The following is a 57,671-nucleotide window of genomic DNA, read 5'->3' on the forward strand; positions in this document are numbered from 1 at the left end:
GTGGCGGTGACCGAGACGTCGGCCCGGCCGCCCGCGGGCACCGTGACGGTCGCCGGGCTCACCGTGAACGGCCCGTGCTCGCCCTGGTTCTCGACGGACAGCGCGAGCGTCACCGGAGAAGTGCCCGGGTTGCGGTAGGTGACCTTCCTGGTGATCGGCGCGTCGTCTCCGTGCGGCCACTGCTGCATGCCGAAGCTGACGCCGCCGGGCTCGGCGGTCACCGACTGCGTCGTGGCCCGCGCCACGTCGACCCGGCCCGCGCCCTGCGCGAAGATCCCCAGCGCCGGGTTGGGGCGTGCCGCCCCCATCAGCGCCGCCTTCAGCGTCGCGGGCGTCCAGTCGGGGTGCTGGGCGGCCAGGATCGCCGCCGCGCCCGCCACGTGCGGGGTGGCCATCGAGGTGCCGGACATGGCGGTGTAGGAGCCGCCGCCCGGCGAGTCCTTGGAGCGCGCCGCGGTGATGTCCACACCCGGCGCGGTGATCTCGGGCTTGAGCGCGGAGTCGCCGACGCGCGGCCCCCGGCTGGAGAACTCCGCCAGCGTCTCGGACTTGGTGACGGCGCCGACCGCCAGGGCCGCGTCCGCGCTGGCCGGCGAGCTCACCAACCGGTCGGCCCCGGCGTTGCCCGCGGCGACCACGAAGAGCGTGCCGTAGCGCTCGGTCACCGTCGCCACCGCCAGCTCCAGCGGATCGATCCCGGCGACGTCGGAGGTGCCCAGGCTCATGTTAGCCACCTTCGCACCCTGCTCACCGGCCCACTGCATGCCCGCCAGGATCGCCGACTCCTCACACCAGGCGCCCTCGCAGACCCTGCCGTCGAGGATCTCGGCTCCGGGGGCTACGCCCCTGTACTTTCCCTCGGAGGCGGCGCCGCTGCCGGCGATGGTGGAGGCCACGTGGGTGCCGTGCCCGATGGGGTCGCCGGTGCCGGACGCCTCGGTGAAGTTCGCCTGCGCGCCGATCCGGCCGGCCAGGTCAGGGTGGGTGGCGTCGACGCCGGTGTCCAGCACCGCGACCTTCACCCCGGCGCCGGTGTGCCCGCTCTCCCACGCGGCGGGCGCGCCGATCTGCCCGACGCTGGTATCCAGCGACGGCCTGCGCAGGCCGTCCAGCCACACCTTCTCCACGCCGCCGGACCGGGCGTGGGCGCCGCCCACGACGCCGTTCCAGAACCGGGCCCGATCCTTCCTCGGCGCCCGTACGGCCACCCCGTCCACGGCGGCCAGGTCGCGTGTCACCCGCGCCCCGCTCGCGGTCATCGCCGAACGCAGTCCGTTCTTGGCCGCTGTTCCCGAGCCGGTCACGATGAGCGGCAGATCGCCCCGGCGATCGTCGTAGCCGAACTCGGCGAGCGTGGTCACGTCGAACAGCCGGGGGTCCAGACGTCCCTCGCGCAGCGGCGCGAACGCGTCGCTGGGGAAGACCCGCAGTCGGCCGCCCCCGTCGTCGGTGGTGAAGGAGATCCCGCTCCGGCCCTCGCCCCGCTCCACCACGACGGCGCCGGAGCCGGTCACCGTCACCCGGTCACCGGTGATCAGCGTGACGGTGACCGGGGAGGCGGTCGCCGGGGAGGCCGGGCTCACCGGCGCGGGCCCGCTCGCGGCCCCCGCCGCCTGCGGTCCCGCCAGTGCCGCCGCGAGCATGCCCGCGACCACTAGGTTCGTCGTTCTTCGTCCGGTTCTCACGTGTTCCCTTCGATTGATGGTTCGGCGAACCCTCCCCGCCGGCCGGAAGGCCCCGTTCACGCTGGAGGTTCGGTGTTCGCATGGTTTTCTCCCCGCGACGCGTTCCCGGTGCCGCGCGGGCCCCGGAGTCGCGAAGGCCCCTTGGGAGAGGTGGGTGCCGACGGCTCGCCGTTCGCGCCCACCGTCGAGACAGGTCGTGTTCCGCCCGGGGCGGCAGGCCCGCGAGGCGGTGCTAGCCGGCGGCCGGGATGGCGGGCTTGTCGTTCGTCCAGCCGACCTTGTAGGTATCGACCCTGCTCTTGCCGCGATGGGTGGAGTCGACGTAGTGGGCCAGCAGCGTCATCGTGGTGGTGTCCACGACGAACCGCTCGTCGAGCTTCCAGTCCTTTTGGCCCTTCTGGGCTTTCTGGGCTTTCTGCCTGAGGGTCGGCAGGGCGAACCCGTGGCCGGAACGGTTCAGCGGGTCCTTGACCGTGCCGAGGTCGCCGACGCCCTTGATGGTCTTCAACGCCCGGTAGGCGGCGGACCTGACCTTGAACGGCACCGGGTTCTGGTAGAGCAGCCGGGTCATGTACTCGGCCACGTACTGATCCAGGTTGACCAGCCAGTCGTCGATTTTGGAATTCGGAGAGGTGGTCTTGGCATCCTCGACGGCCCAGTCGATCCAGGCCCTCACGTCCTTGACGGCGTACGCCAGCAGAGCGGCGGGATCGGTGGGCATCGACTGCAGCTGCTGATACGTGACGTTCCGCCCCTCGCCCAGGTCGAAGCCGTCGCGCCGCCCCTTCGACGGCCCCACGTACCCCTTGTCGGGCCTGGCGGACAGGGAGATCTTCATACCCTCTGTGCGATAGGTCCACGAGGTCGGCGACCCGTCGGCCTTCCAGGCCGCCCGGTCCTTCTCGCTTTTGGGCCGGGCGCCCAGCTTGCGGAAGGCGTTCCACATCTTGCCCTCCGGCGTGAGCCATTCGGCGATGACCGACCGCTCCGTCAGGGTGTAGCCGCTGCCGACCGGATGCGGATGGTCCATGGTGTGGATCACCTCGACGCGCCAGTAGGCGGCCTCGGGCGGGGTGGCGGCCTGTGCGGGAACGGTGAGTACACCGGTGAGGACCAGCCCGGCCACCGTGGCTGCCGAATACTTCATTTCTTCTCCTTCAGTGGGTTTTCGTGAGCCCAGTGGCTTTCCCGGACGGCGGTGAACTCCAGGAGCGTGCCGTCCGCCACGGAGCGGGTCTCGATGGAAAGGGGCCTTCCGTCATTCGGATCGATCACCAGCCGGGTCCGCGTCTCCCCGGCGTACGCCGTCGTGGGAAACTCCGCGGACCGGTACTCGATCGCCTGCCCGGTGCGGCCCAGCTCGTCGGTGACCTGCCCGACGGCGGCGACCTCGGGCATCGAGGCCAGCAGCCGGTAGGCGGCGGCCCTGGTCTCGCTCGTCACCGGCGCGAAGAAGAGCAGGCGGGTGACGTTGTCGACGGTCGACCGATCGTCGGGGCCCTTGAGAAGCTCTCGCACGCCCTCGGGGGTGCCGGGCAGCTCGTTCATCTTGGTCAGCGGCCGGCCCGCCATCACGATGCGGAAGTCCCAGTCCTCGCTTGAGAACGTGTCCGGCTTCCCGGGCGCCGCCCGTACGACGCCCAGCGCCCTGTCCTCGGTCGGCAGCCCGGGAGTGTCCTTCCCGTCGTAGGTCCACGACGTCGGCGCCCCTTCCGCGCGCCAGGCCGTCTCGTCCCGGGGCGTCGCGGGCCCGGCTCCCAGGTACGTCCAGCGGTACCAAGTGCTCGCCTCCGGATCCGCCGGGATCCAGGTCTCCTCCGACCGGCTCTGCCGCAGCGTGTAGCCACCGCCGGGGGCACGGAACTCCCGGCCGCTGACCAGCGTGCTTCCCCACCACGCGCCGTCGTCCGGCACGGAGGCCACCGAGGTCGCGGCGGCCAGCAGGAACCGCTTGCCGTCCTGCGCGACGATCACGCCCTGCGGGGCGGGTGGGGTCGGGGGCGCCGCCGAGGTGACGACCAGGGCCGCCGCCGCCACGCCCGCCAGCCCGAGCCCCAGCGCACTCCATCCGGCCACCCTGCGGCGTGACCGTGCCCGCTCCTGGGCGAACGCGGCATCCAGCCGCTCGCGTCCGGCCCGCTCCACCCCGGGCGACAGCGGCGGCACGGACAACAGCTCCCGTACCGCCTGGTAGTCATCCATTGGAACCTCCATGCAGGGGATTGACGCCGCCCAGGGCGGCACGGAGCTTCTTGCGCACCCGCGACAACCGGGATCCGACGGTGCCGTACGGGATGCCGAGTGCCTTGGAGACCTCTTCATGGCTCAGCTCGCCCAGCGCGCTCAGCAGCAGCACGTCCCTGTCGCCGTCGGACAGGGCCAGCAGCTCCCCCGCGAGCCGTTCCTGGGCGTTCACGGCGTCGACCCGGGTGGCCACGCGCTCCTCGTGACCGTGTTCCGCGCTGGGCTGCGTCGCGGCGCTGCGCCGCAGCGCCGCGAGCCTCCGGTTCTCGGTACGGCGGTGCAGCCCGATCAGGTTGGTGGCGATGCCGTACAGCCAGGGGCGCACCTCACCGCGCTCGGGATCGAACTGCTCGCGCTTCCTGAACGCCGTGAGGAACACCTCGGCGGCGAGGTCGTCGGCGACCTGCCGGTCGAGCCGCCTGCCCAGGTAGCCGTGGATCTCGCGGAAATACCGGTCGTAGATCTCACCGAACCGTTCGGGCCTGCGACGCGACAGCTCGAGCAGGGCCGCGTCGCTGATCTCCCCCGGTGGGTCGGCGTGGCCGAACAGACCTGTCACGTTGGCAGTCACGCCCTCTACTCAACCGATGGGGCGTTCTGCTTTCACGGCCGCTTCCCACCGGCGGGGCACCCGGCATCGCGCGGCACCGGGACCGACGTCGCCGCGGGGTTCGCCTCCGGCGGACCGGCCTAGAGGCGGCCGTCGAGCCAGCGGTCCATCTCGGCGAAGACGCGCTCGCGGACCGGCTCGGGTGACAGCACCAGGTCGTGCATGCCGCCCGGCACCCGCACGCACGTCACGTGCGAGCCGATGCTGGTCGACCAGCGGGCGATCCGCCGGGGGTCGAGCACGATGTCCGCCTCCCGGGCCTCGGGCATGAAGGCGCGCAGCCGCAGGCCCTTCTCCGCGCAGAGCACCAGCACCGGCACGTCCACCCGGAGGCCGTCGTGCAGCCTGCGCTGCGCCCGGCGGATCGCCCCCAGCCAGGCCGCGTGCACCGCGAACCCGCCGATGGGCTTCCACTCCAGGTCGAAGTCCCACTCGCCGTGGTGGCTGCGGTGCAGGCTGGTGCCGTACGCGGTGGCGGCCACCATGGGCAGGACGGCGCGGGCGGGCAGCCTGGACAGCGGCCCGCGCAGCAGGTCGGCGACGGCCCGCACGGGGGCGGAGACGTTGAGGTCGAGGAAGGGGCTGTTGAGCACCAGCGCCTGGACCAGCCCTCGGCCGCGGACCCGGTCGGCCCAGAGCGGGGCGATCAGGCCGCCGGTGGAGTGGGCGTTGAGGACGACGTGGTCGTGCCCGTCCCGCTCGCGGATGACGCGTATCGCCTCGTCGATCTCCGGGAAGTACTCGGTGACGCTGCGCACGAACCCGCGGGTCTGGTGCGGCAGCAACGAGCGTCCGTACTTGCGCAGGTCGAGGCCGTAGAAGTCGAAGCCCCCGGCGACGAAGTGGTCGGCCAGGTGGGTCTGGAAGAAGTAGTCGGTGAAGCCGTGCACGTAGAGCACGGCTCCGCGGGCGGGCTCGGCGGCCCGTCGCCGCACCAGCGAGGCCACCACCGCGCCCTCGTCGTCATCGGCCATCGGCAGGACCGTGAGCTCGTAGTCGGGACCGAGAACGTCGGGCATGACGGTCAGGGTAGTTCGTACGAATTGTCCGGCCGCATCGGGACCGCCCCGAGGGGGAAGCGCGCGTTCGATCCGCCGCGCCGGGACCCCGCGGGGAGAGAACCGGGAGTCCGGCCGCGTCGGGACCTCCCAGAAAAGAGAGCCGGGCATCTCGGTCCGCCACGTCGGGACCTCCCCGGAGGGAACCGGGCGTTCGATCCGCCGCGTCGAGACCCTGCGGGGAGAGAACCGGGAGTCCGGCCGCGTCGGGACCTCCCGGTGAAGGGGTGCCGGGCGTTTCTCCGGGAGGGCCGTGACGCCCCCCGGTGGCGCCGAGCCGGTGCGGGCCGGTCGAGGATCACCGTGGCGACACCGTCATTTGATCTCGGTGAAAACCATGATCGAAACTTATTGCAGTAGAAATGATGCGATATAGGCGTATTAGCTTCCCGATCTGTTCACCAACTTGTCGCCCGCGACCGGGTTTCGCCCCCCTACCATCTCCCTGCGGCGGTCAAGCGCGAGGAAACGGGGAGCAGTTGCGGGACAGATCAAAGCCGCCCGGCGTCGGTGCGGTCATCGGCTGGACGGCACTGGCCGCCATCGCCCCGGGCGCCGCGCATCTGCGCGCCGGATGGCGCAGGACGGGGCTGGCGATCCTGTGCGCGTACACGGTGCTGCTGCTGGCCCTGCTCTGGGTCGGGCTCACCTCCGATCTCGCCGCCCTCGCGGGGCAGCTGATCGCCTCCTCCGGATTGACCGGCGTCACGGTGGTGGCCTCCCTCGCGCTCGGCGCCGCCTGGTTCGCACTGATCGTGCACTCGTTCGTGGTGATGAACCCCGGCACGCTGCCCAGTACGGGACAGGCGGTCGCCGGAGGCGTGGCGGGAATGCTCGCGGTGGCCGTGCTCCTGCCGTTCGGCCTGGTCGGGCAGTACGTGGCGGCCTCGCAGTCGGCGGTGGACGACATCTTCAGCGCCCCGTCCACACCACGTCCCGCGAGCAGCGGGGGCGGCGAGGATGACCCGTGGGCGGGCCGTAACCGGGTGAACATCCTGCTGCTGGGCGGCGACGCCGACACCCACCGGGAGGGCGTGCGGACCGACAGCATCAACGTGGCCAGCATCGACGTCAAGACCGGCAGCACCGTGCTGCTGAGCCTGCCGCGCAACCTGGAGAACGTCCGCTTCGTCCCGGGCTCCCCCATGGCGAAACGCTTCCCCGACGGGTTCCGGCTCCCGGCCAACCCCGACGGCTCACGCGAGGATCTGCTCTTCGCGGTCTGGGAGTACGCCGACTCGCACCCGGAGATCTTCGGGGGCCGCAAGGGCCAGGGCACCAAGACGCTCATCGACACGGTCGGCTACACGCTGGGCCTGAAGATCGACTGGTACGCCCTCGTCAACATGTGGGGCTTCGCCCGGCTGATCGACGCGATCGGTGGCGTGATGCTGACGGTTCCCCAGGACGTGGTCTTCGGCAAGTACAACGAGGGCCTGGTCAAGGCCGGAACCCGCAAGCTGCGCGGCGCCGACGCGATGTGGTTCGCCCGCTCGCGCACCAACAGCGACGACTACACCCGGATGGGACGCCAGCGCTGCGTGCTGGGCGCCCTGCTCTCCCAGTCGGACCCGGCGACCGTGCTGTCCCGGTTCAACCAGGTCGCGCTGGCCACCAAGGAACTGCTGCGGACCGACATCCCGCGCCCGATGCTGGAGCACCTGGTCCCGCTGGCGCTGAAGGTCAAGAACGCGAAGGTGACCAGCGTCCAGTTCGTCCCGCCGCTGATCAACACCGGCTACCCCGACTGGAGCAAGATCCGCACGGTCACCGCCAAGGCCCTGCGCACCTCGGCCGTCACCCGGCGCCCCCTCAGCGCCACCGCGACCCCCAGCGCCACCCCGAAGGCCACGACCATCCGCACCCCCCGCCCCGGGACGAGCACCTCGGCGAAACCGGACCCGACCGCTCCCAAGGGGATCACCGAGGGCTGCGGCTGAGCGCTGACCTTCTCTCCCGTCCGCCTCCGTCCGACGGCGGACAGGCCGAGGTGCGACCAAGCGGCCAGGCCGACTCCCCGCACCGGCGGATCGACTCCCCGAACAGGCCGCCGCGACGGGTGGGCGGCGGCTAGACCGAGTACGACTCCTTGGACAGGCGGCGGACCCGGTCCTCGTCGATGCGGTGGCCGAGGCCCGCCTGGGTGAGCGGCACGGCCACCACGCCGCCCGAGGCGCCGACCGGCGGGTCGACGATCTGCGCGCTGCGCGGCGGCTCGGCCACGTCGCAGGGCAGGCCGCAGCCGGGCAGGCTGGCCGCGGCGACGGTGGCCGCGCGGGCCAGCCCGGTGCCCTTACCCCCGGCGCAGGCGATCTCCCATCCGGCGCGTACCGCGCGGTCGTGCACCCGCCGTACCTCGCGCAGGGAGCCCAGCGTCGCGGGGCGGAGCAGCAGCGCCCGGCCCGCCCTCGCGGTGACCGCCTCGTCCAGCTCGGCGGCCGAGGAGACCTCGAGCAGCACCGGTGCGGCGACGCGCTCCTGCAGGTCGGCGTGGTCACCGAGACTCGCGAGACCGGCGAAGGGGCGTTCGATGACGGAGAGCGTGTAGGCGTCCAGCGCCTCGAGGGCGTCGACGTCGGTGTAGGCGCCGAGGGCGTCCACGCCGATCCCCAGCGCGGGGTACGCCTGGCGGACGGCGCGCAGCGGCTCGATGTCCCAGCCGGGGTGGACGTCCAAGGTGACGTGGGCGTACCCGGCGCAGACGTGCCGGTTCACCCTCGCGACCAGGCTCTCCAGGTTGCGGTCGGCGCCGATCCTGACGGTGGCCATGAGGGAGGTGCGGGTGCCGCCGAGCGCGTGGGCCAGCGGCACCCCGCGCATCTTCGTCCACAGGTCCCAGCAGGCCATGTCGGCTGCGGACCCTCCGGGAACCGAGCCCAGCTCGTCGGGATGCTCCCAGTCGACGCCGATCAGCGCCTGCGCGAGCCCCTCCTCCAGCGCGACCCAGGTCTTGGGGTCGGCGTCGACGACCTCACCCCACCCGGTCATGCCGCCGTAGTCGGTGAGCCGGACGAGGATGCTCTCCGGCCGTCTGCCGTACGGCAGGACCAGCCGGAACACCTCAAGCTCACGGACGCGCGGCATGAACCCCCCTCGACCTCTCCGAGCCCGGGAGACCCGGACTCCGACGACTTTCCCGGCTCGGAGAACCCGGGCCCTGGAAACGCGAATCCCGCCCGGAGGCGGGACTCCCCCTCAACACCGCGAAGAACTGCGTTCTTCCCATGGTGCCACGGTGACCCGTGAATGCCTCCGGCGCGTGGCGGGATTTCGGTCCGGCTCTTCCGGCCGTTTCCGGTTCAGCGGGTTTGGAGAGATGGGGAGGACTCAGACCCTGGGCAGGACGCGGCCGGAGACCAGGGCTCCGGTGGCCGCCATCAGCGCCGTCAGCCCGAAGCAGAGCACGTAGACGGCGACGGAGGCGCCCAGGGCCGCCAGGAGCGCCCCGGTGACCGCTACCGCGACGACCGTGTAGACCGACTCGGCGACACCGAGCGACGCGCTGTTCTCCCCCTCCTCACCCGGGGGCGACAGCTCCAGGATGAGCACCGACAGCGTCGGGTACACGATGCCCATGCCGAGTCCCAGGGCCATCTCGCCGAGGAAGGCGGTGGCGACCGGGACGACGGCGAAGACGGTCAGGCCCATCAGCGCGAGGCCCACGGCGATCAGCACCGAGCCGGAGCGCAGCACCCGGACCCGGTCGAACCGCCTGCGGCCCACCACCCAGGAGCCGAACGACCAGCTCAGCGCGCCGCCGGTCAGGGTGAGTCCGGCCATGGTCAGCGACAGGCCGCGCTCCTCGTTGAGCATCAGCGGCAGGAACGCCTCGCCGCCGATGGCCGCGCCCGCCGCGATCCCGCGCAGGGAGATCACCGAGGGCAGACCGCGGGCCGCGCGCAGGGTTCCCGGGGGGAGCAGCCGGGGCAGTGCCGCGACCAGCATGGCCAGACCGGCGGCGAGCAGGACGAACCCGGTGCCGGGCACCGTGTCACCGGACTGCGTGAGTGCCGACGCGCCGTACTGCATGAGCGCCGCTCCGGCCGCGACGAGCAGCGCCCAGCCCAGCCGTCGGGTGATCGAGGAACGGAGGCCGGACGGCCGCTCCAGCACCGGCACCGCCCCAGACATCGGCTCCGTCACCGGCTTCACCGTCGGTTCCTTCACCGGCTTCGCCATAGGCGCGGAGGCCAGCCCGCGCCAGAGCAGCAGCGCCGCCGGGAGGAGGATCCCCGTCACGCCGATGAAGACCCAGCGCCAGCCCGCGTTCTCCACCACGACGCCGGTGATCGCGGGCCCCACCATGGAGGGCACCACCCAGGCGGTCGCGAAGATCGAGAACACCCGGGGATGGAGCTCCGCCGGGTAGGACCGCGAGACCAGCACGTACATCGAGACCTGCAGGATGCCCGCGCCGAAGCCCTGGACGAACCGGCCCGCGACGAACACGTCCATCGTCGGCGCCACCCCCGCGACGACCAGCCCGACGGCGAAGATCGCCACCCCGGTCCAGAGCGGCGCGACCGGCCCCCTGAGGTCGCCCCACCAGCCGCCCAGCACCGTCGCGATCACCCCGGCCGCCAGCGCCCCGCTGAACGCCAGCCCGTACAGCGCGTGACCGTCCAGCTCGTCGGCCACGACCGGCATGGCGGTGGCCACCGCGAGGTACTCGAAGGCGGCCAGGGAGATGAGGGCCACCATCCCGACCGTCAGGGCTCGGTGACTCCGGGCGAATATCCCGGCAGGAGGCTCATCGGTCATCACGGTAGTCATGGGGTTGACGGTACGGCCGGCGCGCGGCGACCCGCATCGGGCCTCCGGATCAGCCCTTGGTCGTAGGACCGGCGCCCAGGCCGTGGGCGGGAGCCGTACGGCCGCACAGGACGGCCACGCGTGACCGGCACACGTCAGCTACACGGCCGACTATGCGTGACGGCTATGCGTGACGGCTCCGGTGGTCGGCGACGTACACCCGGTTGGCGCAGCGGACGGCGCAGAACCGCCGCCTGCCGTTGCGGGAGGTGTCGACGTAGACCACGCCGCAGCCCGAGCGGTCGCACACACCCAGCCGGGTGTGGTCCTGGCAGATCACGTGGGCGAGCCCGGTGGCCGTGTATGCCTTGAGACGGCCGACGACGGGAGCGTGTTCGTAGGCGAAGTGCAGGTGAGGGGCGCGATCGTCATGGCGGGAGACGTAGGGCCGGCTGATGGTGACGGCCAGCAGCTCGTTGATCACCTCGACCCGCCGGTCCAGGTCCGCGCCGGTGAAGATCGGACGGAGCCTGGCGGCCCAGCGCAGCAGCTCAGCCGCCTCGTCTGCCTCCAGGGTTCGGAAAGGCCGGTAGTCGTGTGCCCGCAGGATCTCCGTGATCACCGCGGGCGACGCACGGGGATCCGCGTTCACCAGGGCGGCGGCGAGCTCGGCGGCCATCCCTCCGTAAGGGTTGAAGTGCATTGAACAATGACACCACGCTGTAGGCATGATCGGTGAGATTTCAGCCAGGCAGCAGCCGGAATGCCCCTCGTGCGGACGACCCGCGACCGTCCCGTCATCCGCCCACTACAGCTCGGAGGGGGTCGTCCGCTACTCGCGGTGCGCGTGCGGCCGATGGCTGGTCGTCGTGGCCGGGGAGGTGATCGGCTCCGGCCTCGGATGAGCGGTGACGCCACATTTGGCCGTTCGGGACTTGCGGTGACGTCAAAATGACGTCATAGTGACGTCATGGACCTGGCACCGTACGTCGATCTTCTCCGCCGTGAGCTGGCGGTCGCCGCCGCGGCCGGGGGCGAGGACGCCCGCGCACTCGCCGAGCGCCTCGTCGCACCACTCGAATCGGCCACCCGGCTCGTCCTGCTGGGGGCACTCTCCGACGCCGCCGCCGAGATCACCCGTGACCTCGCGCCGGGCTCGGTCGACGTACGCCTGCGCGGGCGCGATCCCGCCTTCGTCGTGACGCCACCCCTGGCCGGCCGGACGCTCGCGAACGGTGCCGGGGGCCACCACGAGACCACGCCCGCCGGGGGACCTCCGGCACCGCCCATCCCGCCGTCTCCGCCGGTCCCCCCTGCGCCCCCTGTGCCGCCGGCACCGCCGGAGGCCGACGAGGGCGGTACGTCGCGGATCTCGCTCCGCGTCCCCGAGCACCTCAAGCCCCGGATCGAGGAGGCGGCCGGGCGGGCGGGGCTCTCGGTCAACGCCTGGCTCGTCCGCGCGGTCTCCGCCGCGCTCGAACCCGGCGACGGAGACCGCCGCTCCGACCGGCGCGCCGGGCCGGAAACCGGGCGGCGCTACACCGGCTGGGTGCGTTAGCGACACCCGGCCACACCATCACCGGTCACCCGTCCCGCGCCCGCAGCCGGGACGCCCGCCAACCCTGTCAGGAGGGCACCGCCATGCCAACGTTCGACACCCCCGAACCGATTTCCGCCACCATCGCCCTCGCGACCGGCAACGTCCGGATCACCGCGAGCGACCGTACCGACACGGTCGTCGAGATACGTCCGAGTGACGAGCTCAACGACGCCGACACGCGGGCCGCCGAGCAGATCCGGGTCGAATACTCCGGGGGCAGGCTGCTGGTGAAGACCCCCGGCGACAAGACCCGTTCGTGGCTGGAGAGGGACGGGTCGGTGGAGGTGACGATCGACCTGCCGACGGACTCCCGCGTCGACGCGAACACCTCGGCCGACCTCCGCTGCGAAGGCCGCCTCGGCGAGTCCAGGTTCACCACCGCCTCCGGCGACATCTGGCTCGACCAGACCGACAAGCTGCAGCTGAACACCGCCTCGGGCGACATCACGGTGGCCCGGTCGGTCGGGCACACCGACGTCACCACCGCGGACGGCGGGATCCGGATCGGCGAGATCTACGGAACGGCGGTGATCAAGACCACCAACGGCGACATCGCCCTCGGCGAGGTGACCGGCGACCTGCGGCTGAACACGGCGTACGGCGACATCACCGTCGATCGCGCCCTGGCGTCCATCGGCGCCAAGAGCGCGCACGGCAGCGTCCGGATCGGCGAGGTGGTGCGCGGCTCGGTCGCGCTCGAGACCGCGAGCGGCGAGCTGGAGGTCGGCATCCGCGAGGGCACCGCCGCCTGGCTGGACGTGCACACGCGGTACGGCACCGTCAGCAGCTCCCTGGAGTCCTGTGACGACCCCGGACAGTCCGACGAGACCGCCAAGGTGCGTGCCCACACCGAGTACGGCGACATCGTGATCCGTCGCTCCCGGCCCTTCTCCTCCGGCTGACTCCTCGGAGAGGTCTCCGGCCGACTCCCCGGAAACCACCGGATGTGACCCCTGACGTCCCGGCGTGGGCGGGCCCCCGTGGCCCTGCCGCCCTCGCCGGGACGGGATCAGGTGGCGGTGCGCTCCAGCCGGCGCTCGGCCCACCGGCCGATGTCGCGGCGCTCGATCGCCGCGGCCATCAGGTCGGGGAAGGCGTCGGGAGTGCAGGCGAAGGCGGGCACCCCCATGGCCGCGAGCGCCGCGGCGTTGTCGTGGTCGTAGAAGGGCGCGCCCTCGTCCGAGAGCGCGAGCAGCACGATCACCTGGACACCGGCCGAGGTCATCTGGGCGACCCTGCGAAGCATCTCCTCCCGTACGCCGCCCTCGTAGAGGTCGCTGATCAGGATGAGGATCGAGTCGTTGGGCCGGGTGATGAGCCCCTGGCTGTAGGCGATGGCCCGGTTGATGTCGGTGCCGCCGCCGAGCTGGGTGCCGAACAGCAGCTCCACCGGGTCGTGGAGCTGGTCGGTGAGGTCGACGACCGCCGTGTCGAAGACGACGAGCGAGGTCCTCAGCGAGCGCATCGAGGCGAGCACCGCGCCGAAGACGCTCGAATAGACGACGGAGGCGGCCATCGACCCGCTCTGGTCGATGCAGAGCACGACCTCGCGCTGGACCGCCCGCTGCCGCCTGCCGTACCCGACCAGCCTGGACGGGATCACCGTGTTGCGCTCGGGCAGGTAGTTCTTCAGGTTGGCCCGGATCGTACGGTTCCAGTCGATGTCGGCGACCCGCTTGGGCCGGTGGGTCCTGGCCGAGCGGTCCAGGGCGCCGGTCACGGCGGCCTTCGTCTTCTGCACGAGTTTCCGCTCCAGCTCGGAGACGACCTTGCGGACCAGTGCCCTGGCCGACTCGCGCGCCTTCTCGGGCATCACCCGGTTGAGCGACAGGATCGTGCCGACCATGTGGACGTCCGGCTCGACCGCGTCCAGCATCTCCGGCTCCATCAGCAGCCGGGTCAGGTTCAGCCGCTCGACGGCGTCCTTCTGCATGACCTGGACGACGGTCGAGGGGAAGTAGGAGCGGATGTCACCCAGCCAGCGCGCCACCCTGGGCGCGGAGGCCCCCAGCCCCCCGCTCCGCTCGCCGGAACCACCGTCGCCGCCGTTGTACAGCGCGGCCAGCGCGCCGTCCATCCGGGCGTCGGTCCCGGCGAGCGAGCACCCGGTGCCGTCCGCGTCGCCACCCAGGACCATCCGCCAGCGGCGGAGTCTCTCATCCATCGGCGCTGCCCGTCCTTCCCGAAATCGCCGGCTCCAGAATCGTGAGCACGGTCCGCACGGCCGCCGCCGCGCGCTCCTCGTCGAAGTTCTCCGCGTCCGGCGCCAGGTCGCCGCCACCCGCGCCCAGGGAGCGGACGCGCGAGCCGATCGAGCGCCGCTCCGGGGCGGCGAAGGCGCCGAACGTCCTGCGCAGCAGGGGCAGCACGTCGACGAAGGCCTCCGGGGCGAGCCCGGTGAGCCACTCGTCGACCAGCCCGAGCAGCCGGGGGTCGTGCACGAGCAGCAGCCCGCCCCCCGACAGGAACCCCTCGATCCAGGCGGCCGCCCTGGCCGGTGGGTGCCCCGCCGACATCGCCCGCGACATCCGCCGCCCGACCTCCGCCGTGTCGAGGTCGGCGGCGTCCAGCAGGATCCTGGTGAGCCGTCCCTCGATGAGCCCGTGCAGGTCGGCGCGACCGGAGGCCCCGCGCAGCGCCACCAGCCACCGCTCCCGCGGCGCCTCCTCCCCGGAGCCGGTCGAGCCTCCGGAAGCTCGCGAGCCCACCGCGCCACCCGGGTGGGCGGGTCCGATGTCGAGCAGCGCGACGGCGGTGTGGACGGCGTCGACGTGGCGGATCAGGTCGCGGGCGGCGTCGTCGTCAAGGCCGGTGACGGCCCCGCCGAGGCCGACGCAGATCCTGGTGAGCATCGCCTCGACGATGGTGGCCAGGCCGGTGGCGGGGGTGCCGCGCACGTCGCCGTAACGCTGGGCACGGACCATCGCCGGGAGCGCGGCCATCAGGTGCGTGACGTCGTTGTCGAGCGCGGCCCGCGCCGACAGGGCGTCGAGCACGTACGGCAGCGCCTCCGGCAGGTCGGCGAGCAGGCAGCGCTCCACCAGGCCAGTGAGCCCGGCCAGCGTGACCCCGCCGGACGCGCCGCCGGACATGCCGCCGGGCCCTCCGGGTCCGCCCGGGGCGCCGCCTCCCGGACCGGTCCTTCCCGGCCCGCCGCCTCCCGGCACGACCGTCCCCGGGGCGCCACCTCCGGGACCGGACGCACCGCCGGACGCTCCGCCCCGGGCGGCCTGGCCGGGCGTCCCTCCTCCGTCGGCGAGGTCGCGGACGCGGGCGGCGGCCGCCACGGGGACGGTCGTGCCCCAGGCGCCCGCCTCGATCAGGTCGATGTCGAACTCGGGCCGCCAGGCGAGCGACCACGACTCGCGGAAGGTTCCCTTGCTCCGGCTCTCCTGAGGGGTGCCCCAGCCGACGCCGAGCAGGCGCAGCCGGTGCAGCAGCCTGCTGCGCTCCAGGTCGAGAGGTTTGCGCAGGTCGAGGTCGTACTCCCGGTCGAGCGCCTCGGGCTTGAGCTTCACCCGCCGCTGTTCCTCGCGCAGGTGGCGCTGGAGAGGGACCATCGGGGTGGAGTCGGGCACCTGGCCGAGCCGCTCCCCCACGACCATGCGCCGCTGGATCAGCTCGACCGGCAGGTCGTCGCCCTCGCACAGCACCGCCCTGACCGCCTCGGTGACCTCCGCCAACCCGGCCAGCGGCCGTCCCCTGAGCACGGCCAGGCTCTCCGCGAGCCGTACCGCCTCGATGACGTGCGCGGAGGAGACCGGCAGGTCCTCCTCGCGGAGCACCCCGGCCGCCCCGGTCAGCCACCGCTCGACCGGACGGTCGGGGGAGGCGAACAGGTGGTGGTACCAGCCCGGGGAGGCCACTCCCGCGCCGTACCCGCTCCAGGCGGCCAGCCGCCCGTACGTCCACGGCACCCAGGTCATCTCGGCCCTGACCTTGGGCAGCCCCCTGAGCAGCGCGTCGTCGGCCTTCGCGGTGGGCAGCCCGGCTCCCCAGGGCGCGCCCTCGCGCGACGTGCCCGCCAGCGCGGGGACGTGCCAGGCCCCGCAGACCACGGCGATCCGCTCGAACCCGTCCCTGACCGCCCTGCGGATCGTGCGCCGCATGAAGGCCTCGCGCCGTGCCTCGTACTCGTCGGCGACGTGCCCCTCGCGGACGGCCCCCATGGCCTCGGCGATCATGTGGAACGGGGTGTCGCCACGGTGCTCGACCGCGTCCTCCCACCACCGCTCCGGGTCGTCGTATCCGGCGGCGCGGGCGAGAGCCCCGATCGGATCGATCCGTACGGCCTCCGGGGCGGCGTCCGTCTCACCGTCCGTCTCGCCCTCGTGGGCCGCCTCGCCCCGGGAGCCGGGGACCTTCGCGTCCGGTCCCCGCGCCCCGGCGCCTTCCGGCGCCTCCCCTTCATGGGGTTCCCCCGATTCGGCGTCGCCGGTCTCCCCCGGTTCGGCGTCACCGGTCGCGCCGGGACGGGAGGCGAGGCTGTGCACGGCCGGCAGGTCGCAGAAGCGGACCGGGACGCCCGCCGCGACGGCGTGGCGGATCGCCTGCCACTCGGGCGAGAACTCCGCGAACGGCCAGAACGCGGCCGTGGACGGTTCGCCCGGCACGTGGGCGAGCAACGCCACCGGCGGCCGGAGATCGGGGTCATGGGCCAGCCTGACCAGCTCGTCCGCCTCTGGCGGCCCCTCGATGAGCACGACGTCCGGCTTGAGACGTTCGAGCTCGTCGCGCAGGGATCGCGCCGACCCCGGGCCGTGGTGCCGGATCCCCAGCACGGAGACGCTCATCGGCGCCCCCCGCCGGGCCGGGGAACCGCGACCGGCGGCACCGGCGACGCGAGGATCGGGAACGCGGAAACCTGGAAGGCCGAGACCGGCAACGCGGAAACAGGTAACGCGGAAACCTGGAAGGCCGAAACCGGCAACGCGAAGACCGGGAACACGGAGACCGGCGACGCGAAGACCGGCGGCGCCGAGGTCGGGAGCACGTCCCTCCCGGGGGTCGCCGCCTCAGCCCGCGTCACGGCAGGCCCGGTAGAAGTCGCGCCAGTCCTGGCGCTCGCGCACCACGGTCTCCAGGTATTCGCGCCAGACGACGCGGTCGGAGACCGGGTCCTGGATCACCGCGCCGACGATGCCGGCGGCCACGTCGGAAGGGCGGAGCACCCCGTCGCCGAAGTGCGCGGCCAGGGCGATGCCGTTGGTGAGGACGGAGATGGCCTCGGCGGTGCTGAGCGTTCCGCTGGGGGACTTGACCTTGGTGCGGCCGTCCTCGGTGACGCCGGTGCGCAGTTCCCTGAAGACCGTGACGACGCGGCGGATCTCCTCCAGGCCGGTGAGGGTCTCGGGCAGCTCCAGGGAGCGGCCGAGCTGGCCGACCCGCCGGGAGACGATGTCCACCTCCTCCTCCGCGGTGGCGGGGACCGGCAGCACGACGGTGTTGAACCGGCGGCGCAGCGCGCTCGACAGGTCGTTGACGCCACGGTCCCGGTCGTTGGCGGTGGCGATGACGTTGAAACCACGCGACGCCTGGACCTCCCGGTTGAGCTCGGGGATCGGCAGCGTCTTCTCCGACAGCACGGTGATCAGCGCGTCCTGGACGTCGGAGGGCATACGGGTCAGCTCCTCCACCCGGGCGAGCCGTCCCTCGGCCATCGCCCGCATCACCGGGCTCGGCGTGAGCGCCTCCATGGACGGGCCCTCGGCCAGCAGCCTGGCGTAGTTCCAGCCGTAGCGGATGGCCTCCTCCGCGGTGCCGGCCGTCCCCTGCACCAGGAGGGTGGAGTCACCGCTGATCGCGGCGGCCAGGTGCTCCGACAGCCAGGTCTTGGCGGTGCCGGGCACGCCGAGCAGCAGCAACGCGCGGTCGGTGGCGAGCGTCGCCACGGCCACCTCGACGATGCGCCGCGGCCCGATGTACTTCGGGGTGATCTGGTCGCCGTCGCCGAGGACGTAGGTGGTCACCGCCCAGGGCGACAGTTTCCAGCCCGGCGGGCGGGTGCGGTCGTCGCCCTTGGCCAGGATCGCCAGCTCCTCGGCGTACTGGTCTTCGGCATGGGCCCGCAGAACCGTTGTCACTACTGAAGCTCCCTCAACATGTCGTCACGGAAACGCAGGAGGGCGGCGACCTCCTGGATGGGCGGCTCCGGTGAGAGCCGCCCGGCCACGCCGTGCAGGGCGGGGTCGATGCGCTCACCGGCGAGTTTGGTCAGCTCGCCGAGATTCCACGGCTGGGTGCCGGAAACGTCGATGATCTTCTGGAGGACGGCCGTGGCCAGGGTGGGCCCCCAGGGGACCGCGGCCCCGCCGAGAACCATGATCAACTGACCGTCCAGGCCGTGCCGCCGGACGAAGTCGGCGGCGACGGTCTCCTGTTTGTCGCGGGGCAACGCAGCCAGCAGGTCGGCGATCGGATCCCAGGCGAAGAGCTCCATCGCCCACTCCGGATCCTCCTGGAGGACGGCGGCCCTGACCCAGCCGGCCCTGATCTCGCGACCCCAGTCGACGATCTTCATCCGGATGAGCTCCCGGGGAGGCCGTCCGAGCAGCCGGGGCCAGACGTCGAGCGGGGTGCGGGCCACCGCCTGCTGCAACCACCAGCTCCGCTCGCCGATCCCCTGGGGCGCCTTGGCCCGGATGCCGTCGCGCTCCATGGCGCTGTCGCACGCCTTGGGCAGGGCGACGTAGATGTCGCCGTTCAGGACGTTGACGTACTGGGCGGCCCGCTCGGCCATGCGCAGGGCGAGCCGCGATCCCGGGAGCCGGGTGAGCAGGTCGGCGGCCTGGTTTCTGACCTCGCGGCGGCGGTCGTCGAGCGCGGCCTCCAGGAACGGCTCGTCGTCGGGCGAGAGCCCGGTGCCGAGGACCTCCAGGAACGCCGCCCTGTCGTCGGGCGTCTCCTTCTCCCAGGTGGCGGCGAGCAGCTCCCTGGCCCTCGCCGGGTCGGCCGCCCGCAGCGCGCCCAGGTGGACGCGCCGATCGCCTGAGGTGCCGAACTCCCAGACCTCGGAGACCTCGTCGGCGCCCCCGGTGACCTCCTCCAGCAGGAAGCCCCACGCCGGGTTCAGCCCGGCCAGCCAGCGGCCCCGGTTTCCGGCGAGGACGCCGAGGTGCGGGCGGATCGACCGGTCCTTGGCCGCGTGGTCGAGAAGCTCGGGCAGCAGATGCGGCGAGAGGCGGTATCCGCGCGCGGCGGCGGTCTTCAGCCACTCGGTGAGCAGTCTCGGCTGCTCACCGCCGAGGATGCGGGCGAGCCGGTCGCCCGCGGCGCGCGAGACCGCGGTCTGCTCCTCGGGCGCCGCGACGGCCGTCGGCTCCCCCGGAACGACGGGCCGCCGCCCCGCGCGCATCCGCAGCGTGTGCACGGCGGCGCGCCCGAGCAGCTCGACCTCGCTCGCGCCCGGCCCCGGCAGGGGGCGCCGGTCGGTCCCGACGAGCGCGGTGGACACCAGGTCCTCCCATTCGGCGGAGGTGCTCACAGGACATCCAGGGCGAATGCCCTTTCCTTTGGAACAGGGGGGAGACACTTCCCGTTTCTTCTCTCGTTGCGGGGGTCCGGCTCGGTAGGGTCGAGGTGTCCCGCGATAACCAAGCGGGACCTGTTTGAACGCGGCAGGGCGTGCCGTTTCTGCGCGGGGAGGCTTCGGGGTTGCCCAAGCCCGTGAACCGCGAACCGACAGGCCCGGCCGGAAGGCCGGGTGCTGGAATCCCTGGCTTTCGAGTCGTGGGAGGACGTCAAAGGACGATCACCCGGCCTTCCTCATCCCAGGTTGTGAGGGGGCGCAGGCCCCTCGGGGTCCATTCGGCGACTACGGTCAGCGGGTGGCCCCCCGAGGTGGCGACCAACCGCCACGGGGTGCCCGCGGACGGGTGAAGCGGCAGCCCGCCGGAGGGCCCCGCCAGGAGCCGCGAACCGTTCCCCGCAGGAGTCACCCCCTCCAGCACGAGCGGCCAGGAGTCGAGCCAGGGGTCACCCGCCAGAGCCTCGGCCACCTCGTCGAGGGCCTGCTCGACGGTCGAACCAGGCGGCGGACCGGCCAGGGCGACATGGTGACGAGCGGCGTCATGATGAGCGGGATCGTGACGGGCGGGATCGTGACGGGCGGCGACCACCGCGCGCAGCGGGGCCGAGCCGGGATAGAACGCCAGGTCGGCGTCGATGGTCGTGCCGGTGACGAGCGAGGCGTCGAGGGCCTGCCCGACCGGGGCGAACGAGAGGACCAGCGCCGCCCGGCCCGTCGCGCGCCCGCGAAGCCAGACCCGGCGCGCGATCAGCCGGTCGTGCTCCTCGTCGCGCCGTCCCAGCACGTCCCACAGGTCGCGGACGGCACCGCGGGCGAGCACCTCCTCCCGCGTCATCGGGAAGCCGACCCGGTCACGCACCCTTTCGAGGAGTCCGGCGGGAGCCGTTTCCCGGAACACCTCCTCGTCCGACGCCTCCCGGCCTCCCACCGGGTGACCTGCACCCCCGGCGGGCCCCGCCGACGCCGCCTCCCCCGAGCCGTCCGGACCGGCGAGGTCAGCGATACCGGCACCCTCGCCACCTCCGGCACCGGATCCGTCGCCGGCCGGGACGGAAAGCCGGCGGTGGGCCACGCAGAGCAGGTGCAGCAGCGCATACTCGCTCAGGAGGCGCGCGGGCCAGTCGTCACCGTCGAGCACGGCGCCGAGGCGGGACAGCGAGCCCGCGACGGCGGGCGCCTGGGCGTCGATCAGGCGTTTGACCAGGTCGTCCCACTGGTCGTGGCGCCGCGACCCGGCGATGCCCTGCCTGATCTGGTCGGCGAGCCAGCGCTCCAGGTCCGACAGCCCCACGGTCACCCGCCGCTCGCGCAGCGCGGCCCGGCGGCCGTCCGCGGGACCCGGCTCGACGGCCCCGGCGGCGCGGGACGTCCCCGCCTCCGCCGCCTCCGCCGCCCTGGCCGCGCGCCCGCGCCGCCCGCCGAGCCACTCGGCCACCCAGTCGGCGGGCTCCTCGGCGGCGGGGACGCCGTCGGCCGACCACAGGAGCAGCAGGCCGAGGGCGTGTTTACACGGGAACTTCCTGCTGGGGCAGCTGCACCGGTAAGCGGGGTCGGACAGGTCGACGCACGCCCGGTAGGGCTTGGAGCCACTGCCCGCGCACTCGCCCCACACCGCGTCGGCGGTGGCCCCGGCCCCCGACCACTTGCCGGGGGAGGATATTCCCCGGGCCGCTTTCTGGGACGAGGCGTCGGGCGCGAGCGCCAGCACCTGATCCTGGTTCCACCGTTCGATCACGAACCGAACCTAACCAACCCCCCCGACAAATCCGGACGCGTCCTCAACAGCCGTCCCACGGTACGTCCGCCGGAACCGGGTTCCCTAGAATCGGTGCGATGACGACCCCTTCACGTCCTCCGCTCGCCGAGGCCCTTGACCTGCTGCCGCATCCCGAGGGTGGCTGGTTCCGCGAGACCTGGAAGACCTCCGTCGACCTCACCCCGCCCGGGTACGCCGGCACGCGGGCCACCGCCACCGGGATCTACTTCCTGCTGGAGCCGGGCGAGGAGTCGCGCCCGCACGTGGTCACCTCCGACGAGGTGTGGTTCTGGCACCGGGGCGGCCCGCTGACGATGATCATCGGCGGTCACGAGGGCCAGCCCTCCGGCACCGTGACCCTGGGGCCCCTGGTGGAGGAGGGGCAGGTCCTCCAGGCCGTGGTGCCCGGCGGCACCTGGCAGGCCGCCCGTCCCGCCGGTGACGAGGGCGTGCTGGTGAGCTGCGTCGTGTCCCCCGGTTTCGACTTCGCCGACTTCCGCATGCTCTGACGGACGGCGTGTTCGACTTCGCCGACTTCCGCACGGTCCGACGGAGGGCGTGTTCGACTTCGCCGACTTCCGCACGGTCCGACGGAGGGCGTGTTCGACTTCGCCGACTTCCGCACGGTCCGACGGACGGCGTGACGGATGACGTGGCGGACAGCACAGACAGCACAGACAGTGCGGCCGACAGTGCGACGGACGGCGTGACGGACGGACCTTCGTGAGGAACCGCCGCGAACGGCCTCCCTGCCGATGTGACGGCCTCCCCTTGCGCGGGGAGAATGCGGTCACAGGTTCACACCGGGAGGTCGAAGGTGACCAGCGAGATCGTCTCCGTCATCGGCGGAAAAGAAACGTCCAACGGCGCGGCCTACGAGTCGGTCAACCCGGCTCGCGTGGACGAGGTGGTCGCGCGGGTCCGGCTGGCGGACGCGAGCACGTTCTCCTCCGCGTGCCGCGTGGCCGCCGCCGCGCAGCGAGAGTGGGCGCGGGTTCCCGCGCCCGTCCGGGGGCGGGTGATCGCCTCCATCGGACGCCTGGTGGAGGCCAACGCCGAGGAGCTGGCCCGCCTGGTCACCCGCGAGATCGGCAAGCCGTACGCCGAGGCGCTGGGCGAGGTGCGCGAGATCGTCGACACGTGTGACTTCTTCCTCGGCGAGGGCAGGCGGCTGTACGGGCAGACGGTCCCCTCGGAGATGCCGGACAAGAACCTGTTCACCTTCCGGGTCCCCGTGGGGGTGGCCACGGTGATCACCGCGGGCAACTTCCCGGTCGCGGTGCCGTCGTGGTACCTCGTCCCGGCACTGCTGTGCGGCAACGCGGTGGTGTGGAAGCCCGCCGAGTACGCGGCGGCCTCCGCGCACGCGCTCTACCGGCTGTTCACCGCGGCCGGGCTGCCCGACGGCGTGCTGAACCTGGTGCTCGCCGACGGCGCCGCGACGTTCGGGGGACTGGAGGCGGCGCTGGCGGAGGGCACGGTGCACAAGGTCGGGTTCACCGGCTCCACCGAGGTGGGCCGCCGCGTCGGCGAGCTGTGCGGGCGCCACCTGCAGTCCCCCTGCCTGGAGCTGGGCGGCAAGAACCCGATGGTGGTCATGCCCGACGCCGACCTGGACCTGGCCGTGGAGGGCGCGCTGTTCGCGGGCTTCGGCACCGCCGGGCAGCGGTGCACGTCACTCGGCACGGTGATCGTGCACGAGAGCGTCCACGACGAGTTCCTCCGCCGGTACGCACGCGCCGTGGCCGGGGCGGAGGTCGGCGACCCGGCGGGGGATGTGCTGTGCGGGCCGCTGCTCGACCGGAAATTCGCCTCACGCTACGAGGAGTATCTGGGCTGGATCCAGCCGCACCACACGGTCGTCTCCGGCCCCACCGGCCGCATCACCCGGGACAATCCGCGCGGCGACTTCACCGGGGAGGGCGGCCTCTACTACCACCCGGTGGTCGTGGACGGCGTCCGCCCCGGCGACCGGCTTTTTCTGGAGGAGACCTTCGGCCCCATCGTCGGCGTGACGCCCTTCGGCACGCTGGACGAGGCCGTCGAGCTGGCCAACCTCCCCGGCTACGGGCTCTCCTCCTCCATCTACACCACCGACCCGGCGTCGGCCTTCCGCTTCCGAGAGGGCATCGGCGCGGGCATGGTCAGTGTCAACAACTCCACCTCCGGCGCGGAGGCCCACCTGCCCTTCGGCGGCAACGGCAAGTCGGGCAACGGCAGCCGCCAGTCGGGGATGTGGGTCCTCGACCAATTCACCCGCTGGCAGGCGATGAACTGGGACCACTCGGGCAGGCTCCAGAAGGCCCAGATGGACGTCGCCGAGATCGTCCCCGACCTGGACTTCCGCCTCTGACACCCCGGACGCCCTCGACGTGTGGCGGCGCGAGCGCCGCCACACGTGAGAACGCGACCGCGGACGAGACGTGGCGGGTACGGGCGCGGACGCGCCTCCCGCCGGTAAGCACGGTAAGCGCGAGGAGCACGAGGAGCGCGAGGTGCTCCGCCCGGCCCGCTTCGAGGACCTGACACCCTCAGTGGTGCGTCACCACGTACTCGAAGACCTCGAAGCTCGTGAAGAGCACGAACGCGATCGCGAGGAGGGCGTACAGCAGGGCGGGCTGCGACACGCGGCGACGCGGGCGGGGCTTGGCCGCCGAGAGCCCCGGCTCCGTCGCGGGAACGGGCGTGAGGCCAAGACCGGTTCCGGAGGACGTCACCGGGGACACCGTGGGGAACGCCACCGGAGGCGGCGCGGCGGTGACGCGGGGGTGCGCGCTCGGGGGGAAGGCGCGGACGCCGTCGTGGCCGCAGGCGGGGCAGCTCGCCCCCGACCAGGGCGGCTGGACCATGACACCGGACCGCAGCCAGAGCACGACATCGTGTCCGTGCCCGTCGGTCAGGTGGCGGACGAGGTATTCCTCCTGCCACAGGTGCCCGCAGCGCGCGCACCCCAGCGGCCAGGTCTCGTGAGCACTGAACTCCTCGTGCACGAGGACCACCCCCATCGTGTCAACGAATATCCGACCTGAGTGTGAACCCGGCCTCTCATCACAACAAGTGATGGAATAGTGCGAAAACCGTTACTACCATATAGTGAGACAATTCTTCTTGAAATATGAGACTCCTGTTATGGTCCAACCAGCGCGACGAGAAGAGGAGGGCTTATGACAGGCAAGGACGCCGTCTACACGCACGGGCACCACGAGTCCGTGCTCAGGTCCCACAGGTGGCGTACGGCGGAGAACTCGGCGGCCCATCTCCTGCCGCACCTGAGGCCGGGCATGACGCTGCTGGACGTGGGCTGCGGGCCGGGCACCGTCACCGCCGACCTGGCGGAGCGGATCGCGCCCGGCACGGTCACCGCGGTCGAGATCACCGAGGAGGCGCTCGGACTGGCCCGCGCGGAGGCGGAGCGGCGCGGGCGCTCCGACATCGCGTTCGCCGTGGCGGACGCGCACGCGCTGGAGTTCCCCGACGACACCTTCGACGTCGTCCACGCCCACCAGGTGCTGCAGCACGTCGGCGACCCGGTCCAGGCGCTGCGCGAGATGCGGCGGGTCTGCGTGCCGGGCGGGATCGTCGCGGTACGCGACAGCGACTACGCCGCGTTCACCTGGTTCCCCGAGACTCCCGAGCTGGACGAGTGGCTGGACCTCTACCGGGGGGTGGCGAGAGCCAACGGCGGCGAGCCCGACGCGGGGCGGCGGCTGCTGTCGTGGGCGCGCGCGGCGGGGTTCACCGACGTCTCGGCCACCTCCTCGACCTGGTGCTTCGCCACACCCGAAGAGCGTGCGTGGTGGGGCGGCATGTGGGCCGAGCGGATCCTGGAGTCCGACATGGCCCGCCAGGCGCTCGCCTCGGGCGCCGCCGCCGAGGAGGACCTGCGCCGTATCTCGGAGGGCTGGCGGACCTGGGCCGGGCAGCCGGACGGCTGGCTGTCGCTGCTCCACGGCGAGCTGGTCTGCCGCGTCTGATCCGCGGGAACCTCGCGGGGCCGCCCGCCCCGGCCCTTCCGGGCTCCTCCGCCCCTCCGGGCTCCTCCGGGCTCCTCCGTGGCCCAAACTTCCCAAGCGACTCCGGGATTTTCCGGATTCCCCGAGGTCGCCGGGCGACCCAGAACGCCCTCCCGGATTGCCGGGCGACCCGACAGGGGTAACGGCGAGAAGGCTCGGGGCGCCTCCGGCGGAGGCGCCCCGAGGAAGGGTCAGGGCTGCTGGGTGATCTTGACGTTGTCGATCCCGGCCTCGACCAGGGAGGCGCCGGAGGCGTCACCGGCCTCGACCAGGATCCGGACCGTCTGCCCCGCGAAGGCGGAGAGGTTGGCCGTGGCCACGGCCCAGGCGCCGTTGCGGTTGGAGGCCGCGCCGAGCTGCTGGAACACCTGGGTGGTGGTGGAGCCGACAACCTTCACCCGCAGGAAGTCGGCGCTGGAGGCGTTGGAACCGTGCGCCAGATACCACGACAGCGACAGGTTCAGCGTCCCGGTGGACGGCAGGGTGATGGCCGGTGACCGGATGCTGGTGATACCTCCGTCGATGTCGTAATCACCCGCCGCGGCGCCCGCGAGCCTGCCGGTGACCAGGTCGTTGGTACCGCTGACGGTGGTGCCGAGCTGCTTGGCGCCGCTGGAGGTGGTGGCCTCGGGATCACCGCGCTCCCACAGGCCGGAGGTCGCGGTGTCGGTGCCCGAGGGGTTGGCCGTCCAGCCGGTCGCCGTCTCGAACTCGTCGGAGTAGACGGTCACCGGCGGGGTGCCGGTGCCGCAGTACTGCGACTCCTTGCCGATGATCCGGTAGACGCAGTCGGAGTATTCCAGGAAGCGCAGCGTGGCCTCCTTGTTGCGGGTCGTCTGCGGGACGATCTGCTCGTCGGGGGGGTAGAAGCCCGGCGAGGAGCTGGCCGGGTACATCTCGAAGGTGTAGCTGAAGATCTTGTAGACGCCCCACAGCCAGTCGTCGATCGTGCCGTCGGTGATGTAGAGGTCGCTGGCCTGCTGGGGGGTGTAGCCGTTGGTGGAGGCCATGTTCTGGCCCAGTGTCGCGTGGGCGTCGCGGTCGTCCTGGGTCAGGCCGGGGCCGGTGTCGTTGAAGGTGTAGCCGTACGGCCACAGGATCAGCTCGCTGTAGGTGTGCCAGTCGATGTGCGACTTGATCTGCTGCACGCCGCCGACGACCCGGCTGCGCACCCAGTTGGCCACCGCCCTGACCTCGGGGGTCGACTCGGCAGCCGAACCCCGGTAGGTCTCGCTGGAGGTGGAGCCGGAGGAGCCGCCGCAGCAGCCCCAGTTGTAGCCCCAGTTGCGGTTCATGTCGGTGCCCACGGCCGAGGAGCCGGGGTTGGGCTGGCGGTTCTTGCGCCAGGAGCGGTAGGAGCCCGCGGCGATGTCGTACTCGCCGCCGTCGGGGTTGAGGTCCGGCATGATCCAGATCTCGCGGCCGTTGACCAGGTTGGCGATGCGGCTGTCGGTGGCGTACCCGTCGGTGAACAGGTTGAGCAGGTAGATCGCCATCTCGACGGTCAGGTGCTCGCGGGCGTGCTGGTGGTGGGTGAACAGCACCTCGGGTTCGTTCTCGTCCGCGGCGACGTTGTCACTGATCTTGACGGCGATCAGGTCGCGTCCCTCGTACGAGGTGCCGTAGCTGATCTTGCGGGCGATCGTCGGGTGGTCGGCGACGATCTGGTTCACCGCGGCGGTCATCTCGGCGTAGTTGTGGTAGCCGGAGTCCGACGGCGGGAAGTCGGCGCGCCGCTCCGGCCCGGTCGGGAATAACGACCTGGGGATCTTCGTGACGGTATAGCCGAGTTTTTTGATCTCGGCGACCTCCGCCTCGCTGGCGGTGATCACGACCGAGTCGGGGTCGACCTGGTCGATCGCGGCGCCGGTGGCGGCCACCGCACTTCGCTGCTGGGCGGTGCTCGGCCCCTGGACCTTGTACTGGCTGTTCGGTTGTGGCTCGGCCGAGGCTCCGGCCCCGGTCACACCGAGACACAACAGCGCCAGGGCGGCGAACACCACGATCAGACGGCGTCTCACCTGCGTCCTCCTCAGGCACGCACTCTAGGGTTTTGTCACGTGCCTCCACCGAGAGTCAAACAGCGGCGTTGATTAGCAAAGGCCCAAATTTTTGAGGCGGCGGGAACTCGTCCGCGCGACCGGACAAAACCGGGCCGTATTCAGAAGACCACCTCGAACCAGAGCGTTCTGGAACCCTCGGGAGCATCGTCCTGAATGCCCCAGCTGTCGGCGAGCATGTCCACCAGGAACATGCCCCGCCCGCCCTCCGCCTCCGGGTCGTTGCGCACGTGCGGCGCCGACGCCCCGGATCCGGCGTCGCAGACCTCGACCAGCACCGCGGCCGATCCCACCGCCACGGTCATCGCGACGTCCCCGCCCCCTCCGGAACCGGAGTGGATCACCGAGTTCGTCACCACCTCGCTCACCAGAAGGACGACGTCGTCGGACGCGGGGTGCCCCTCACCGAGCAGCTCCCTGACCCGGCTCCGCGCCACCGACACCGACTCCGGGACCCCTTTGAGGGTCACCGTCGATCGAGGTGAGACGGCCCGCCGTCCGATCGCCATGGTTGACCTCACTCCCCGACACGCATATTCCATGCACATCGCCCTCTGAGATGGCACACTCACTCACGGTGAACTGTTCTATCAAGGACTGCAATACCTCATGTTGAGATTCCACAGATTTGCTATCAAAGGACGGAGGGAGGTGGATGCGTGGCCTCTCGACACAGCCCCACGGCCCGTCATCGCCGTCTGATGGCTGAGCTGAGCCGTCTGCGAAAGGACAGCGGGCTGACGCGGGTGGAGGTGGCCGAGCGGATCGGCTCCACCGACACCACCGTCTGGAGGTACGAGACGGGCCAGTCCCGGCCTCGCCCCTCGGACGTGTCGGCCCTCACCGATGTGTACGGCGTGACCGGGGAGGCCAGAGACTCCCTGATCCAGATGGCCGTCGAGGCCAGAAGGCGGGGCTGGTGGCACCCCCACCGTCAGGCTCTCAAGCCTGGCTTCGACTCCTACATCGGGCTTGAGGCGGAGGCGTCGCTCGTGCGCTCGTACGAGCCGCTGGTCGTCCCCGGCCTGATGCAGACCGAACCGTACGCACGCGCGGTGATCGAGGCGACCTCAGTCGTTCAGACCCCCTCCAAGGTCGAGGAGACGGTCTCCGTGCGCATCTCGCGTCAGCGGTTGCTGCACGGACCCGGTGACCCGATCCACCTGGTCGCCGTGCTCGACGAGGCGGTGATCCGGCGTCGGATCGGCGGTCGCGACATCATGTCGGAGCAGCTGGAGCATCTCGTTCACCTCAGCGGGCTGCCCAACGTGGAGATACGGGTCGTCCCGTTCTCCGCGGGGGCCCACCCTGCGATGGACGGCCAGTTCTGCCTGCTCAGCTTCCCCGAGCCCGATGTTCCCGACCTGCTCTACCTGGAGCAGGCCGCGAGCGGGAACGTGCCGGACGACCCCAAGCAAGTCAGCCGATACGCCTCCATGTTCGAGAGCCTCTGCGCCATGGCTCTCAGTCAGGAGGCCTCGGCAGCCTTCATCGCCCAGATGGCGAGAAGGTTTTCCTCCCCCTAGCTGTAGAAGGAAGAAAAAGTGCGAGGGTCCACGATGGATCTGTCCGGCGCCGAGTGGCGCAAGAGCGGTCGCAGCACCAACGGAGGCAACTGCGTGGAGGTGGCGGTCGTCCCCGGTGACCCGGCGGTCGCCCAGCACAAGGCAGACGCCGATCAGCTGTATCTCGTCCGCGACTCCAAGGATCCGGGCGGCCCGGCGCTGGCGTTCACCCGGAACGAGTGGGACGCCTTCGTCGGCGGCGTGAAGGACGGCGAGTTCGACTGACGGACCTCCGGGGGAACCAGCCTCACGGTTCCCCCGGAACCTTCGACCACAGCCCGCCCGCGGCCTCGGCCCGGCGGGCTGTGCCCGTCATCCGCTACCCGTCACCCCTCGTATCTCGCGGCCCGTCGCTCGCTATCCGTCCTCCTCGTATCTCGCGGCCCGTCGCTCACTATCCGTCCTCCTCGTATCTCGCGGCCCGTCGCTCGCCGGAGATCCCGGGACCTACCGGGCCCCTCAGCGCGGGGGCCGCTCGTCGGTGCCGTTGTAGCCGAGGATCCGCAGGGCGACCTCGGGGTCCATCGCCGCGGCGAGCAACTGGGCCCGTTCCACGGCGCCGTCCCGCTGGGCCTCGGCCTTGGCCCTGGCCGCCTGCGATCCCCTGGTGACCGCGGCCACGATGGCCGCCCCCACGATCGCCGCGAGTACGGCCACGAACACCATCGCGAGCGTGCCGGAGTCCGGCGAGCCCACCCGGCCCATCGCGGCCGTCCCGCCGTTCAGCACGTAGGTGCCCAGCGCCGTGAAGACCGCCAGCGCGACCAGGCCGGCCACGATCACGTACACCGTCCGCGCCCTCCCGCCACGCGCCGCGGGGGCGACGGGCGGCGGGGGCGGTGCGGGCGGCGGCGGTGACGGGCGGCGCGCCGGGGTGGCGTCGTCGCCCCAGGGCACGAAGTCGGGTTCGGTCACGGCCGCAGGAATCGCCGCGGTCGGCACCGTACCCGGCATCGTGCCGGCCATCGTGGAACCGTGACCGTTGCCCGTGAGCACCGCGCCGTGGATGACCGCGGCGGCGGGTTCGAGGCGGGGCAGGGCCGGCGGGACGGGCAGGGTGCGCGCCACGTGGCTGTGCTCGCGGTGCGCCCGCGCCGCCTCCAGGTGATACTCCTCGATCTCGGCGTAGAAGTCGTCCGAGACGTAGATGGAGCCGTCGATCAACGGCCCCCGCCGACGTTCCAGGATCGCGACCACGTCGTCACCGTTGAGCGTCTTGTGTGCCTCCAGCGCGTGCGCCAGGCACAGGACGTCCCGCCGGTGCTCGCGCAGCAGTTCCTCGGTCCGGTCGAGCAGGCCCACCAGGTTGAACTCGATGCGCTCGCCCAGCACGTCGGGGGCGAGCGGCTGGCTGCCGCCCGGCGCCTTGGTGAAGCCGATGCCCCCGCCGCCGGGCTTGGGCATCGACTTGCCGCCCATGATCTCCAGCTCCTGCAGCGCGGGCACCGAGGTCACCCCGCGGCCCATGCCCCAGTGCGCCTCCATCAGCGCGGTGAGGTACGTCGCGGAGAACAGGTCGCCGGAGACACCGGAGGAGTTGTCCTCGCCGAAGAACATCCGCTCCCCCGCCAGGGAGGCGAGCGAGACCATGATGTCGGCCTCGTGCTCGGACTTCCAGCGGGTGAACTGGTCCTCGGGCTTGATGCTCGCGACCATGCCGAGGTAGTCGGCCCCCTTCTCGATCGTGGCGATGTCGATCTCGAGGTGGTAGCGGGTGCGGTACGCCGCCACGGCGTGGCAGGCCTCGTGCACGGCCACCGCGTGCCGCTCGCGCTCGATGTACTCCACGTCCTCGGGCGGCCCGAGCTGCTTGAGCCGCTTGGCGCGCGTCACGTCCGACCAGGTGATGACCTCCCGGCCGTCGCGGATCGCGGTGATCAGCGACTCGTTCACCAGGTCCTTGATCGTGGCACCGGTGGCGTAGGGCGTGATCGTCGCCAGCTTGTCCAGCTGCGCGTCGGTCAGCTCGTGGTCGACCTTGTCGAAGTAACCGCGGTAGGTGCGGACCCGGCCCGCCTTCGACGGGTAGCCCACCTTGTAGATGCGGTCGATGCGGCCCGGCCGCAGCAGCGCCTCGTCCAGCGAGTTGGGCATGTTGGTGGCCATCATGACCAGGATCCGGTACTTCGGCGGCGGCTTGGGCCGCATGCCGAAGAGCCTTCGCACGTGCCGGTTGACGATGCCCCTCGGCTTCTTCAGGCCGGACAGCTCGGTGAGCAACGCCTGCAGCGTGCCCGGGTCGCCGCCGCCCCCGCCCATGCCGCCCATCATGAAGCGGCTGCGGCCGGTGTCGGGCTCCTTCGGCTCGGCCGCGCCCTGGCGGGTCAGCAGCCACCGGGTGTCCTCGCTGAGGTAGCCGAAGCCGTGGCATCCGGCGGTGTGCGGGGAGAACCCGGGGCCGCCCCTGGGCCCCTGCTGCGCCAGCGAGCCGCGCTTGCCGAGGGAGTCGGCCTCGTCGAAGAAGACGATCACGCCGCCGTACCGCAGCGAGAGCTTGCGGAGCTTCCTGAACAGCGACTTCACCTTCAGGATGCCGATGCCCATGAACATGTTGACGAACGCGCCGGGGTCGACGAACACGTACGGCTTGCCGGTCTCCCCGGCCACGGCCTCGGCCATCAGGGTCTTGCCGGTGCCCGGCGGGCCCCACAGCAGCAGGCCGCTGGGCACGTAGCCGCCGCGCTCCTCGATGGCGTCCGGCCTCTCCAGGAAGACGATGTTCTCCTTGACCCGCTCGACGACGTGGTCCTGGCCCCAGACGTCGGTGAAGCGGGTCTTGATGTCGTCGGGGAAGTACGTCTCCACGCCGCCGCGCGACAGCAGCCAGAACAGGCCGATGAACTGGAAGGCGATGAAGAAGAACGCGAAGGCGAGCTGCGCCATGTACGGCAGGGCCTGCCAGAGCAGCGCGGGCGCCTGGAACAACGCGAGCGCCGGAGAGGTGTCCAGCACCTCGCCGAGGATGAGGGCGAGCACCGCGATCCAGAACACCCACTTGATGGCGCGCGCCATCCTGAAGCGGTTCCAGTCGGAGAAGCGGCGGTGGGTCCAGCGCTCGAAGCCGCCGAAGACACCGCGCGTCCAGAACCGGTTGTATCCGGCGGAACGCTCGCTGACGAAGAAGTGGAGCTGCCGCAGGAGCTCGGCCCCGAGGAGCCAGAAGATCCACGGCGCCGCGACCGCGGTGATGATCATCGCGTCCTGGAAGGTGATGATGCCCTCGTAGGAGGCCATCTCACTCCACACCAGGATGAAGTAGATGATCGACAGAATGAGGAGGAATTTGATCCGGTCCCAGAACGGCATCTTCTTACGCTTGTCGGGATGCGGATCCGTCGGACCGGAGCCCGGAGCCCGGAGTCCTTCGAAGTTGGGAGGCGGTGGAGGTGACTTCATGGACGGGCTTCTCCTCACCCGGTGAGTCGCTTGACCTTGAAAGACTGCGCGATCTTCTCGAACTCCCCGGCGCGCTTCCGGTAGCAGGCGGCCGAGCAGCGGATCAGCAGGGTGGAGACCCGCTTGCCGTCCTCGGCCAGGTAGGAGGTGAGGTCGAAGGTCTCGGTTCCGGCCCCCCGGATCGCGTAGTTGAACCGCACGTGCACCCCGCGCAGGCCGTCTCCCGGCTGGAGCACCTCGTCGGCGAGCAGCTCGAAGTTCTGCAACGGGTAACCGGGGATCTTCGCGTACTCCTTGCGCACCGTCTCGGTGACGGGCAGGACGGAGTTGCGCATGGTGTTCAGGGACAACGAGTCCTGCTCCTCGGGGAGGAGCTTGGCGATCCGGGCGAAGACGAACGGCTCGTCTCCGGTGCCGTAACCGAGAAGGTGGTCGGCGGACGGCTCGGTGTGGGCGTCGTAGGCGGCCGACCAGATGAGCTGCTTGCGCAGCCGCGCGGTGGCCGATTCGGGATCGGCCCCGCTGGTCGCCTTGTCCAGCGCCGTCTGGTCGACCTTCTGCCAGGTCGCCGGAACCTTGAAGTACGTCTGCCCGTCGTCGTGGCGAACGTAGGTGAACTCGGCACGTGCGCATCCCGTGAGCCCGCCGACCATGGCGGAGACGACCGCCACGGTCACCACGGCGAACCCGGCCCTTGATCTTTTCACCAGGGCTATACCTCCGCTTTACGGGTTAACGAGGTGGTTGTGCCCGTTTTTCACGCGACCCTCTCCTGTCCTGGCGTGCCCATCTCGAAAATCTTGACCAAATCTTTCCGGGAACCCGGCTTCACTTGTTACACAATGCCGCTGCTGGATTCCCGACATCATTGAACCCTCAACCTCCGTCTCGGAACAGGGGGCGGGCGGCCCTTCTCCGCCTTTTTTCTCCGGGCCGGACGATCCCCGAACCACATCGTGCGCCGAACCGTGTCGCGCGACGCGTCGGCGCCGGCGCGAGGCGCCCCGGTACGGCCCCCGCGGCATTCCCGATCGCCCCTGGGCCGCACTCCGGCCGAAGCCACGGCCGCCCGGCCGGACCGGGGCGGAAAGGGACCCGAGCCGAGGCCGGGAGGGGGATGACCCGGGACCTGAGCGGGGCGGAGAGAAACCCGAGACCGAGATGGGGAGGGAGACCCGAGGGGGGCGGAGAGGGTCCGGAGCCAGGACCGGTGAGGAGCGGCGGGATCTCCTGACGGCACGGACACGGAGGATTTTCCTCCGCCACAACATAAATCAATGAATGGCGCACATACCCATTCAGTGTGGCATTAACGACAACGACGGATTATGTCCGACGACAAAGTCTCGTCGGTCGATCGTAAGTCGTCGCCACCGATCGAGGCCGCGACCGCCGGCGATCACCGACCCCCTCGCGGGTGGCGGTCCCCCGGTGATCGGACCGCCAGGTTTGGGCAATCACTCCCCCCACCGGCCCCGCGCGGGCGCACCCACTCCGGCGGAGGACGCGAAAGAGCTCACGGAACCCACCCAACCAGAGCAATGCCCCTTTTGTTACTTTTTTACCTATACATACCCTTAGTCGGCTTTTTCGGGGTATGGGGTTATATAATTCATAAAACATGGTGTTTTCATGCCTTCAAAGGAAAAGGCATTAAACATCATCAATGCCGCCTACCTCCGCTATGTGCCGGCGAAAACCCCTCAGGGAGGTGGAGCGCACGACGAGGCGGCCGACAAGGAGTGATGATCGTGAACAATGAGGTACGGATAGCCCTCGCCGTAGCCGGCGGCTACCTCCTGGGGCGACGCCAGAAGCTGCGCCTGGCGATGGCACTGGCCGCCGCCGGAGCGACCGGCCGGTTGAGCGCCGGTCAGAGCGACCTCCTCCAGCAGGGGTTGAAGATACTCAGTTCCTCCCCGGAACTGGCGAAGATCACCGAAAGCGTCCGGGGTGATCTCGTGGACGCGAGCAAGGCCGCCGCCAAGGCCGCGGTGAGCAGGCAGGTCGACTCACTGAGCACCAGGCTTCACGACCGGGCGGAGTCCCTGCGCAATCCGCTGGAGGACCTCGGACTCGGAGAGGAACTCGAGGAGGACGAGGAGCCCAAGGGCCGCCGCGGGCGCGTGAAGGGCCTCCTGTCCCGCAGGAAGGCCCGGCGGCGAGACGAGGAAGAGGACGAGTACGAACCGGAGATCGACGAGGAGGAGCAGGAGGACGAGGAAGAAGAAGAGGAAGCCCCGCCCGTCCGCAGGCGTCCCGCCTCCGCCAAGCGTCGTGCTCCGGCGGCCAAGCCCACCCGGCGTGCGCCGCGGGACTCCGATGAGGAGGAGGACGAGGAGGAAGAGGAAGAGGAGCCGCGGGCCAGGTCCAAGCGCAGGCCCCCCTCCCGGAGCGGATCGACCGCTTCCCGCACCAAGCCGGCACCCGCCAGGGCGCGGAGGTGACCTTGATGGCCGAGACCTCGAAGAAACGTCCCGACCGTGAGAGCGGCAAGGAGCCGCCCGCCAACCGGCTCAGCCAGGAGTTCCAGAACCTCGTGGGAGCCCTCGGGGAGCGGGCTCTGTCATCGGTGAGCGGAAAGGTCGAAGGCGTGACCAGCAGGCTGACCGACTACGCCGGAAGCGGCGGGTCCAGCCTGATCGGCGCGCTGACCGGCTCCAAACACCCCAAGACGGCGATCGCCGGAGGCATGGTGAAGGGACTGGGCAAGATGGCGTTCGGCGGCCTGGCCAAGAAGCTCACGGGAGGCGGCAAGGGTGGCCAGAGCGGGAAGCTGAAGATGACCAACATCATCGAGACGATCGATGTCGGCGCTCCCGTACGTCTCGTCTACGACCAGTGGACCCAGTTCGGCGACTTCCCGAGCTTCATGAAGAAGGTCGAGGGCGTCGACCAGAAGTCCGACGAGAAACTGGATTGGACGGCGAAGATCTTCTGGTCCCGCCGGATCTGGGAGTCGACGATCCTCGAACAGCTGCCGGACAAGCGGATCATCTGGCGGTCGAAGGGGGCGAAGGGCCACGTCGACGGCGCCGTGACCTTCCACGAGGTCGCTCCCGAGCTCACGCGGGTCCTGCTCGTCCTGGAGTACTACCCGCAGGGCCTCTTCGAGCGCACCGGCAACATATGGCGCGCCCAGGGCAGGCGCGCGCGCCTCGAACTCAAGCACTTCCGGCGGCACGTCATGAGCCGGGTGCTCCTGCATCCCGACGACCTGGAGGGCTGGCGCGGCGAGATCCGCGACAGCGAGGTCGTCAAGGACCAGGAGACGGCACTCCGCGAGGAGGAGGAGAGGGAGAAGGCCGAGAAGGACTCCGAGAAGAAGAGGTCCGGGCGGGATCGCGCCGAGACCGGCGAGGCCGAGGAGCCCGAGGAGGACGAACTCGAAGACGAACTCGAAGACGAACTCGAAGAGGAAGAGGAAGAGGAAGAGGAGAAGCCCGCCGCGAAACGCGCGGCCGACGAGGAAGAAGACGAGGAAGAAGAGGAAGAGGAGGAGCCCGAGGAGGAACGCGTGACCGACGAGGACGAGGAGCCCGAGGAGGAGGAAGCGCCCAGGCGCCCGCCGCAGCGCCGCAGGTCCGGCGCTCCCAAGGGCGCGGAGGAGACGCCCAGGCGCCCCGCCCGCCGCAGGGCGGCCAGTCGCACCTGACCGGGGAGGAGACGCCATGACCATCGTTCAACCTTCGGGCGGCGGGGTGAGCGGCCACGGGTCCTCATCGGGGCTGGCCGACGTCATCGACACGATCCTCGACAAGGGACTCGTGATCGACGCCTACGTCAGGGTTTCCCTGGTCGGGATCGAGGTGTTGACGGTCGACGCCCGCGTCGTGGTGGCCAGCGTCGACACCTACCTGCGCTTCGCCGAGGCCGTCAACCGCCTCGACCTCTCCCAGACCGGCAACCAGAAGGGGCTGCCGGAGCTGGTGGAGGGCATGACGGAGAGCGGAAGCAAGAAGAAGGTCAAGGGTGCGACGCAGGGACTGCTGGACGCGGCGGGAGAGAAGATCCGCGGCCTGACGGCCGGCGAGTCCGGCGAGGACGAGTTCGAGGAGGCCGGTGAGGAGCGCGAGCCGGCGCCCCGCCGCAGACGGCGCAGGGAGGAGTGAGATGCGCGGTTCCAGTGGAAAGCGCGGGACGGTCCAGGCCGGCAGACCCAGGACCGACGCCCCCAGAACGGCCGGGCGGCACGACACCGGTCGCGGTGAACGGGCCGCCACGGCCCGATCCGGAGGAGCCGGAGGACCCGGCGCCTCCAGGCGGGTGACCGCCACCTACGTGTACGGGATCATCCCGTCCGACGTCGACCTGACCCCGGGCACCCGGGGGGTGGGAGACCCGCCGAACGCGGTCGAGCTGGTGCGCCACGGAGAGATCGCCGCCCTGGTGAGCGACATCTCCACCGACCGCCCCCTCGGCAGGCCGGACGACCTCGTGGCCCACGAGCGGCTGCTGGACGCCACCGCCGCGGAGGTACCCGTGCTCCCCCTGCGTTTCGGGGCGGTGGTGACGGACGCCCGAGCGGTCGTCGACGAGCTGCTCGCCCCCCACCACGACGAGTTCCTCACCACGCTGAGCGAGCTGGAGGGACGCGCGGAGTACGTGGTGAAGGGACGCTACGTCGAGCGGACCGTCCTGCGGGAGGTGCTCGACGAGGAACCTGAGATCGCGCGGCTGCGCGACGCGATCCGCGGACGCCCCGAGGAGGCGACGTGGGACGCGAGGATGCGGCTCGGGGAGCTGGTCAACACCTCGATCGCGGCCAAGCGCGAGGCCGACACCGGCGAGCTGGTCGGCGCCCTGGACCCGCTCTGCGTCTCCATCCTCGTGCGCGAGCCCACCCACGAGCAGGACGCCGCCCACGTGGCCCTGCTCGCGGACACCGACAGATGGCCGGAGATCGAGGAGGCCCTGGACGAGTTCGGGACCCGGTGGGCCGGCCGTGTCGAGCTGCGCCTGCTCGGCCCGCTGGCACCGTACGACTTCGTCAGGACGTAGGGGGAGGTGATCGATCGTGGAACCGCTGGGGCTCATCCTCGGCCTGCCGCTCGCGCCGCTGCGTGGGCTGATCCGGCTCGCGGAGCTGCTTCAGGAGCAGGCCGAGCAGGAACTCCGGAGTCCCGCGGCGGTCAGGCGCCGTCTGGAGGAACTGGCGGAGGCCAGGGCCTCCGGCGAGATCTCCGAGGAGGAGGAGGCCGCGGCGACGGAGCGAATCCTCGGAGAGATGATCGCTTAGCCGGTACGGCCGCACCGGCGCGGAGACGACGAGGGGAGTGATCTCGTGCCTGCCAGGCGCAGAACCCGTGAGGAACGCCCCGCCGACGATTCCTACAGGACCGCCGGCGACGAGGTCGACGAGGTCTTCGACGAGGACGAGGAACCCTACGAGGACCTCGGCGAGGAGGACCTGGACGAGGACGAGGAAGAGCCCGCGAAGGAGCCGCGGCGGCGTTCCCCCGCCCTGTCGGCGGCGACCGCCGGAGCGGCGGGGCTGCGGCAGATCATCGGCCTGACCTCGAAGGACACCGAGGGGGTGACGCTGGTGCGAAGGACCGAGGACGGCTGGCAGGTCGAGGTCGAGGTCGTCGAGGACCGTCACATCCCCTCGTCGGGCGACATGCTTTCGCTCTACCGGATCGAGATGGACCCCGCCGGCGACCTGTTGTCGTACCACAGGGTGCGGCGCTACAGGCGCGGCCGGACGGACGGCGGCGAGGCGGGCTGACGTGGCCGACGTGACGCGACCCGGCGGCGCCTTCCCTCGGTCCTACGGCGGAGGGCCATCCGGCGGGCGGGAGTCCGCCAACCTCGCCGACATCCTGGAGCGGGTGCTCGACAGAGGTGTGGTGATCGTGGGCGACATCCGCGTGAACCTGCTCGACATCGAGCTGCTCACCATCAAGCTGCGCCTGCTCATCGCCTCGGTCGACACCGCGCGGGAGCTGGGGATCGACTGGTGGGAACACGATCCGTGGCTCACCTCCCAGGACCGCGACCTGGTCGAGGAGAACCGCGTCCTCCGCGACCGGCTGGCCGGTCTGGAGGGCGTCGAGGGCATCGAGGGCGCCGACAGCACGGCGGGCACCCGGCGCCGTTCCCTCGGCAGGGGCGAGGGCACCCGTTCGCCCGATGACGCCCGGGAGCCGAGAAGGGCCGGAAGGTTCAGGGAGGAGCGCGATGGCTGAGGCGGGCACGTATCTCTACGCGATCGCCCGGGACGTGGGCCACGCTCTCCCGGAGCACGTGGCGGGCGTGGCCGGAGCGCCGGTGCGTGCGATCACGCACGAGGGCCTGGTCGCGTACGTGAGCCCGGTGCCCCTGGAGGAGTTCGGCGAGGAGCCGCTGCGGCGTTCCCTGGAGGACCTGGACTGGGTCGGGGGGACGGCCCGCGCCCACAACCGTGTCGTGGAGGCCGTGGCGGAGGAGGCTCCCACAGCCCCGGTCCGGCTGGTGACGGTCTACAGCACCGAAGACCAGGTCCGCGACCTGCTTCGGCGCAGACACGACGACTTCGCCGAGGTGCTCGCCCACGTCACCGGATGCAAGGAGTGGGGTGTGAAGGCGTACGCCGAACCGGGCGCGGGCGATCCTCCCGCCGAGGAGGCCCCCGCGGAGACCGACAGCCCGGGAACGGCGTACCTGAAGCGCCGCCGGGCGAGCCTGCGCAGCCGGGAGGACGCCTGGCGCCTGGCGGCGCGGCGTGCCGAGGACATCCACGCCGCCCTGGTGTCCGTCTCGGTCGCCGGCCATCGCCATCGGCCGCAGGACCCGCAACTGTCGGGCCGCGAGGAGGTGATGCTGCTCAACGGCGCCTACCTCGTCGACGAGGACCGCCGCGAGGAGTTCACCGCGGCCGTCGACTCGCTGCGGGGCCAGGGGATCGAGATACAGCTCACCGGCCCCTGGGCGCCGTACTCCTTCACCTCGATGGACCTCGGCCCGACCGGCGCGGAGACGCTCGATGACCCGTGACCACCACCCGCGAGGCGCCGAGCTCGCCACCCAGGGGCGTATTCCCCCCGAGCGAGTGGCACTCGTGGACCTGCTCGACCGGCTGCTGGCCGGCGGGGTGGTGGTGAGCGGGGACCTCGTGCTGTCCATCGCCGACATCGACCTCGTCCGCATCTCCCTGCGCGCCCTGATCACCTCCGTACGGGCCTCCGACCCGATCCCGTCCGCCCACCCGCCCGGCGCGGTCACCCTCGTCCGGGCCTCCGAGGAGGGGGGCCCGCTGTGAACCGCCTCCCTGGCGCCCCCCGGGCGGAGGACCCTCGCGGCACCCGGGAGCGGCTCCGTCCCACCGCGAGGAGGTTCAAGGTCACGCGAACCGCCCCCTCGGGCGCGGCCGGGAACGCGCGAGGACCGGCGCGGGCCGTCCGGTGGCGGGTGAACACCGACCCGGAGGCCGTCGAACGGGACCTGACCCGCCTCGTGCTCACCCTCGTCGAGCTGATACGGCAGCTGGTGGAACGCCAGTGCGTGCGCCGGATGGACCAGGGGGACCTGTCGGACGAGCAGGTGGAGGTGCTGGGCATGGCGCTGATGCGCCTTGAGGAGGCCATGACCGAGCTGTGCGAGCACTTCGGGCTCTCCCCGTCCGATCTCAACCTCGACCTCGGGCCGCTCGGCACCCTCCTGCCCACCGACTGACCCCACCGCGCCTCCCGGAACCCCCTCGGCCGCACCGGCCGTGTCGAGGAACTCGCGTCGCCGCGCGACGCGATCCGCGCCTCGCCGCGACATCCGGGTGAGCGCGCGCTCGGCGAACCGGGCATCGTCGCGGCGAGGCGGCGCCGGACAGCCGGCGGCCAGGACACGGTGCCGTCGTACGGGTCACCGGTGCGGCTCGGCGAGCAGTTCCTCGGGGATCACGTCGGGGACGCCGCGCAGGCTGACGAGCGAGACCACCGCGAGTACGGCGATCATCACCGCGGCGGTGATCGCCGTCACCTCGACCCCGGCGACGAAGGCCAGCCTGGCGGCCTCGGCGACGGCCTCCCCCAGCTGGGCGGGGAGCGCCGCGGCCGCCTGCAGGGCGGTGGGCAGTGACTCCACGACGGGAACTGCCACCTCGTCGGGCAGCCCCGCCGGGAGCCGGAGGTCATCCCGGTAGACGCCGGTGAGGATGCTGCCCAGGACGGCGATGCCCAGCGCGCCGCCCAGTTCCAAGGAGGTCTCGGAGATCGCCGCCGCGGCGCCGGCCCGTTCCCTGGGCACGCTCGCGAGCACGGTGTCGTTGGTGACCGCGAACGTGAGCCCGATGCCCACCCCGCAGACGATCATGGGAACGAGGAAGTAGAGGTATGGGGTGTCGAGAGCGAGCCGGCTGTAGCAGGCGAAGCCAGCGGCGGGCATCGCCAGGCCGAGCGCCACCACCCTGGCCCGGCCCCATCGGGTGATCAGCCCGGCCGCCAGGACCCCGCCGACCGCCGCCGACGCGCCTCCGGGCAGTCCCGCGAGACCGGCCCGCAGGGGCGACCAGCCCAGGACGAGCTGGAAGTACCAGGCGAAGATCAGCGACAGCGCGGACATGCCGAAGATGGCGACGAGGTTGGCGCCGACCGAGGCGGTGAAGGCCCGGCGCCGGAAGAGGCGGACGTCGATCAGCGGCTCGGTCAGCCGGGTCTGCCGCCAGGCGAACAGCGCCAGGGCGATGACCCCGACGGCCCCCGGCACCAGGACACCGGCGTTGTCGGGGCCGTGCACGGCGGCCTCCTTTACAGCGTAGATCACGCCGATCACGCCGGCCACGGACAGCGGCACGCTCACGAGGTCCACCCGCCCCGCCGCGGGGTTACGCGACTCCGGGAGCACGACGAGGCCGACGATCACGATGAGCGCCATCACCGGCAGGTTGATCAGGAAGACCGAGCCCCACCAGAAGTGGTCGAGCAACAGGCCGCCGACGACCGGCCCCAGGGCGAACCCCGCCGCGCCCATCCCGCTCCACAGGCCGATCGCCGTGGTCCGCTCCTTCGGGTCGGTGAAGACGTTGCGGATGATCGACAGGGTGGAGGGCATGATCGTGGCGCCCGCCACGCCGAGCAGGACGCGAGCGGCGATGAGCAGTTCGGGGGTGGGAGCGTAGGCGGTCACCGCCGAGGCCACGCCGAAGGCCACGGCACCGATGAGGAGCAGCCGCTTGCGGCCGATCCGGTCACCGACGTTGCCCATCGTGATCAGCAGCCCGGCGAGCGCGAAGCCGTACGCGTCGCCGATCCACAGGATCTGGGTCGCCGAGGGCCCCAGGTCCGCGACCAGCTGGGGAAGGGCGAGGTGCAGGACGGTGACGTCGACGGACAGCAGCAGCGCCGCCAGGCAGGCGACGGCGAGGGTCGCCCATCTGCGGCGATCCGTGATCGGGGAGTGATCGTTCATGCCCGTCATCGTGACCGGGGGCGCTGACGGCCCGCGCACCTCCCGCTGACGACCGCTTCGACGACCGCTTCGACGACCGCTGCGACGGCCCTGCGACGGCCCTGCGACGGCCCTGCGACGGCCCTGCGACGGCCCTGCGACGGCCACGGTAGCGGCCACGGTGACTCCACCGTGCCAAGGCCGCGCCGTCCGGGCTTCCACACCGCCCCGGCCGACCGGCCCGACCCGGCGAGGTCGCGCCCCGGACCGCCCGCGTCGTCCACGCCGAACCGGCCGGACCAGCCCCGGCGGATCGGCCCGCACGTCCACGCCGCCCACGCTGCCCGGACCGCCCGAGGCGTCCGGGCGGGGTCACGTGTCGAGCGTCGCGAGCACCTCGTCCCGCGACATGCGGGTTCCCACGCGCCACTCCTCCTCGTACGCGACGTCGCCGATGCGGGCGCGGACGGCCGCCGTGACCTCGGCGCCGGGGTTCGCCGCGGTGCCGCCGAGGGCCACGGCCGCGCCCAGCAGCCGGGCCGCGCCCCTGGCGTCGCCCTCCAGCAGCGCGACCTCCGCCAGACCTTCGATCGCCGAGCCCACCACCGGCAGGTAACGCTGCAGCGCCGGTTCGAGTGCCCTGCGGTACCAGGCCCTCGCCCCGGCCCTGTCCCCGCTCGACGCGGTGATCCGGCCCAGGTCGACGGTGATCCGCAACCGGGTCTCCTCGCTGGTGTACCACTCCTGCGTGCAGACTTTCAGTGCCCTGAGGGCGAGGGTGAGGGCCTCGTCCAGATCCCCGCGGAGCCTGGCGACCTCGGCGAGACCGCGATGGACCTTGGCCATCACGTCGGGGGCCCCCGCCCGGCGGGCGTGGTCGGCCGCGCGGAGGTACTCGGCGTGAGCGGTCGCGAGGTCGCCGTCGCGTACGGTCACCGCGGCCTCGTGGCAGACGAGCTCCGCGATGTCCTCGTCCGACCCGAGCTCCTCCGCCAGCCGGAGCGCCTCACCGGCCAGCGCGCGCGACGCGGTCCTGTCCTGCCGCAGGTCGGCGAGCCTGGCCAGCTCGGCCAGCGTGAGCGTGCTCCCCCAGCGCTCCCCGATGGAACGGAACAGCTCCAGCGCCTCCTCGAAGAAGCGCTCGGCGTTCCCGGTGTCGCCGCCGTGCATGTAGAAGTAGCCGTGGCCGAAGTGGGACAGTCCCCGCAGCCACGGCTCGGCGGCGGCGGGGACCGGCGGCGGTCCCGCCCCAGAAAGGGCGGTGGGCGGGCCGGTGAACATCGGCCACAACATGGCCAGGAACGGCCACCGGTACGGCCGGTCGATCGGCGGGATGACCGGGACGATCGTCTCCAGCAGGGCGAAATGCCGGGGCGACCGCGACTTGCCGGAGGAGGCCACGAGCACGCATATGGCGTACTCCTCCCCCATCCCCTCGACCGGAACGACCCCCATCGCGCTCTCGACCGAAACCGCCCCCGTCATCCCCTCGGCCGGTACGGACCCGGTCGCGCTCTCCTCCGGTACGGACCCGACCGCGTCCTTGGCGGGGACCACGTCCTTGGCGGGGACCACGTCCTTGGCGGGGACCACGTCCTTGGCGGGGACCGCGCCGATCGCGACGAGCAGGTCCGCGGCCAGGGCCGCGCCCTCCGAGCGGCGGCCCCGCAGCCACCAGTACATGGCGAGCCCGGCGAGCAGGCGCAGCCCCTGCCCGATCCTGCCGGTGTCGACGGCCCAGCGCAGCGCGGCGTGCAGGTCGTCGCGCTCCTCGTCCAGCCGCCGCAGCCACTCCAGCTGCCCGGCGTCGCGCAGGTGGGAGTCCGCCGTGGCCGCCAGGTCCGCGTAGTACGAGGCGTGCGCCTCGCGGCGCGCCTCGGTCTCGCCGGTCTCGGCCAGCCGTTCCGCGCAGTACGCGCGGATGGTCTCCAGCATCCGGTAGCGCCCGCCCACCCGCTCGACGAGCGACTTCTCCGCGAGGGAACTCAGCAGGTCGACGGCCTCGTCCTCCCGCAGCCCGCACACCCGCCCGGCCGCCTCCAGCGTCGCGCCGCCCACGAAGACGGTGAGCCGCCCGGCCAGCGACCGCTCGTCGTCGTCGAGCAGGTCCCAGCTCCAGGCGACCACGGCGCGCAGCGTCTGGTGCCGGGGCAGCGCGGTGCGGCTGCCGCGCGACAGCAGCCGGAACCGGTCGCCCAGCCGGGAGGCCACCTCGGCCACCGGCAGGGAGCGCAGGCGCGCCGCGGCCAGCTCCAGCGCGAGCGGCAGGCCGTCCAGGGCGCGGCAGATGTCCAGCACCTGCTCGACGTTGGCGTCGTCGACGCGGAAACCGGGGCACACGGCCGCCGCCCTGTCGGCGAAGAGCCGCACGGCGGGGTAGGCCAGGGCCTCGCCCGCGCCGGTGCCCGCCCTCGGCACCGGCAGCGGCGCGACCGGGTGGAGCACCTCCCCGGTGATACCGAGCGCCTCCCTGCTGGTGACCAGGACACGCAGTCCCGGACAGGCGGCGAGCAGGCGGTCGGCGAGCCCGGCGACCTCCGCGACCAGGTGCTCGCAGTTGTCCAGGACGAGCAGCACGGGACGGTCGGCCAGCACCGCGACCAGCCTCGCCAGAGGGGTGGGCGCCGGGCGGCCGGAGCCGGGAAACAGACCGGCGTCGCGGACGCCCAGCGCCCCGAGAACGGCCCGGGCCGCCTCCCCTCCGCCGAGGACCGGGGCCAGTTCCACGAAGCACACGTCGCCCCGCTCCCCCGTGGCGACCTCACCGGCCAGCCGGGTCTTGCCCGCGCCGCCGGGACCGACCAGGGTGACCAGTCTCGCCTCGCCGAGCAGCGCGCGGAGCCTGGACATCTCCCCCTCCCTGCCGACGAAACTGGTCAGCGGGGCCCACAGGCCCGACCTGACGGGCCCGGCACCGCCGGCCGCGACGCCGATGGGAGTGCCGGTGAGGGCGGGGTCGGCCCTGAGCACCGCCAGGTGCACGGCGGCCAGTTCCGCCGACGGGTCCACACCGAACTCCTCACCGAGGATCCGCCTGGCCCCCTCGTACACCTCCAGGGCCTCGGCCTGCCTGCCCGAGCCGTACAGGGCGCGCATCAGCTGCCCGTACAGCCGCTCCCTGAAGGGATGGGCGGCGGTCAGCTCCTGCAGCTCGGCGACGAGCTCGCGGTGGCGGCCCAGCTCCAGCTCCGCCTGGACGCGGTCCTCCACGCAGTCGAGTCTGAGCCTCTCCAGCCTGGCCGAGGGGGCCTGGGCGAACGGCGAGTCCCCCACGTCGGCGAGCGCGGGCCCGCGCCACAGGGAGAGCGCCTCGCCCAGCAGCTCGACGGCCCGGTCGCGCTCGCCGGAGGCCAGAGCCCGGCGGCCCTCGGCGGCGAGCCCTTCGAAGCGGTGGGCGTCGACGGCGTCGGCACCGGCCACGAGCCGGTATCCGGCCGGGTGGAACTCGATCACCTCCTGGACGCCGAGCGCCCTGCGCAGCCGCGAGACCTGGGACTGCAGGGCGTTGGCGGCGTTCGCGGGCGGATCGTCGCCGTACAGGCCGCCGATGAGCCGCTCGACGGTCACAACCCTCCCCGCGTCGAGGAGGAGCATCACGAGCAGCGCGCGCATCCCCTGGCCGCCCACGGCGACCACGCGCCCGCCGTCGAGCCGGATCCGCGTGGGACCGAGGATGTCGAACCGCATGTCCCGATTATCGTGGCTTCCCGCCCGCCGCCGCCGTCGGCCGATCACCGCCGATCGGGGTCCGCGTGTGTAATGCCAGATGATCTCTGGTACGACATATAAGGACTTGAGGGAAAAAAGATCTTTCCCTGGCGCCGGAAGGCGGGGTGGGCGGGACGGGGACTCCACCGGCCGCCCCGCCGGGCACGGCCGCCGGGGGTCTCCACACGGAGGTGTTCGATGAAACAGGTCCACGGCTGGGACCACGGCGAGAACGAGCCCGGCGACCTCTTCGGGATGACCGTCGAGCACCTGTTCGCCGAGGTGTGGTCCAGGGAGGGGATCTCGAACCGCGACCGGCGCATGCTGCTGGTCGGCCTGCTCGTCGGCCAGGGCATGGACGAGGACGTCGGCGTCCAGCTGGACGCGGCACTGCGGACCGGCGACCTCACCCCCGACGAGCTCCGTGAGATCGTCGTCTTCCTCACCCACTACGCCGGATGGCCCCGGGGCGCCAGGCTCAACGGCCAGGTCGAGGAGCTGATCGCCCGCGTCATGAGGTCCTGACCTCGGGCGGGGACGGCTGACTCCCCGCCTCCTGAGGCCCCGGCCGCCCCAGGGGCGCCGGATCACAGCCGCGCGGCGCGAGCGTCCCGGTGGAATCCGCTGTCCCCGCACCGCCGATCACCGCCGCACGGCGCGGAGCGTTACGACGGAACCGGCCGGTCGCTCGCGGCGTGAGGTCACAACCTCTCGACGTTGGCCCCCCGGCAGCGGTTCCGGGTGTCGAAGACGAGGGCGCTCGTCCTCTGGACGAGCTCGTAGTCGAAACAGTCGTGGTCGGTGAGGACCACCACCGCGTCCGCCACCGCCAGTTCCCGCTCCGAGAACGCGACGATCTCGACACCCTCGACGCCCTGCGGCAGCAGGAAGCAGTCCACGTGCGGGTCGACGGCCCGTACGTTCGCGCCCAGCTTGTGCAGGCCCCTGACCACGTCGATCGCGGGTGACTCGCGGCAGTCTCCGGCGTTCTTCTTGTACGCGAGGCCGAGCGCGAGCACCCGGCTGCCGTTGACCGGCTTGCGCAACCGGTTCAGCGCGAGACCGACCCGGTGCACGACGTGCTCCGGCATGTGGTCGTTGATGTCGTTGGCCAGCTCCACGAACTGGAAGTTGTGCCCCAGGCTGCGCTTGACCTTCCACGACAGGTACGACGGGTCGATCGGCAGGCAGTGCCCGCCGACGCCGGGACCGGGGGTGAAGCGCATGTAGCCGAACGGCTTGGTGGAGGCGGAGTCGATGGCCTCCCAGACGTCGATGCCAAGCTGTTGCGCGAAGATCGACAGCTCGTTCACCAGGGCGATGTTGACGTGCCTGAAGGTGTTCTCCAGGAGCTTGCACAGCTCGGCCACCTGCGGCGAGGAGACCGGGACCACCTCGTCCACTATCCTCGCGTAGAACGCTTTGACCCTCTCCAGGGACGCCCCGTCGATCCCGGAGACGACCTTCGGCGTGTTCTCCAGGCGCCAGCGCGCGTTGCCCGGGTCAATTCGCTCGGGACTGTAGCCCAGATGGAAGTCCTGCGGTGCCCGCAGCCCTGAGCCCTCCTCCAGCAACGGCAGCAGGTACTCCTCGGTGGTCCCCGGATAGGTGGTGGACTCCAGAATCACCGTGGCGCCCTGCCGCAGCAGCGGGGCGAGCGACTCCCCCGCCGCGCCGATGTGGCGCAGGTCGGGAACGCCCTCACGTAACGGCGTCGGCACGGTTATCACGCAGACGTCGAACCCCTCGGCGGCGGCGTAGTCGGCGCTGGCCAGGTATCGGCCGGACCGGTGGGCCAGGGACAGCATCTCGTCACCGACATCCTCGACATAGGACTCGGCGGCGTTGAGGCGCTTGACCCGCCACTCGTCCAGATCGATTCCCACGACGTCGAAGCCCGCCGTGACGGCCCCCATCGCAAGTGGTAGGCCGACGTACCCCTGGCCGATCACAACCAGTTTCTCTCCCACGGCAGAACCCCCGTCGATTCGGGATGAAGACACAACCTCGACTGTAGGAGCTCCGCTTTCCCGCACACCGATCCCGCCGCCGTTCGGGCGTGTCGCCCGGAGTCCGGGGCTGCTCAAGCACGGTGCACGAGACCGGACCGACACTCGATAACAGCACCAAAACCTTAAAACACCATACAATCATTTTAAATATGCATTTATACCTTTTATGCCCACATTGCGGGCTGCCGACAGGTGGATGAGCGGGCATGCGGACGAAACCGGACCACTTCCGCTCACACTCGGAGACCCTTTTGACCAGGATCGATACTACTTTAACGCCGAAAAGTAAGTAATATTCGGAAGTATTATTAAGTAAATTTTCCATCAGCCGCATATCAACATGCGCTCTTCCCGGCTGCACGCGAGCCCGCGTACGCCAACCTCCACGGCAGAGTCTTCAGCGTGTTACGTGACGCATTTCAGCGACGTGACAACATTCTGATGATTTTTCTAAATATCCATCTTTAGTCGCCCCTTGTGGGCAATACGACAAATCACCTAGAAACTCGACAAATAACTCAAGTTTTATTCATGACAGATCGCAGGCGACGGACCGCACCGGACGCCTGACGCATCACAAGACCAGTGAGGAGTTGTGTCGCATGTCCAAACCCGTTCGCGACGCGCTCGACCAGACGGCCGGCACGACCGCGATCATGATCGACACCAGGGGGGCCAGGAGCCGGCCGCTCCTCCGGCTCCGCCCGCCCCGCCCGCGAGGTGCCGCCGGCCGCGTCCTGCTGAAGGCGGCCGTGGTGGCCGCCCTCGCGATGGGCGCGGTCACCGGCACCCCGGGCGGCGCGAGCGCGACCGATCCGGTGGACATCGGCGACGCCGCGCCGTTCGGGGTGCTCGCGGCCGCGGTCACCAACGTGAACTCCACGACGGTCACCGGCGACCTGGGGGTGAGCCCGGGAACCACGGTGACCGGCTTCCCGCCCGGCACGGTCTCGGGGACCAAGCACATAGGAGACGCCACCGCGGCGCAGGCCAAGGCCGACGCGGCCGGCGCCTACGCCGACGCCGCCGGGCGCACGCCCGATGCCACACTGGCCACCCAACTGGGCGGGACGAGCCGGGGACCGGGCGTCTACAACTCCGTCAGCGGCGGTTTCTCGATCAACGGGACCCTCGCCCTCGACGCGCAGGGCGACCCGGACGCCGTCTTCATCTTCCAGGCCTCCACCCTCGACATAGCGAACGTCGGCAACATCAGCCTCCAGCGCGGCGCCCAGGCCGACAACCTCTTCTGGCAGATCAGCGGCTCGGCGACGCTGGGCACGTACTGCACCTTCCGCGGCAACATCCTGGCGCAGGGCACGGTCACGATCGGCAGCGGAGCCAACGTCAACGGCCGCGTCTTCGCGTTGAACGGCACGGCCGCCATCCAGGGCACCGGCAGCCTGCCGTTCACCCGCGTCACCGTGCCGAACGACCCGCCGACCACCACGACCCTGACCTCCTCGGCCGACCCCGCGTGGAGAGGGGACCCGGTCACCCTGACGGCGGCGGTGCAGCAGGTCAGCGGTACGGTCGTGCCCGCCGGCGAGGTGGTCTTCAAGGACGGCTCGACGGTCCTCGGTTCGGCTTTCCAGACCGATGGCGTCCCCGCCAGGATCACGGTCTCCGATCTCTCCGGGGGAGATCACAACATCGTCGCCGTCTATCTCGGGGGGGACACCTTCGACCACGAAGCTCTGATCCACTTCGCCCCGAGCACGTCACCGCCCGTCGTCCAGAGCATGTCTGACAGCCTGTGGAACAGCGCCGGGGTGCCCGCGGTCCCCGCGCAACCCGACACGCAGGGGGTCACCCTCGGCGTCAAGTTCACGGCGGCGACGAGCGGGACCGCGACCGGCATCCGGTTCTACAAGGGCACGCAGAACACCGGCACCCACATCGGCAGCCTGTGGACGAGTGGCGGCACCCTCCTGGCCAGCGCCACCTTCACCAACGAGACCGCCACCGGCTGGCAGGAGGTCAGCTTCTCGACACCGGTGGCGATCACCGCCAACACCACCTACGTCGCCTCCTACTACGCTCCGGCCGGCCGCTACGCGACAACCCGTCCCTACTTCGTCTCCGCGTACGTCAACGGCCCGCTCACCGCCCTCGCCAACGGCGCCGGAGGCGGCAACGGCGTCTACACCTACGGGGCGGCGAACGCCTTCCCCACGAGCAACTACCAGTCGACGAACTACTGGGTGGACGTCGTGTTCATCCCGACGGACAGCCTGTGGAACAGGGTGGCCGTGCCCGCCGTCCCGTCGCAGCCCGACGCGCAGGGGGTCGCCCTCGGCGTCAAGTTCACGGCGGCGACGAACGGGAAGGTGAGCGGGATCCGGTTCTACAAGGGTGCGCAGAACACCGGAGTCCACACCGCCAGCCTGTGGACGAGTGGCGGCACCCTCCTGGCCAGCGCCCCCTTCACCAACGAGACCGCCACCGGCTGGCAGCAGGTCAACTTCTCGCAACCCGTCAACGTCACCGGCGGAACCACCTACGTCGCCTCGTACCACACCACATCCGGCAACTACTCGATGGACCGCCCGTACTTCACCTCCCAGTACGTCAACGGCGCTCTCACCGCCCTGGCCGACGGCGCCGCGGGCGGCAACGGTGTCTACACCTACAACGCGAGCAACATCTTCCCGACGACCAGCTACCAGGCGACGAACTACTGGGTCGACCCGATCTTCCACAGCTGACGCGACGCTCGCGTGACCGGTGCCCCCGTGGCACCGGTCCGGTGTCAGGGCGTCCGCTCCTTGAGCGGGCGCCACCACCGCGAGTTGTCCCGATACCACCGGATCACCTCGGCCAGGCCGTCGCCGAAGTCCTTGCGAGGCTCGTAGCCGATGGCCCGGATCTTCGTCCAGTCGACGGAGTAGCGGCGGTCGTGCCCGAGCCGGTCGGCCACGGGCTCGACCGCCTCCCATCCCGTGCCGAGCGCGGCCAGCAGCCGCCCGGTCAGCTCCCGGTTGGTCAGCTCGACGCCGCCGCCGATGTTGTAGACCTCGCCGGGCGATCCCTTCCTCAGCACCGTCTGGATGCCCCTGCAGTGGTCGTCGACGTGCAGCCAGTCGCGCACGTTGAGCCCGTCACCGTAGAGCGGGACCTTCTCACCGTCGAGGAGGTTGGTGACGAAGCGCGGGATCATCTTCTCGGGATGCTGGTAGGGGCCGTAGTTGTTGGAACAGCGGGTCACCCGGACGTCGAGCCCGTGGGTGCGGTGGTAGGCACGGCACAGCATGTCGCCACCCGCCTTGGCCGCCGAGTAGGGCGAGTTCGGCAGCAGCGGCTCGCTCTCGCTCCAGGACCCCTCCTCGATCGAGCCGTACACCTCGTCGGTGGAGATCTGGAGGACCGTGCGGACTCCGCCCTCCAGCGCGGCCTGGAGAAGTCTCTGGGTCCCCAGCACGTTCGTCGTCACGAAGTCGCCCGCGCCCGCGATGGACCGGTCGACGTGGCTCTCCGCCGCGAAGTTCACGACCACGTCGTGGCCGGGGACGACGTCCGCGAGGAGCCTCGCGTCGGTGATGTCGCCCCGCACGAACGCGTAACCGGGATGGCCGTCGAGGGGGGCGAGGTTGGCGAGGTTGCCCGCGTAGGTGAGCTTGTCCAGGACGGTGACCCGCGTGTCCTCGCAGCCGGGCCAGGAACCGAGCAGCAGGGACCTGGCGTAGTGGGACCCGATGAACCCGGCTCCGCCGGTGACGAGGACTCTCACGCGCGCACCTGGATCCTGCTGTGGTCGCCCACCATGAGCTCGTGGGTGTTGGACACGCCGGCCGCGCGGCTGACCTCGACGCTGCGCCCGATCAGGGAGTGCGCGATGCGCGAGACGCCCTGCACGGAGGAGCCGTCGAGCACGATGGAGTATTCGATCTCGGCGCTGCCGACCAGGCAGCCGGAGCCGATCGAGGTGAAGGGGCCGACATAGGAGGAGAGGATCTTGGTGTCCGCGCCGATCACGATCGGACCGCGGAGGATCGAGTTCTCCACCACCGCGCCCGGCGCGACGACGACCCGCCCGGTGATCTCACTCAGGTCGTCCACGGTGCCCCTGATGTCGGGCTCGACGCGTTCGAGGACGATGCGGTTGCACTCCAGCATGTCCTGGAGGCGCCCGGTGTCCTTCCAGTAGCCGCTGACAAGGTGCGAGTGGACGCGGAAGCCGTTGCCGAGGAGCCACGCGACGGCGTCCGTGATCTCCAGCTCGCCGCGTGCCGACGGGGTGATCGCCCGGACCGCCTCGTGGACGGCCGGGGAGAAGATGTAGACCCCGACGATCGCGAGGTCGCTGCGCGGGTGCTCCGGCTTCTCCTCCAGCCCGAGGATCTCTCCTCCCGGCCCGATCTCGGCCACCCCGTAGAACTGCGGTTCGGCGACCCTGGTGAGCAGGATCTGCGCGTCGTGGTCGGCCAGGCGGAAGGCGTCCACCAGATCGGTGATGCCGTCCACCAGGAAGTTGTCCCCCAGATACATCACGAACGGTTCGTCGGCGAGGAACTCCCTCGCGATCAGGACGCAGTGCGCCAGCCCGAGGGGAGCCTCCTGGGGGATGTACGTGACGTCCAGCCCGAACCGCGAGCCGTCGCCCACCGCGTCCCGGATCTCGTGGCCCGTGTCGCCGACGACGATGCCCACGCTGGTGATGCCGGCCTGCCGGATCGCCTCAAGCCCGTAAAAGAGCACCGGCTTGTTGGCGACCGGGACCAGTTGTTTCGCCGAGGTATGGGTCAGCGGGCGCAGCCTCGTTCCCTTACCGCCCGCCAGAACGAGTGCCTTCAACGCTCTTCGAGTCCTTCCGCGAAGAACACATGGCCGTGCGACCGCATGTCCTCCCGATTTTACCGGGAACCGAAATCGATGCCTCTTCACCGGCTCGCGCCTTTACCGAATAGCGTACGGCGTGTTGCCGATTTCACACTTTTCCTCGGTCACGGAACACCCACGCCCGGTTTATCGCATAACTCAGCGGCGGGCTCGTCAGTATCACCATTCCCTGGGCCACCATGATCGGGATCCCGGCGAGTTCCACCAGAAGCGGGACCCCGATGACGGACGCCGCGAGAAAGCTCAGCCCGACCGCGTAGAACCGCAGGTAGCCTGCGAACCAGGAATGCCCGGAACCACGGAAGACCACCAGCCTGTACCAGGGGTAGACGATCACCACGGTCACCAGGTGGCTGACCACGACCAGGAAAAGATAAGGGACGCCATCTTCAACGACCAGCAATCCTAGGCCGAGGAGAGCGTAATAGACCAGGGCCGTCATGGCGCCGGCGAGCAGATATGTGATGCGGTGGCCACCAAAGGCCGAGATCACAGCCGACCGCCCGAAATGCGAATTATTGTCACGGGCGGTTTTACCTTCGACTTCAACCATGTGACGGTCACTCCGGGTCATGATCTGACATTGGGATGAAACAGGATTGTAGTAGGCGACGAGAAATAACCGGGGGATCAATGTCGGTGTCGGTGATTATTCCGTGTTACCGCTCAGCGCGGACCCTTCCGGCGCTGGTGGACAGACTCATGCCGGTCCTTCACGGTCTGGCCGTCCGGCACGAGGTGATCCTCGTCGTCGACGGAAGCCCGGACGACACGTGGGAGACCGCCGCCGAGCTGGCCCGCCGGGTCGACGCCGTCCGGGCGATCCGCCTGTCCCGGAACTACGGGCAGCACAACGCGCTGGTCGCCGGCATCAGGGAGGCGGCGTTCGAGGTCGTCGTCACCATGGACGACGACCTGCAACATCCTCCCGAGCAGATCCCTCTCCTCCTGGCCGCCCTCGAAGGCGACCGCCTCGACCTGGTGTACGGCGTCCCGCACGACGAGGAGCACGGGTTCCTGCGGAGTCTCGCGTCCCGGTCGGTCAAGGCCGCCATGTCCGGCGCGCTGGGCATCCGCACCGCGCGTACGATCAGCGCCTTCCGGGCCTTTCGCACGCACATGCGCGACGGGTTCGAGAACCTGTCCGGACCGCACGCGTCGATCGACGTGGCCCTGTCATGGGCCACCACACAGGTGGGCTCCGTCGGCGTGCACATGAACGAGCGCGACCACGGGCGATCGAACTACACGCCGCGCCTGCTGGTCGGGCACGCGATGAACATGCTCCTCGGTTACAGCACCGCTCCGCTCCGCGCGGCGAGTTACCTCGGATTCCTCGTCGGTGTGATCGGCCTGCTGCTGGGAGGCGCCGTCCTGTGGCGTTTCGCCACGGGCGACACCACGGTGGCCGGGTTCACCACCATCGCCTCGATGGTCGCGCTCTTCTCCTCCGCCCAGCTGGTGTCCATCGGAGTCCTCGGTGAGTACATCGGCCGCATTCACGGAAACGGCATGGGCCGCCCGACGTACGTGGTGCGCGAGCGCGTCGGGTCGTCCGCCGCCGATCCTCCCCGGCGGCCCGGCGGCCCTGGCGTTCCCGCGCGCGCAGGAGCCGGCTCCGGACCAGATGAACGGTGAGGAAGGTCTGGACGGGCTCGAATCCGTACCTCGCCCACGCCCTCTGCACCCGCGTGTTGTGTCCCTGGGTGGAGATGACGACCTCTGCCGCGCCACGCGCCAGCGCGCGGTCCTCGACGGCCCTGAGCAGGTGGGCGTAGAGACCACGCCCCTGTGAGCCGGAGATCACTCCGGCCAGGAGGATCTCCGTCCGGGACCCCTCCTCCTCCAACGTGGCCAGCCCGAGCAGGCGGGGCCCCTCCACTCCCACGCCTCGATCCTCCAGTGTCAGGCACTCCCCCTCCTCGGCTGACCTCAGCGCCCATTCCTGATAGCCCGCCAGGGCCTCGACGGCGTCGAACAGCGGATTGGCCAGATAGTGGTTCCCGTACGCGCCGAAGATGTCGGAGACCAGTGCCTCCACCGCGGCGGGACCGACCGGCTCCGACGTCCGCAGCTCGGGCGACGGAGCAGGCCCGCGTCCCTCTCCCGCGCGCAGGCGCCAGTACACGAGGGAGTCCGCGAACACGGCGGTCCGGCCGAGCGCGGTCAGCTTCGCGAACCAGCCGACGTGTTCGGCCGGATACCGGAGCACGACGACATCCGCGACCGACTCCAGGAGCGCCTCGCGGACCGCGGAGAACGGCGCCCCGGACCCCACGGGGACGGTGAGGCGCTCCACGGAACATCCGAACCGGGCCGATTCCAGCGGCGACTCCACGGCCCGTACGGCCCGCGCCTCGATCATGTCGCGCCAGGCCATCAGCTCACCTCGTAGGACCGGACGGCGTCGATCACTCGCGCCACGCCGGTCTCGTCCAGGTCGGCGTAGAGCGGCAGCCGTACGAGACGATCGGCGACCCTCTCCGTGACCGGGCAACCCCCCGGGGCCACGCGACCGAACCTCGCCCCCGCGGGCGCGGCGTGCAGGGGCTGGTAGTGGAACGTCGCCTGCACGCCTCCCCTCCGGAGATGGTCGATGAAGGCCTGGCGGTTCTCCAGATCCGGGAGCAGCAGGTAGTACAGGTGCGCCGGATGCGCGCAGCCGTCCGGGATCGCCGGCTGGGAGATCCCGTTCCCGGTCGCCCAGTCCGCCAGCTCCTCGTGGTACCGGTACCAGACGGCGTGGCGCCGGGACTGGATCTCGTGGAACGACTCCAGCTGCGAGGTCAGCTGCGAGGCCAGGACGTCGGACAGCAGGTAGCTGGAGCCGATGTCGACCCATCGGTACTTGTCGACCTGGCCGCGGAAGAACCGGCTGCGGTCGGTGCCCTTCTCCCGGATGACCTCGGCGCGCGCGACGAGACCGGCGTCGTTCAAAAGCAGCGCGCCGCCCTCCCCGCACTGCACGTTCTTCGTCTCGTGGAAGCTCTGCGCGGCCATGCTGCCGAACGATCCGAGCGGCCGGCCTCGATAGGACCCGCCCAGGCCGTGGGCGTTGTCCTCGATGAGGGTGAGGCCGTGCCGGTCGCAGAGTTCGGCGATCTCCTTCATCGCGCACGCGATGCCCGCGTAGTGGACGACCACGACGGCCCGCGTGCGATCGGTGATCGCCGCCTCGATCAGCCGCTCGTCCACGTTGAGGGTGTCGGGCCTGCAGTCGACGAAGACCGGGACCGCCCCGCGCAGCGCGTAGGCGTTGGCCGTCGACATGAAGGTGAACGACGGCATGATCACCTCGTCGTCGGCCTGGAGATCCAGGAGGATCGCCGACATCTCCAGCGCGTGCGTGCAGGAGGTGGTCAGCAGCACCTGGCCTGCCCCGGTGATCTTTCCGAGGATCTCGGCGGCCCGCCGGGTGAACGGCCCGTCTCCGCAGGTGGATCGCCGGCGCACCGCCTCCCCCAGGTAGTCCAGCTCGTTCACCGAGATGTGCGTCCGGTTGAAGGGGATCGTCTTCAGGTCGGTTGCGTTCACGGCCGAAGTGAACAACGAAAGGACCGGAAGACACACGTCGCGCCGTCGTTCCTTGGCGATCCATTACGCAAGCCTTAGGTCACGCCGATCCGTCCGGGATCCGGTAGACGGCGCAGTCGCCGGAGCGGAACCGGAGCTCGGCGAAGTCCCCGATCCTGGAGGTCCGGCCGGTGCGGCGCTCGTCGGCGAAGAGCCAGCGCACCCCGTAGCGCTCGCGCAGCCGCCCGATCGTGGCCTCCGAGGGGGTCCGGAAGGCGGCGTCGTTGAGGGCGAGCCGTTCGCCGTCCCAGAACGGCAGGTGTTCCGGCAGGGACCCTGGACGCCAGTGGCTCATGTTCGCGGCGGTGTAGGTCCATCCCTCGACCAGCACGCGCCGTTCGGACAGGGCGGCCACCCAGAACTGGCGGCTGTCGCACGGATCCTCGTACCCCCAGCGGCAGTGCGCGTCCGTGGCGACCAGGTCGCCCGGATCCGAGTGGGCGCGCAGCCACCGGCCGGCCTCCAGGGCCCCCTGGGGAACCGCCTGGACCGCCACCGGCGGGACCTCCCCGAACGTCCGGGCCGCCGGGACGCTCTCCGCTCCCGGGAGAACGCGCGTGAACCAGGCGGCGGGCGGCCCGACCGCCGCGAACACGACGAGCACGAAGGCCCAGGCCCGGAGGCTGCCGCGCCCGGTCGTCACCAGGGCGGCGGCCACCAGCACGACGACGGCCAGCAGCGCGGCGTAGGGCAGGTACAGCACGGTGTCGGGCCGGCCCGGGGCCAGGGGGGTCCTGACATCGCACAGCATGCGGATCAGGTAGGCCGTCATCACGCCGGCGCCGACCGCGTACGCGATCGTCCTGAGCGGCACCCGTGCCCGCCGCACGATGACGGAGAGCCCGTAGGCCGCGATGATCATCAGGTAGGGATAGCCGGCCCCGAAGAAGTAGAGCTGGCCGAGGTGGGGGTGACCGAGCAGGAGCACGGCGCCGACACACGCGGCGCCCATGCCGAGCAGGAGGACCACCGCCGGTCGCAGGAGCAGCCTCGGCCTGCACAGCAGCCCGAGGATCCCGCACCACGTGACGGCCAGGCACAGCGCGTACAGCACCGTGACACCGAGCACCGAGAGCGGCGGCGGCTCGACCGCGCCGGCGTGGCCGGTCAGCTCTCCCCAGGCCCGGCGCAGCAGGGAGAGGGGGTCGACCATCATCCCCTGCCTCGCACCGCCGAACAGTACTACCTGCGCGAAGAGGGAGCACGCCGCCGTCATCCCGAGCGCGGCGAGCGCGGGCCGGGGTACCCGGCGCCGCCTGATCACCTCGACCCCGACGACGGCGGCCAGTCCCGCGGCGAGCGGAGGGAGGTGGGTGGCCTTGGCTCCCATGACCGCCACGACGAACACGCCGAGCAGGAGCCATCTGCCGGCGTCACGTCTCCATCTCCGTCTGTGTCCTTCGAGAAGGTCGACGAGCAGCAGGACGACCGGGGCGAACAGGAGGGCTCCGAAGGTCTGGGTGGGGCCCGTCCAGGACTGGAAGCCTCTCCAGGTGAACATCCCGATGTTCACCCCCAGGTAGAGGTTCGGGGCGGTCATGAACACGGTGCCCGCGATGGCGAGGAGTGCGGCGGGGCGGGAGCGGGTGAGGCGGTGGGCGATCATGGCCAGGAGGATGGTGAGGGCGGCCATCATGGGGAGCATGCTCAGGCGGAAGAGCAGGACGAGGGGTTCGATGCCGGTGATCCAGCTGGCGGCGGCGTAGTGGGTGTAGACGAACCAGTGGTAGAGCAGGGGTTCGCCGTCGACCATGGGGACGGTGGGGGGCAGGTGGTGTTTCAGCTCGCCGATGAGGGCGAGGTGGAAGGGCATGTCGACCGAGGCGGTGGCGAGGGTGGGCCAGGTGAGGGTGTGGCCGCGGAAGAATCTGGCGATGCTGAGGAGGATGAGGTAGGCGCAGGTGAGGGCGAG

Annotated in this window: 48 protein-coding genes and 1 pseudogene (2 of these 49 running past the window's edge); 22 read left to right on the top strand and 27 right to left on the bottom strand. The window is 71.0% G+C overall.

Translation table 11 applies throughout. The features are described from left to right. The 5 genes from OG587_RS38215 to OG587_RS38235 form a co-directional block, all read right to left on the bottom strand. Positions 1–1,685: the 5' portion of a S8 family serine peptidase gene (locus OG587_RS38215; protein WP_329083688.1), read on the bottom strand. 1,621 nt of this gene lie to the left of the window's left edge; only the first 1,685 of its 3,306 coding nucleotides appear in the window; its start codon is at positions 1,683–1,685; its stop codon lies beyond the left edge, outside the window. A gap of 232 nt (positions 1,686–1,917) precedes the next feature. Continuing rightward, positions 1,918–2,832, bottom strand: a complete 915-nt coding sequence (locus OG587_RS38220; protein ID WP_329083689.1) for a hypothetical protein — start codon at positions 2,830–2,832, stop codon at positions 1,918–1,920. Beyond that, positions 2,829–3,887: a CU044_5270 family protein gene (locus OG587_RS38225; RefSeq protein ID WP_329083690.1), complete on the bottom strand. Its 1,059-nt coding sequence runs from the start codon at positions 3,885–3,887 to the stop codon at positions 2,829–2,831. Before OG587_RS38225 ends, OG587_RS38220 begins: the two co-directional genes overlap by 4 nt. Then, positions 3,880–4,500: an RNA polymerase sigma factor gene (locus tag OG587_RS38230; RefSeq protein ID WP_329083691.1), complete on the bottom strand. Its 621-nt coding sequence runs from the start codon at positions 4,498–4,500 to the stop codon at positions 3,880–3,882. Before OG587_RS38230 ends, OG587_RS38225 begins: the two co-directional genes overlap by 8 nt. 119 nt (positions 4,501–4,619) lie before the next feature. Continuing rightward, positions 4,620–5,558 (bottom strand): alpha/beta hydrolase, encoded by a 939-nt coding sequence (locus OG587_RS38235; protein WP_329083692.1) that lies wholly within the window; start codon positions 5,556–5,558, stop codon positions 4,620–4,622. A gap of 518 nt (positions 5,559–6,076) precedes the next feature. Between OG587_RS38235 and OG587_RS38240 the strand changes: the two genes are divergently transcribed. Next, positions 6,077–7,537, top strand: coding sequence for an LCP family protein (locus OG587_RS38240; RefSeq protein ID WP_329083693.1), 1,461 nt, complete (start codon positions 6,077–6,079; stop codon positions 7,535–7,537). 130 nt (positions 7,538–7,667) lie between these two features. Here OG587_RS38240 and OG587_RS38245 read toward each other — a convergent pair whose 3' ends face one another. The 3 genes from OG587_RS38245 to OG587_RS38255 all read right to left on the bottom strand — a co-directional run bounded on the left by OG587_RS38245 (position 7,668) and on the right by OG587_RS38255 (position 11,052). Next, a complete protein-coding gene (locus tag OG587_RS38245; RefSeq protein WP_329083694.1) occupies positions 7,668–8,681 on the bottom strand; it encodes an enolase C-terminal domain-like protein in 1,014 nt (337 codons plus the stop codon). Positions 8,682–8,924: 243 nt separating this feature from the next. Further along, the gene (locus OG587_RS38250) at positions 8,925–10,370 is read right to left on the bottom strand and encodes an MFS transporter (protein ID WP_329083695.1); all 1,446 of its coding nucleotides are present in this window, start codon (positions 10,368–10,370) and stop codon (positions 8,925–8,927) included. Positions 10,371–10,533: 163 nt separating this feature from the next. Continuing rightward, positions 10,534–11,052 (bottom strand): CGNR zinc finger domain-containing protein, encoded by a 519-nt coding sequence (locus OG587_RS38255; RefSeq protein ID WP_329083696.1) that lies wholly within the window; start codon positions 11,050–11,052, stop codon positions 10,534–10,536. Positions 11,053–11,077: 25 nt separating this feature from the next. On the opposite strand from OG587_RS38255, the gene OG587_RS38260 reads away from it, so the two are divergent. From OG587_RS38260 to OG587_RS38270, 3 genes are all read left to right on the top strand, one after another. Further along, entirely contained in the window at positions 11,078–11,254 is a 177-nt protein-coding gene (locus tag OG587_RS38260; protein WP_329083697.1) for a hypothetical protein, read from the top strand. A gap of 65 nt (positions 11,255–11,319) precedes the next feature. Next, positions 11,320–11,907, top strand: coding sequence for a hypothetical protein (locus OG587_RS38265; protein ID WP_329083698.1), 588 nt, complete (start codon positions 11,320–11,322; stop codon positions 11,905–11,907). A gap of 83 nt (positions 11,908–11,990) precedes the next feature. Next, on the top strand, positions 11,991–12,851 hold the full coding sequence (locus tag OG587_RS38270; protein WP_329083699.1) for a DUF4097 family beta strand repeat-containing protein: 861 nt from the start codon (positions 11,991–11,993) through the stop codon (positions 12,849–12,851). Positions 12,852–12,958: 107 nt separating this feature from the next. Here the strand turns inward: OG587_RS38270 and OG587_RS38275 are convergent, their stop codons facing one another. From OG587_RS38275 to OG587_RS38295, 5 genes are all read right to left on the bottom strand, one after another. After that, the gene (locus OG587_RS38275) at positions 12,959–14,113 is read right to left on the bottom strand and encodes a VWA domain-containing protein (RefSeq protein ID WP_329083700.1); all 1,155 of its coding nucleotides are present in this window, start codon (positions 14,111–14,113) and stop codon (positions 12,959–12,961) included. After that, positions 14,106–16,742 carry a DUF5682 family protein gene (locus tag OG587_RS38280; protein ID WP_329083701.1) on the bottom strand — a complete coding sequence of 879 codons (2,637 nt, stop codon included), beginning with the start codon at positions 16,740–16,742 and terminating at the stop codon, positions 14,106–14,108. Before OG587_RS38280 ends, OG587_RS38275 begins: the two co-directional genes overlap by 8 nt. Before the next feature lie 222 nt (positions 16,743–16,964). Then, on the bottom strand, positions 16,965–18,032 hold the full coding sequence (locus tag OG587_RS38285) for an ATP-binding protein (RefSeq protein WP_329083702.1): 1,068 nt from the start codon (positions 18,030–18,032) through the stop codon (positions 16,965–16,967). Continuing rightward, positions 18,032–19,432, bottom strand: coding sequence for a DUF5691 domain-containing protein (locus OG587_RS38290; protein ID WP_329083703.1), 1,401 nt, complete (start codon positions 19,430–19,432; stop codon positions 18,032–18,034). Before OG587_RS38290 ends, OG587_RS38285 begins: the two co-directional genes overlap by 1 nt. Before the next feature lie 256 nt (positions 19,433–19,688). Further along, complete coding sequence (locus OG587_RS38295; RefSeq protein ID WP_329083705.1) at positions 19,689–21,212, bottom strand: SWIM zinc finger family protein; 1,524 nt, start codon at positions 21,210–21,212, stop codon at positions 19,689–19,691. 98 nt (positions 21,213–21,310) lie between these two features. Here OG587_RS38295 and OG587_RS38300 point away from each other — a divergent pair, with 98 nt between their 5' ends. Continuing rightward, the gene (locus tag OG587_RS38300; protein WP_329083706.1) at positions 21,311–21,742 is read left to right on the top strand and encodes a cupin domain-containing protein; all 432 of its coding nucleotides are present in this window, start codon (positions 21,311–21,313) and stop codon (positions 21,740–21,742) included. A gap of 308 nt (positions 21,743–22,050) precedes the next feature. Next, positions 22,051–23,586 carry an aldehyde dehydrogenase family protein gene (locus tag OG587_RS38305; protein ID WP_329083707.1) on the top strand — a complete coding sequence of 512 codons (1,536 nt, stop codon included), beginning with the start codon at positions 22,051–22,053 and terminating at the stop codon, positions 23,584–23,586. A gap of 178 nt (positions 23,587–23,764) precedes the next feature. Here OG587_RS38305 and OG587_RS38310 read toward each other — a convergent pair whose 3' ends face one another. Next, positions 23,765–24,238, bottom strand: coding sequence for a hypothetical protein (locus OG587_RS38310; protein ID WP_329083708.1), 474 nt, complete (start codon positions 24,236–24,238; stop codon positions 23,765–23,767). A gap of 159 nt (positions 24,239–24,397) precedes the next feature. Between OG587_RS38310 and OG587_RS38315 the strand changes: the two genes are divergently transcribed. After that, positions 24,398–25,207 (top strand): class I SAM-dependent methyltransferase, encoded by an 810-nt coding sequence (locus OG587_RS38315; RefSeq protein WP_329083710.1) that lies wholly within the window; start codon positions 24,398–24,400, stop codon positions 25,205–25,207. A gap of 230 nt (positions 25,208–25,437) precedes the next feature. On the opposite strand, the gene OG587_RS38320 is transcribed toward OG587_RS38315, so the two are convergent. After that, the gene (locus OG587_RS38320; RefSeq protein WP_329083711.1) at positions 25,438–27,267 is read right to left on the bottom strand and encodes a M14 family zinc carboxypeptidase; all 1,830 of its coding nucleotides are present in this window, start codon (positions 27,265–27,267) and stop codon (positions 25,438–25,440) included. A gap of 140 nt (positions 27,268–27,407) precedes the next feature. Next, on the bottom strand, positions 27,408–27,815 hold the full coding sequence (locus OG587_RS38325; RefSeq protein ID WP_329083713.1) for an ATP-binding protein: 408 nt from the start codon (positions 27,813–27,815) through the stop codon (positions 27,408–27,410). Between the two features lie 192 nt (positions 27,816–28,007). Between OG587_RS38325 and OG587_RS38330 the strand changes: the two genes are divergently transcribed. Then, positions 28,008–28,832 carry a helix-turn-helix domain-containing protein gene (locus tag OG587_RS38330; protein ID WP_329083714.1) on the top strand — a complete coding sequence of 275 codons (825 nt, stop codon included), beginning with the start codon at positions 28,008–28,010 and terminating at the stop codon, positions 28,830–28,832. A gap of 33 nt (positions 28,833–28,865) precedes the next feature. Continuing rightward, a complete protein-coding gene (locus tag OG587_RS38335) occupies positions 28,866–29,096 on the top strand; it encodes a DUF397 domain-containing protein (RefSeq protein ID WP_329094128.1) in 231 nt (76 codons plus the stop codon). Between the two features lie 234 nt (positions 29,097–29,330). Here OG587_RS38335 and OG587_RS38340 read toward each other — a convergent pair whose 3' ends face one another. Together OG587_RS38340 and OG587_RS38345 are read right to left on the bottom strand one after the other, a co-directional pair. After that, a complete protein-coding gene (locus OG587_RS38340; protein ID WP_329083715.1) occupies positions 29,331–32,267 on the bottom strand; it encodes an AAA family ATPase in 2,937 nt (978 codons plus the stop codon). Between the two features lie 14 nt (positions 32,268–32,281). Next, a complete protein-coding gene (locus OG587_RS38345; protein ID WP_329083716.1) occupies positions 32,282–32,974 on the bottom strand; it encodes a hypothetical protein in 693 nt (230 codons plus the stop codon). Between the two features lie 1,044 nt (positions 32,975–34,018). Here OG587_RS38345 and OG587_RS38350 point away from each other — a divergent pair. The 10 genes from OG587_RS38350 to OG587_RS38395 are packed head-to-tail and all read left to right on the top strand — an operon-like array spanning position 34,019 to position 39,920. After that, complete coding sequence (locus OG587_RS38350; RefSeq protein ID WP_329083717.1) at positions 34,019–34,714, top strand: hypothetical protein; 696 nt, start codon at positions 34,019–34,021, stop codon at positions 34,712–34,714. A gap of 5 nt (positions 34,715–34,719) precedes the next feature. Continuing rightward, the gene (locus OG587_RS38355) at positions 34,720–35,922 is read left to right on the top strand and encodes an SRPBCC family protein (RefSeq protein ID WP_329083718.1); all 1,203 of its coding nucleotides are present in this window, start codon (positions 34,720–34,722) and stop codon (positions 35,920–35,922) included. Positions 35,923–35,938: 16 nt separating this feature from the next. Next, positions 35,939–36,379, top strand: coding sequence for a gas vesicle protein GvpJ (gene gvpJ, locus OG587_RS38360; RefSeq protein ID WP_329083719.1), 441 nt, complete (start codon positions 35,939–35,941; stop codon positions 36,377–36,379). A 1-nt stretch (position 36,380) separates the two neighbouring features. Then, the gene (locus OG587_RS38365; RefSeq protein WP_329083720.1) at positions 36,381–37,268 is read left to right on the top strand and encodes a GvpL/GvpF family gas vesicle protein; all 888 of its coding nucleotides are present in this window, start codon (positions 36,381–36,383) and stop codon (positions 37,266–37,268) included. A gap of 16 nt (positions 37,269–37,284) precedes the next feature. Next, positions 37,285–37,506 carry a gas vesicle protein GvpG gene (locus OG587_RS38370; RefSeq protein ID WP_329083721.1) on the top strand — a complete coding sequence of 74 codons (222 nt, stop codon included), beginning with the start codon at positions 37,285–37,287 and terminating at the stop codon, positions 37,504–37,506. A gap of 45 nt (positions 37,507–37,551) precedes the next feature. After that, on the top strand, positions 37,552–37,995 hold the full coding sequence (gene gvpO, locus OG587_RS38375; protein ID WP_329083722.1) for a gas vesicle protein GvpO: 444 nt from the start codon (positions 37,552–37,554) through the stop codon (positions 37,993–37,995). 1 nt (position 37,996) lies between these two features. Further along, positions 37,997–38,455 carry a gas vesicle protein gene (locus OG587_RS38380; RefSeq protein WP_443075322.1) on the top strand — a complete coding sequence of 153 codons (459 nt, stop codon included), beginning with the start codon at positions 37,997–37,999 and terminating at the stop codon, positions 38,453–38,455. After that, complete coding sequence (locus tag OG587_RS38385) at positions 38,448–39,242, top strand: GvpL/GvpF family gas vesicle protein (RefSeq protein WP_329083723.1); 795 nt, start codon at positions 38,448–38,450, stop codon at positions 39,240–39,242. The genes OG587_RS38380 and OG587_RS38385 overlap by 8 nt, the downstream gene beginning before the upstream one ends. After that, positions 39,232–39,507 carry a gas vesicle protein gene (locus OG587_RS38390; protein WP_329083724.1) on the top strand — a complete coding sequence of 92 codons (276 nt, stop codon included), beginning with the start codon at positions 39,232–39,234 and terminating at the stop codon, positions 39,505–39,507. The genes OG587_RS38385 and OG587_RS38390 overlap by 11 nt, the downstream gene beginning before the upstream one ends. Continuing rightward, entirely contained in the window at positions 39,504–39,920 is a 417-nt protein-coding gene (locus tag OG587_RS38395) for a gas vesicle protein K (protein WP_329083726.1), read from the top strand. Before OG587_RS38390 ends, OG587_RS38395 begins: the two co-directional genes overlap by 4 nt. 183 nt (positions 39,921–40,103) lie before the next feature. On the opposite strand, the gene OG587_RS38400 is transcribed toward OG587_RS38395, so the two are convergent. Together OG587_RS38400 and OG587_RS38405 are read right to left on the bottom strand one after the other, a co-directional pair. After that, positions 40,104–41,648: an MFS transporter gene (locus OG587_RS38400; RefSeq protein WP_329083728.1), complete on the bottom strand. Its 1,545-nt coding sequence runs from the start codon at positions 41,646–41,648 to the stop codon at positions 40,104–40,106. Between the two features lie 351 nt (positions 41,649–41,999). Beyond that, a complete protein-coding gene (locus OG587_RS38405; RefSeq protein ID WP_329083729.1) occupies positions 42,000–45,314 on the bottom strand; it encodes a BTAD domain-containing putative transcriptional regulator in 3,315 nt (1,104 codons plus the stop codon). Positions 45,315–45,533: 219 nt separating this feature from the next. Here OG587_RS38405 and OG587_RS38410 point away from each other — a divergent pair, with 219 nt between their 5' ends. Further along, positions 45,534–45,860 carry a carboxymuconolactone decarboxylase family protein gene (locus OG587_RS38410; protein WP_329083730.1) on the top strand — a complete coding sequence of 109 codons (327 nt, stop codon included), beginning with the start codon at positions 45,534–45,536 and terminating at the stop codon, positions 45,858–45,860. 176 nt (positions 45,861–46,036) lie between these two features. Here OG587_RS38410 and OG587_RS38415 read toward each other — a convergent pair whose 3' ends face one another. Beyond that, positions 46,037–47,305 (bottom strand): nucleotide sugar dehydrogenase, encoded by a 1,269-nt coding sequence (locus OG587_RS38415; RefSeq protein WP_329083731.1) that lies wholly within the window; start codon positions 47,303–47,305, stop codon positions 46,037–46,039. A gap of 644 nt (positions 47,306–47,949) precedes the next feature. Between OG587_RS38415 and OG587_RS38420 the strand changes: the two genes are divergently transcribed. Further along, positions 47,950–50,055, top strand: a complete 2,106-nt coding sequence (locus OG587_RS38420) for a DUF4082 domain-containing protein (RefSeq protein WP_329083733.1) — start codon at positions 47,950–47,952, stop codon at positions 50,053–50,055. 44 nt (positions 50,056–50,099) lie between these two features. Here the strand turns inward: OG587_RS38420 and rfbB are convergent, their stop codons facing one another. The 3 genes from rfbB to OG587_RS38435 form a co-directional block, all read right to left on the bottom strand. Further along, entirely contained in the window at positions 50,100–51,077 is a 978-nt protein-coding gene (rfbB, locus tag OG587_RS38425; RefSeq protein ID WP_329083734.1) for a dTDP-glucose 4,6-dehydratase, read from the bottom strand. Further along, complete coding sequence (locus OG587_RS38430; protein WP_329083735.1) at positions 51,074–52,141, bottom strand: glucose-1-phosphate thymidylyltransferase; 1,068 nt, start codon at positions 52,139–52,141, stop codon at positions 51,074–51,076. The genes rfbB and OG587_RS38430 overlap by 4 nt, the downstream gene beginning before the upstream one ends. Before the next feature lie 133 nt (positions 52,142–52,274). Then, positions 52,275–52,739: a GtrA family protein gene (locus tag OG587_RS38435; protein ID WP_329083736.1), complete on the bottom strand. Its 465-nt coding sequence runs from the start codon at positions 52,737–52,739 to the stop codon at positions 52,275–52,277. Positions 52,740–52,819: 80 nt separating this feature from the next. Between OG587_RS38435 and OG587_RS38440 the strand changes: the two genes are divergently transcribed. Next, positions 52,820–53,824: a glycosyltransferase family 2 protein gene (locus OG587_RS38440; protein ID WP_329083737.1), complete on the top strand. Its 1,005-nt coding sequence runs from the start codon at positions 52,820–52,822 to the stop codon at positions 53,822–53,824. Positions 53,825–53,855: 31 nt separating this feature from the next. On the opposite strand, the pseudogene OG587_RS47405 reads toward OG587_RS38440, so the two are convergent. From OG587_RS47405 to OG587_RS38450, 3 genes and pseudogenes are all read right to left on the bottom strand, one after another. Continuing rightward, positions 53,856–54,566 (bottom strand): annotated as a pseudogene (locus tag OG587_RS47405) (GNAT family N-acetyltransferase); the annotation flags it as partial. Then, positions 54,566–55,720 (bottom strand): dTDP-4-amino-4,6-dideoxygalactose transaminase, encoded by a 1,155-nt coding sequence (gene rffA / locus OG587_RS38445; RefSeq protein WP_329083738.1) that lies wholly within the window; start codon positions 55,718–55,720, stop codon positions 54,566–54,568. The gene rffA and the pseudogene OG587_RS47405, both read right to left, overlap by 1 nt. A gap of 79 nt (positions 55,721–55,799) precedes the next feature. Then, positions 55,800–57,671, bottom strand: the 3' portion of a protein-coding gene (locus tag OG587_RS38450; protein WP_329083739.1) for a hypothetical protein. 510 nt of this gene lie beyond the right edge of the window; only the last 1,872 of its 2,382 coding nucleotides appear in the window; its start codon lies beyond the right edge, outside the window; it ends in the stop codon at positions 55,800–55,802.

The sequence above is a fragment of the Streptosporangium sp. NBC_01469 genome (assembly GCF_036227305.1).
GTDB lineage: Bacteria > Actinomycetota > Actinomycetes > Streptosporangiales > Streptosporangiaceae > Streptosporangium.

Bases quoted from the DNA above. Each gene is read 5' to 3' on its own strand.
- OG587_RS38325 (WP_329083713.1), bottom strand. From the start codon at position 27,815: ATGGCGATCGGACGGCGGGCCGTCTCACCTCGATCGACGGTGACCCTC.
- OG587_RS38280 (WP_329083701.1), bottom strand. From the start codon at position 16,742: ATGAGCGTCTCCGTGCTGGGGATCCGGCACCACGGCCCGGGGTCGGCG.
- OG587_RS38265 (WP_329083698.1), top strand. From the start codon at position 11,320: ATGGACCTGGCACCGTACGTCGATCTTCTCCGCCGTGAGCTGGCGGTC.
- OG587_RS38300 (WP_329083706.1), top strand. From the start codon at position 21,311: ATGACGACCCCTTCACGTCCTCCGCTCGCCGAGGCCCTTGACCTGCTG.
- OG587_RS38390 (WP_329083724.1), top strand. From the start codon at position 39,232: ATGACCCGTGACCACCACCCGCGAGGCGCCGAGCTCGCCACCCAGGGG.
- OG587_RS38365 (WP_329083720.1), top strand. From the start codon at position 36,381: ATGCGCGGTTCCAGTGGAAAGCGCGGGACGGTCCAGGCCGGCAGACCC.
- gvpJ (WP_329083719.1), top strand. From the start codon at position 35,939: ATGACCATCGTTCAACCTTCGGGCGGCGGGGTGAGCGGCCACGGGTCC.
- OG587_RS38255 (WP_329083696.1), bottom strand. From the start codon at position 11,052: ATGCACTTCAACCCTTACGGAGGGATGGCCGCCGAGCTCGCCGCCGCC.
- OG587_RS38440 (WP_329083737.1), top strand. From the start codon at position 52,820: ATGTCGGTGTCGGTGATTATTCCGTGTTACCGCTCAGCGCGGACCCTT.
- OG587_RS38260 (WP_329083697.1), top strand. From the start codon at position 11,078: ATGATCGGTGAGATTTCAGCCAGGCAGCAGCCGGAATGCCCCTCGTGC.
- OG587_RS38235 (WP_329083692.1), bottom strand. From the start codon at position 5,558: ATGCCCGACGTTCTCGGTCCCGACTACGAGCTCACGGTCCTGCCGATG.
- OG587_RS38250 (WP_329083695.1), bottom strand. From the start codon at position 10,370: ATGACTACCGTGATGACCGATGAGCCTCCTGCCGGGATATTCGCCCGG.
- OG587_RS38340 (WP_329083715.1), bottom strand. From the start codon at position 32,267: ATGAAGTCACCTCCACCGCCTCCCAACTTCGAAGGACTCCGGGCTCCG.
- OG587_RS38310 (WP_329083708.1), bottom strand. From the start codon at position 24,238: ATGGGGGTGGTCCTCGTGCACGAGGAGTTCAGTGCTCACGAGACCTGG.
- OG587_RS38245 (WP_329083694.1), bottom strand. From the start codon at position 8,681: ATGCCGCGCGTCCGTGAGCTTGAGGTGTTCCGGCTGGTCCTGCCGTAC.
- OG587_RS38220 (WP_329083689.1), bottom strand. From the start codon at position 2,832: ATGAAGTATTCGGCAGCCACGGTGGCCGGGCTGGTCCTCACCGGTGTA.
- OG587_RS38315 (WP_329083710.1), top strand. From the start codon at position 24,398: ATGACAGGCAAGGACGCCGTCTACACGCACGGGCACCACGAGTCCGTG.
- OG587_RS38330 (WP_329083714.1), top strand. From the start codon at position 28,008: ATGGCTGAGCTGAGCCGTCTGCGAAAGGACAGCGGGCTGACGCGGGTG.
- OG587_RS38355 (WP_329083718.1), top strand. From the start codon at position 34,720: ATGGCCGAGACCTCGAAGAAACGTCCCGACCGTGAGAGCGGCAAGGAG.
- OG587_RS38400 (WP_329083728.1), bottom strand. From the start codon at position 41,648: ATGAACGATCACTCCCCGATCACGGATCGCCGCAGATGGGCGACCCTC.
- OG587_RS38385 (WP_329083723.1), top strand. From the start codon at position 38,448: ATGGCTGAGGCGGGCACGTATCTCTACGCGATCGCCCGGGACGTGGGC.
- OG587_RS38420 (WP_329083733.1), top strand. From the start codon at position 47,950: ATGTCCAAACCCGTTCGCGACGCGCTCGACCAGACGGCCGGCACGACC.
- OG587_RS38275 (WP_329083700.1), bottom strand. From the start codon at position 14,113: ATGGATGAGAGACTCCGCCGCTGGCGGATGGTCCTGGGTGGCGACGCG.
- OG587_RS38270 (WP_329083699.1), top strand. From the start codon at position 11,991: ATGCCAACGTTCGACACCCCCGAACCGATTTCCGCCACCATCGCCCTC.
- OG587_RS38435 (WP_329083736.1), bottom strand. From the start codon at position 52,739: ATGGTTGAAGTCGAAGGTAAAACCGCCCGTGACAATAATTCGCATTTC.
- OG587_RS38335 (WP_329094128.1), top strand. From the start codon at position 28,866: ATGGATCTGTCCGGCGCCGAGTGGCGCAAGAGCGGTCGCAGCACCAAC.
- OG587_RS38225 (WP_329083690.1), bottom strand. From the start codon at position 3,887: ATGGATGACTACCAGGCGGTACGGGAGCTGTTGTCCGTGCCGCCGCTG.
- OG587_RS38405 (WP_329083729.1), bottom strand. From the start codon at position 45,314: ATGCGGTTCGACATCCTCGGTCCCACGCGGATCCGGCTCGACGGCGGG.
- OG587_RS38410 (WP_329083730.1), top strand. From the start codon at position 45,534: ATGAAACAGGTCCACGGCTGGGACCACGGCGAGAACGAGCCCGGCGAC.